Raw genomic sequence first — 57671 nt, 5'->3', positions numbered from 1 at the left:
ATCGAGGTCAGCGGCCCGGGTTCGGGACGCGAGAGCGCGCTGCGCGCGCTGCAGGCTGTCGGGTTCCAGATTTCCGCGATCCGCGACCTGACCCCGATTCCGCATAATGGCTGCCGCCCGCGTAAGCGCCGTCGCGTCTAATTCGCCGGAATCGTATTTTCTGTAAGGCCCCCACGGCGGTGTTCTCTCACCGCTGCCGGGCCGGAGGGGTAGATGTTGAAAGAGTCGAATTTGTCTCTGCAGCGCAACTGGCAGACGCTGATCAAGCCGGAACAGCTCGATGTCGAGTTCGGGTCCGATGCGACGCGCGTGGCGACGATCATCGCTGAGCCGCTGGAACGTGGCTTTGGCATGACGCTGGGCAATTCGCTGCGGCGGATCCTGCTCTCGTCATTGCAGGGCGCGGCTGTCACGGCCGTGCGGATCGATGGTGTGCTGCACGAATTCTCCACGCTTCCGGGCGTGCGCGAAGATGTCACCGACATCGTGCTGAACATCAAGCAGCTTGCCGTGAAGATGCATGGCGAGGGGCCCAAGCGCATGGTGCTCACCGCGACCGGTCCGGGCGAAGTGAAGGCGGGCCAGATCCAGGCCGGCCACGATATCGAGATCATGAATCCCGATCTCGTGCTCTGCACGTTGGATGACGGCGCGCAGCTCGGCATGGAATTCACGGTGAATGCCGGCCGCGGCTATGAGCCGGCCGCGAATAATCGCCCGGAAGATGCGCCGATCGGTCTGATCCCGGTCGATGCGATCTATTCCCCGGTCAAGCGCGTCTCCTACAAGGTTGAGAAGACCCGCGTCGGCCAGGTGACGGACTATGACAAGCTGATTCTCGAGGTTGAGACCAACGGCGCGGTGACGCCTGAGGATGCGGTGGCATTAGCTGCGCGCATCCTGCAGGACCAGCTCAGCATGTTCGTCAATTTCGAGGAGCCGCAGCGCGCCCGTCCGGAAGAGCCGCGGATCGAGCTGCCGTTCAACCCGAATCTGCTGCGCAAGGTTGACGAGCTGGAGCTGTCCGTTCGGTCCGCCAACTGCCTGAAGAACGACAATATCGTGTATATTGGCGATCTGGTGCAGAAGAGCGAGCAGGAAATGCTGCGCACCCCGAATTTCGGGCGCAAGTCCTTGAACGAAATCAAGGAAGTGTTGACCGCGATGGGGCTGTCCCTGGGCATGACCGTGCCCGATTGGCCGCCTGAGAATATTGAAGAGCTGGCCAAGCGCTCCGATCAACCCTTCTAATTATCGTCTAACCAGGAACACCTCATCATGCGTCACGGAATTGCCGGCCGGAAACTCGGCGTCACCTCCTCCCACCGCCAGGCCATGTTTCGCAACATGGCTGTCGCGCTGATCAAGCACGAGCAGATCACCACCACCTTGCCGAAGGCGAAGGAACTGCGTCCGGTGGCGGAGAAGCTCATCACCCTCGGCAAGCGCGGCGGTTTGCATGCGCGCCGTCAGGCCTATGACAAGCTGCGTGACGAGACGATCGTCGCCAAGCTGTTTGACACGCTGGCCACGCGCTACAAGACCCGCTCCGGCGGCTATACCCGGGTGTTGAAGGCTGGCATGCGCTATGGCGACGCGGCTGACATGGCGGTGATCGAGCTGGTTGACCGTGACGTTTCCGCGAAGGGCCAGGATTCGGGTCCGAAGCCGGAAGTTGCGGCCGAGGACGACAGCGAGGCGTAATCTTCGCGCTTCCTGGGATAAAAAAGAAAGGCAGGCCCCACGGCCTGCCTTTCTTTGTTTGACGATCCCGCCTCGGTTCAGATCGGCTTGTGCGCTTTGTCCAGCAAACGGGACAGAAACCCTTTTTTCTTTTCGACAGGGGGAGCAGTACGCTGTGCTGTTTCGGCTGCCAGCCTGGCTTTATGCTTCATCCAATCATCCAGGCTCTTGCCGGCTTTCTTGGCGCGCTCCTGCTCATAAGCGAGCTGGCCCTTGCTGAGTTTTTTATCTGTCGTCGTCATACGCATCTCCAATTCTGAGCCGAACCTAGCTTGGCTTTCGAAAAATTCAATCGAATTTAAACCGACATGGCTTTGTTTGGCAGCTCAAGCATGGATGCTTATGGGCCGTCCCGTCTTGTCAGGATCAGCCGCTCCAAAGCACCCAGAGAAGCGTAAATCGCAACTCCTGTCGCGCCGAGCAGGAACAAGGCGGCAAACATGCGCGGGATTTCAAGCCGATAGCTTGCCTCGATGATCTCCCAGGCCAGCCCGGACGCAAAGCCGCCAGAGCCCGCCACGAATTCCGCGACGACGGCCCCGACCAGCGCCAGCGTGCCGGCGAGCCGCAATCCCGTCAGAAAGAAAGGCAAGGCGTAGGGCAGTGAGAGATGCAGCAGAACCTGCCAGCGCCGTGCGCCATTCAGTTTGAACAGGTCGAGCAGTTCGGCCGGCGTGCCGGCGAGGCCGGCGGCCGTGTTTGAAAGGATCGCGAAAAACGAAACCACCATCGCGCAGGCAACCAGCGCCAGGAATGGTTGGCCAACCCAGATGATGATCAGCGGCGCGATGGCAACCACTGGTGTGACCTGCAGCATGACCGCCCAAGGCTGCACCGCGGCGCGAAAGAGCGGGCTGGCGGCCATCGCAAGTGCCAGCACAACACCGAGGATGGTGGAGGCGAGCAGGGCGGAGACCGTAACGGCCAGGGTCGAGAGCAATCCCGCCCCGAGCGCCCAGCGGGCTTTGAAAAACGCCGTGGCGATGGCGACCGGGCCCGGCATGACATAGCTCGGCACATTGCCGATCCAGACCGCCGCCTGCCAAAGGCCCAGGGCAAGCAACAAGAAGATAAAAGGTGCGAGCTTGGTCATGGTTCTGGTCATGCCGGCACGGAACGCTGGAAGCATTCGGTGATTTGACTCACCGTGGCATGGTAGGCGGGGCTGTTCCGGCGCTGTGCCTCATCCTGCAGGTCTGAGGTGATCGTCGTAAAAATCCGTCCGGGCCGGCTGGTCATGATGATAATCTGGCTGGCAAGATAGGCCGCCTCATATATTGAATGGGTCACGAAGATCACGGTCATGCGGTTTTCGCGCCACAAGGCGAGCAGGTCGTCCTGCAGACGGTGGCGGGTGAATTCGTCCAGCGCGGCGAAAGGCTCATCAAGGAGCAGCAAAGAGGGCTTGGAGACGAGGGCGCGGGCGATGGAGACGCGCATTTTCATGCCGCCCGACAATGATTTGGGCTTGGCCTGCTCAAACCCGGCCAGCCCCATTTGCTTCAAGATGGCCGAGACCCGTGGCATCGCAGCGGCCCGGCTCACGCCACGAAGCCGCAAGGGCAGATAGACATTTTCCGCGGCATCGGCCCAGGGCAGCAAAGTCGGATCCTGAAAGACATAGCCGATCTCGCCGGGGGCTGGCGGCCCGTCATGGCCCCAGTCGATCTCGCCCGAGGAGGGGTGCTCCAGCCCGGAGAGCAGACGCAACAGCGTGGATTTGCCGCAGCCCGAGGGGCCGAGCAGGGCGACGAAATCGCCTGTCTGGATCTCGGCGTCGATATCTTCCAGCGCCTTGGTGCCGGAGCCGAATTGCTTCGCGACGTGGCGCAGTGTGATCATTAATTCTGCGCCGGCCGGCCGTGATCGACGAATTCCAGCGTATAGGCGCTCTTATAATCGAGCGTCTTGTCATACATTCCCGTGGCGCCCATCTGATTGAAAAAGTTTTTCCAGCGGGCATTGGTCATCGCGTAGATGCCTTGCGTTTTGGCGTCGCCGGAATCGACGATCCCCCTCTGCTTGAGTTGTCCGTACCCGAATTGCATCAACCCCTCTGTCATATCGGGGTTGGCGGCCTTAATCGCGGCAAAGGCTGGCTTGGGGTCTTTATAAAGGAAATCGTACCATCCCTGCGCGGAGGCGTCGATGAAGCGTTTCACCAGGTCCGGGTGGGTTTTCACCATCTTGTCGCTGGTCGCGATGAGGCTGGCATAGCCGTCAAACCCAGCGTCGGGCAGCGCCAGCACGACAGGCCATTCGCCCGTGGCCTGATGCACAAGATAAGGCTCGGAGGTAACATAGGCTTCCTGGATATCGGTCTTGTTGGTCAGGAAAGGCGTCAGTGAAAATCCATAAGGCCGCAGCTGGGCGTCCGAGTAGCCGTATTTTGCCTTGAGGAAGAGCCACCAGCTGGCGCGTGTGTCGGTCGAGACCGCGATCGGTTTGCCTTTCAGGTCGGCGAAGTGATCATCGCCCTGGCCCGGATGTGCGATCAGGCAGTCCGGGTCTTTTTGAAAGCCGGCGGCGACCACTTCGTAAGGGATGTGTTCCTGCACGAAGTTCAGAGCCAGAAACGCGTTGGAGGTGATGTCGAAATCCAGCTTGCCCGAAATCAGCAATTGCGCCGTGTTCACCTGCGGTCCGCCCTGGAAGATGGTGACATCCAGCCCGGCTTTCTTATAAAGCCCTTCGGCGATCGCCTCGTAATAGCCGCCATATTCCGGCTCCGCGACCCAATCCAGGCCGAAGCTGATTTTGTCCGCCGCCCTTGCCGTGTTAGCGAAAGGGATGAGAGCCAGGCTTGCGGCAATGGCGATACGCAGCGAGCGGAACATGCGGGCTACTCCAAACTCTTGAGTTTCAAATCAAGACCTGCGGCTTCGGGAGTACGTCCCGAAGCAAGGGCATTTAAACAGGACTTACCATGGGCGATGTCAGGATCAAGGCGGGGATTTGGGTTGCGGCCTCATTGCGGCTGGGAATGTTGGATAATAAGCCGGGCGTCGTGGTCCGGAAGGGGGATCCGGATGCCGGTGGCGTGCTGGTGAAGCTCTATGGACGTAGCGGTTCCATCGTCCTCAGCCAATTTCGTGACGTCGCCGGCGAGCTGGCCTGGATGCGCGCCACGGGCGCGGAGCCGGTCAGTGAACAGGTCGCGGACGATTATATCGCCAAGCAGACCCGTTTCGATCCTGATATCTGGGTGCTGGAATTCGACGCGCCGGATTATCTGCCGCCGTTCGAGGCCAAGATTGTCTAAAGCCTCAAATTTTCGTTGTTGCGGGAAGCCCCATGCCTTCAGCCTGGGCATGTGGATGCCAACGCGGAGACGGCCGGACGGGGCGGCGACACAGCTCTGTGAAGCAGGCGGCCAAGCGCCCGGGCGACCATGATCGAATGCTTGAATTGGCAGGGCTGAGCCAGATGTTCGGGCCCGTTGAAGAAATCAGCCGACGGATACCGGCTCTTGTTTGCGAGGTCGAGAAAATCCACCCCGTAAATCCGGGCCACGGCGGCCAGCATTGCGGGTCGAATATGGATGCTAGCCAGCTCCACCGGCCAACCCCCGATCACGATCACGCCTTTGGCGCGTTGGCGGTTTATGAACCGCTCAATCAACCGGGTGCCGTAGCCGGTCTCGATATCCCGCGCGGTGAACGGATAGGAGGACGGGGCGGCGGCAAGCAGCGCATGATCGGCACCCGCCAGTTGGTTGTCGATCCGGTCTCCTTCGACGTTATATTCCCGGTTGAGGCGATTTCTGTTCATCCCTGCCAGGGGCATCTCCACCAGCGCCTCCAAGGCATCAGCCAGCGTACAGCAAAATAACGCGCCAGCCACACGCCCGGGAGGCAGTTTGAGCAGAGCGGACCGATCATGGCGAAGCAACATCTCGCCATCGGCGAAGGCGCGGTATTGCGCGGCACTCATTGCGTACTGGCTGAACTCCATCGGCATATACACAATATCGCCGGGCCGCAGGGACGCGTCATATCGGTTGAAGATTTCATCCAGCCCGAAGCCCACGGCGATTCCGGCATTTTCGCAGGGCAGTCCGAGCATCTGCCCGATCACCGCGCAACTGTGGGAGTAAGGTCCGTTGGATCCCGCCAAAATCACCAGCTTTGGGGAGGGCAGGCGGGAGAGTCGGCTGGCTTTTTGCTGCAATTCAGCGCGAAGCGGTCCCAGTGATAGCGGCCGGTCCAGCAGAAACCCGAACAGCACCGCATATAGCCCCACCGCCAGCAGCGCGTTTCGCACCAGCCTGCGCATCAGAACTGAAAATAAAGAAACGGTATCGCGGACGGCGCGAAAAAGAGCGCTTGTGCCGTGAAGGCCAGGCTGGAGATCAAGGCGAGGCTGCGCCGCCTCTCGCTCATATGGTCAAGAGGCGGCAGACAGAGCGCGATGAACCAGCCCAGCGCCAGCATCATCACGCTCTGCGGCAGGCTGATGCTGCGTGCATCGCCAAGCCAGGGCAGCACGGGCACGACATGTCCTAGGCCTGGAAGAAGTGGCGCGAGCAGAGCGGGGACCGCCAGCCCATTCAACCCCGCGAGCCCCCGATACATTTGCGCGACGGCGGCAAGGTTTTGCGCGCGGAACGGGACCCAGGCCAGAAGCACGCACAGCAATGTAAGTCCCCATGAAACGCCTTTCGGCCAGCGCAGATGCCAGCGCCTGCTCCAGCCATGAAGCACCAGAAAGAGCCCATGTAGCCCGCCCCACAGCACGAAGCGCCATGCCGCGCCATGCCATAAGCCCCCCAGCAGCATGGTGATCATCAGGTTGCGAACACGCTTGCCCTCGCCGTGCCGGTTGCCGCCCAAAGGAATGTAGAGATAATCTTTCAGGAACGAACTCAGCGTGATGTTCCATCGGGTCCAGAACTCACTGATATTCCCAGCCTGATACGGGGAATGGAAATTGACCGGAAAGCGGATGCCGAATAATTGCGCCAGGCCGATGGCCATGTCTGAATAACCGGAAAAGTCGAAATAGATTTGCAGCCCATAGGCCAGGAGCGCGACCCAGGCCTCGATCAGTGAAATTGGCTCGCCGCGGGCAGCGGCGGCAAAGCCAGGGCCGGCAAAATGCGCCAGCCCATCGGCGAGCACCAGCTTTTTCCCCAGTCCCAGAAGAAACAACTCAAAGCCTGCCGGCAGCCGCGATTGCATGCCCTCGCGAGGGTCCAGCATCTTGAGTTGTGGCAGAATATGGCCGGGCCGCACCAACGGCCCGGAGATCAAATGAGGGAAAAACGCTACGAAACAGGCATAATCGAGCAGGGGAGGGGGATCGATCTCGCCTTTGGACAGATCGACCAGGAACATGATCTGCTGAAAGGTGAAAAAGGAAATGCCCAAAGGCAGAATGATGCCCTCAACCCCGAACATGCCGGCATATTTGAACCAGCCGAGCAGGCAAAGATTGAGGCAGATTCCGAGTGCGAGCCAGAGCCTGGTGTGCGGTGAGCGCAAAACCAGGCCCGCAACTGCGAAGTTTACGCCAATGGACCCGAGCAGCAGGAGCAGCAACTCTGGCCGCCACCAGGCGTAAAAGAACAGGCTGCATGCCAGGAGCCATAAAAGTGCCAACCGGCGGGACCGGCCGAGCAGCAGGAAGCCGCCCAACGCCACGGGAAGAAAGCCCAACACGAACAGCTTGCTGTTGAAGAGCATTTTTGAACCCGTTAAGGTTGAGTAAGCGTTGCTTAACCCAGCCTTGTGCGCGCGTCCATTGGCCCCACTGGTTCATGATGGTATAGCGCCGCGCCAATTATCGGGTTGAAGATGAACGAGACGCCGAATATCCATCCCGCCCTGCTGCCCGCCGGGCTTGCCGACCTGTTGCCGCCGGAAGCGGAGCGGCAGGCGCGGTCTGTGGAAGCGATTATGGATTGCTTCGCGGCGCACGGCTATCAGCGCGTCACCCCGCCCTTGCTGGAATTCGAAGATTCCTTGTTCTCTGGCTCCGGTGCCGCCACGGTGGAGCAGACGTTTCGGCTTATGGACCCCGAAAGTCAGCGCATGATGGGCCTGCGGGCCGATATGACGCCGCAGATTGGCCGCATCGCGGCAAGCCGTCTCGCCACCGCGCCGCGCCCATTGCGCCTGACCTATAGTGGCCCTGTCCTGCATGTTCGTGGCACCCAGCTGCAGCCGGAACGCCAGCTCGCCCAGGCCGGGATCGAGCTGATCGGGAATGATACGGCGAGCGCGGATGCGGAGATCATCGTCACCGCGATCGCCGCGCTCGAAGCGCTGGGGCTGCGGGATCTCTCCATCGATCTGACCATTCCGCGCCTGGTGCCGAGCTTGCTTGAGGCCGTTCCGCCGCATCTGCATCCGGCGCTCGCTCACGCGCTGGACCGCAAGGATGCCGCTGCCGTGGCCGAGTTGGGGGGCGCGCAGGCGGATTTGCTGTTGAAGCTTCTGGAGGCCAGTGGTCCCGCGCAGCGGGCGGTGGCGGCGCTGCGGGCCATGGCGCTGCCGGAGGCCGTGCGCGGCCAGGCCGAGCGCCTGGGTGAGGTGGTCGCGGCGGTTGAGGCCGTGCTGCCGGATTTGCAGCTGACGGTCGATCCGGTTGAGTTCCGTGGCTATCGCTATCATTCCGGGGTATCGATGACGCTGTTCGCAACCGGGCAGCAGATGGAGCTCGGGCGTGGTGGACGTTATGTGTGCGGCGATGGCGAGCCCGCGACCGGCATTACGCTTTATCCGGACAGCATCATGCGCCTGACGCCGCCCGCAGCACTGCGCCCCCGGCTTTATCTTCCGTTTGGCTCCAGCCTGGCCTCGGCGCAAGCCGCGCGCGCTGAGGGGTTTGCGACCGTGCAGGGGCTTGCACCGCACAGCGCGCCTTGCGATGAAGCCCGCCGGCTTAGCTGCTCGCATTTCTTGTCCGAGGGTGTGATTACCGCCCTCTCCTGAGTAGGATTTTACAATGACCAACGTGACAATCATCGGCGCCCAATGGGGGGACGAGGGCAAAGGCAAGGTGGTGGACTGGCTCGCCAGCCGGGCCGACATCGTCGTGCGCTTTCAGGGGGGGCATAATGCCGGCCACACGCTCGTGGTGGGCAACCAGACCTATAAGCTCTCTTTGCTGCCGTCTGGCGTTGTGAACGGAAAGCTGGGCATCATCGGCAACGGCGTCGTCGTCGATCCGAATGCGCTGCTGGCCGAAATTGAGCGTGTCTCGGCTCAGGGCCTCAAGGTCACTCCGGAAACGCTGCGGATCGCCGAAAACGCGCCGTTGATCCTGCCCCTGCATGCGGCACTGGACGCTGCCCGCGAGGCCGCCCGGGGCGAGCGCAAGATCGGCACCACCGGCCGCGGCATCGGTCCTGCGTATGAGGACAAGGTCGCACGGCGCGCCATTCGCATTTGTGATCTGGCCGAACCGGAAACGCTATCGGCCAAGCTGGACGAGTTGCTGTTGCATCACAACACGCTCCTCGCGGGGCTCGGCGCGGCGGTGTTCAAGAAGGAAGATCTGCTGGCGGATCTGCTGGCGCTGGCGCCAAAGCTGCTGCCTTTCGCCGAGCCGGTCTGGGAGCGGCTGGCCGAAGCCAAGGCCAAAGGCGAAAAAATCCTGTTCGAGGGCGCGCAGGCGGTCATGCTGGACGTGGATCACGGCACCTATCCGTTCGTGACCTCCTCCAATACGGTCGCCAGCACGGCGGGCTCTGGTTCCGGCATGGGCCCGGATGCGGCGGGCCGGGTGCTCGGGATTGCCAAGGCCTATACGACCCGTGTCGGCTCCGGGCCGTTCCCGACCGAGCTGCATGACGAAACCGGTCAGCGCCTGGGCGAGAGAGGGCATGAGTTCGGCACCGTGACCGGGCGCAAGCGCCGCTGTGGCTGGTTCGATGCCGCCATGGTCCGGCAGGCGGTGAAGGTCGGCGGCGTCCAGGGGCTGGCGCTGACCAAGCTGGACGTGCTGGACGGCTTCCCCGAGTTGAAAATCTGCACGGGCTATATGATTGACGGCCAGCCTTACAAGCATCTGCCCGCGGCGATGTCCAAGCAGGCGGCGGCGATGCCAGTTTACGAGGTACTCGAAGGCTGGACGCAGAGCACGCAGGGCGCGCGGTCCTGGGCGGAATTGCCGGCCGCAGCCATTAAATATGTCAAACGTATCGAAGAGCTCGTCGAGGCGCCGGTAACGCTGCTCTCCACCAGCCCGGAGCGTGATGATACCATTCTCATGCAAGATCCGTTTGCCGGTTGAGCAAACAGCTTTGACGGCCGCTAGCCCACTATATTTGCTCGATAAGATAGTGGGCTTCGGCTCTCGTTTGGGAGTCAGCGCATCGTTCCTGCGATTTGCGATCGTCGGAACGTTGGGTTTTTTATGTGATACCGCAACGGTTTATCTGTTGCATCCTGTTGTGAATTTATATGTAGCGGGGACGGTGAGCTTCGTTGTCGCGGCAAGCTTCAACTGGTTCCTCAACCGCATTTGGACATTTCGAGGCATTGACCATGCACCGCTGCATCTGCAGTGGGCAAAATTTCTGATTGCGAACTCGATCGGCTTTGTTGCCAATCGCGGCGTTTTCTTTTTCCTGGTTGCGTCGAGCGGCGTCGTTGTGGCTTATCCGATCATTGGTGTGGCTGCGGGTTCGCTCGCTGGACTGGTCTTTAATTATTTTCTTTCCAAAACGTTTGTTTTCCGGTAATACAACCTGAGGTAAAATTTAAAAATTTTACAACCTTTTGGTGTTTGCCATGGTTGAATATCGGGATGGATACGGTACGCGCGTGGCTTTAACTGATCGCTTGACCGCGCTTGTGAGACGCTTCGTTGCAGAACCGAGATCTGCATACCTCCTGCCGATAGCCGATTTTTTTATAATTCTCTTGGTTCCTGGTGCGACACGGGCGCTGGGGGAGGCTAATGGCGACATGCTGCACTATGCCGGGCTGTGGGGCACGTTGGCGTTGTTGTCGGTCAGCCTCGCCGCATCCCATAGATGTTTCGAACTGCGTGCATCATGGCATGGCGGTGTCGTGGTCGCCATTTCGTATGTGGCGACAAGCTCTGCTGCTTTGGCTTTTGCAGCTTTTTTTGACCATTCGGCTGTCCTGACCGGGTATTGGACCGTTCTGGATCTCGCCATCACGCCGCTGCTGCTGCTTGGCTGTCATCTCTTGCTGAAGACTGCGCAACCGTCGAGACAAGTCTCTGAAGGCGTCTTCGTGGTTTGCCACGATCACTGCCCCGCTGACTTAGAACTCGCGTTAGCCCAACAGGAACAGCCAAAACGGATACTCGGCGTCCTGTATCTGGCGGAACTACGCGAACAAAGTCATTGGCCTGAATTTCGCGATCGCGATGATTTCATTGCGCGTTGCGCCAGCCAACGAAGGCGGGATGTTGTGTTCGTGCATCATTCAGATTTTGATGCATTTGAAGACGCTGCATTTTCGACGTTGTTGCGCGAGATCTTGTCGTTCCCGGTAAGGATCTGGCTTGCTTTCGATGTGTCGTTGAACATACCAACCTGCCTGCGCGGCGAAAGCGGCTCATGCCGGATCGTTCCGGTTTTGACGGACGATCTTGTAACGTCAAACGATTGGACCAAGCGCTGCTTTGATATCGTGGTTTCCACGCTGCTGCTCATTCTGTTTGTACCGATTTTGGCGGGGATTGCATGCCTTGTAAGCGTGAGCGGGCCAGGGCCGATTATATTCAGGCAGAGCCGCATCGGCGCGCAGGGACTGCCCTTTACGGTATTCAAGTTTCGTACCATGCGTCATGTGCGGAACGCGTGCTTTTCGCAAGCCGTTGCAGGGGATTTGCGAATTACGAAAATAGGGCGGTTCTTGCGGCGTACGTCGCTGGACGAGCTGTTGCAATTGATCAACGTACTCAAAGGCGACATGTCGCTGGTCGGGCCGCGGCCGCATGCACCGGAAACCATGGTCGAAGGGATAAGTTTCGAGCAGGCGCTGAAACTTTATAAGATCAGGCATCGCGTTAAGCCCGGTATCACTGGTCTCGCGCAGATACGCGGACAGCGTGGAGAGACCGGAAAGCTCAGCGCTTTGGAAGGCCGCTTATCCAGTGATCTTGAATATATTCGGGCCTGGTCGTTGATGCTCGATATCAAGATACTTTTTCAAACACTGCAAGTTCCATTCAGGCCGCATAATGCTGTCTGAGACTGTCCCGAAATTGATTGCCGGCCAGCGTCCGCCTGTCGGTGCCTATGACGCGGATATCACTATTCTTTGTTATAACAGACTTGAAGAGACAAAACAGGCCATCGCCTCAGCGCAAGCGCAGCGCGGGTGCAGCGCCCATATCTCGGTTTTGGACCAGGGCTCTTCTCCCGATACGCTGCGCGCCCTTGTGCGGATGCTCTCAGCTGTTGATAACTGCGCATTATACGCGGTCGCGGAGAATATCGGCGTTGCCGCGGGTCGCAATCTTCTGGCATCGCGCGGGCATGGGCAGATACTCATAGGGCTGGATAACGATGCTTGCTTTGCGAATCGGTTCGTCGTGGCCGGCGCCGTGCGTGCTTTTAGTCGATTGCCAGAACTTGGCGCGCTGGGTTTTGCAATATTGACGTCCGACGGGAAAGGGCCGGACTTATCGAGTTGGGGCTATGCGGACCGGCTGCTCGATCGATACCAATCAAAATTCGAAACCACCAGATTTGTCGGCGCCGGTTACGCGATCAGACGCGCAGCCTGGGCTTCGGTCGGAGGGTTTGACGAGAATTTCTTCTTTACCTGGGAGGAGTATGATTTCTGCCTCTCCGCGATCAGCCGTGGATGGCGGATTATCTATGATGGTAGCCTGAAGGTTCTTCATGCGACGGCATGTGAAGCCAGGGTCGCATGGCGCGGAGACAGGATGCGCCATTTTGTGCGCAACCGGCTTATCATAGGTCGAAAATGGCGGCAGCCCGTGTCGGCTCTGCTGTTGTTCTTTTGTGCTTACGCGATGATTGCGGCTCAGCATGGCTGCCTGTCTGCGGCCTGGCAGGGAATGGTCGAGGCGCGACGTTTCCCCCTGTCATCGCGAAGGCGGATACCGCCGGCGATGCAAGTTTATTTGCGCCAGCACGAAGCATGGCATCGAGACCCGGTCTTTCACTGGCTTCATAAAAAGCTTTTCAGCCGTTTGCCGGCTTAGGCTTTGCCTCGCCAAGCGGATGATGCGCCTGCACCAATTTTTGCAGCCGCTCTGCCAGCACATGCGTATAAATTTCCGTCGTGGCGATATCGGCGTGGCCGAGGAGCTTTTGGACCGCGCGCAGATCGGCCCCTCGTGCCAACAGGTGTGAGGCAAATGAATGCCTGAGAACATGAGGCGACAGGCGCGCCGGGTCGAGGCCGGCTTCCAAGGCGAGCTGCTTCAGAAGCAAGGCAAAGCCTTGCCGTGTCATCGGTTTGCGGGCATCCCGGCCGGGAAATAGATAGCGGGATTTGGCGCCGTTGAAGCTCTGCAGGGCAGAGGCGGCGCGTCGTGCAGGCTCGGAAACGGGCACAATACGTTCCTTGCCGCCTTTCCCTTTGACCAAGAGAATTGCCGTATTCGGGTTGAACGCGCTGCGCTTCAGGTCCAGCATTTCGCTGATTCGAAGGCCCGTGGAATACAGAATTTCCAATCCGGCATGTGCCTTCAAACCGGGGCCACCATCCATCTGTTCGGCTGCGGCCAGCAAGGCATCGACCTCGTTTTCGCTGAGATATTTGGGTAGGCTTTTCGGCCTCTTCGGCGTGGGCATCTCGCTCGCCGGATTGTCATTCCTCACCCCTTCACGCAGCAGGAAGAGATAAAATTGCCGTAGGGTCGAGAGGCGCCGCGCCTGGGTTTTGGCGGCCATGCCGGATTGCGCAAGGCTCTGCAGATAGGCCGAGATGTCCGAGGCTTGTGCGGTCAGCAGCCCTTGCTGCGGAGGTAAAAATCCACAAAAGCCAATGATATCAGACTGATACGCGTTTAACGTGTTTGGGGTGGCGCCGCGCTCCGCAGCGAGCATTTCCAAAAAGGCTTCGACTTGATCTTGCGCCATAATCTGCCTCTAACGCCGTTGAAACCAATGTGATAAGCGTCCACGCCGATGTCACTCAATAGTCAAACTGCGCCTGACGAAAGCGCGTCTCACATGGCACGAAGCATCGTGTTGGTCGGCCTGATGGGAGCCGGCAAAACAGCCATTGGGAAGCGGCTTTCCGCATTGTTGAAGCTGCCGTTTTTTGACGCTGATGAAGAAATCGAACGCGCCGCCGGGATGACGATCAGCGAAATTTTCAAAACCCATGGCGAGGCTTATTTTCGTGCTGGGGAAAAGCGGGTCATCAAGCGTTTATTGAGCCAAGGCCGGATCGTGCTGGCGACAGGCGGCGGCGCATTCATGGATGCCGAGACCAGAGCCACGATCCGTGAATATGCGGTTTCGGTCTGGCTTCGCTGCCCGATTCCTGTGCTCGTCCAGCGCACCTCCGGAAGAACCCACCGGCCGCTTTTGAATGCAGGCAATCCCGCGGATATTTTGAGCAAGCTTTCCGCCGTGCGTAGCCCGGTCTATGCGTTGGCTGATATCATCGTTGATGGATCTGAGGACCCCCCCCAAGTGACCACTGCCAAAGTCGCCCAAGCGCTGGAACAATATCGCGCGGCCCGAAAAGTTGACGTCGCGCTGTCCCAATCGAGCTATGAGGTCGTGATTGGAGACGGTTTGCTCGCGCGTGCCGGTGCACTGATCGCGCCCTTGCTGCCCCAGCCCCGCTGCATCATCGTCACGGATCAAACCGTCGCCGATCTGCATTTGGCGGGTTTGAAGGGGAGCCTGGACGAGGTGGGGATCGCCCATCAAGCCCTCATCGTGCCGCCAGGGGAGGCTTCAAAAAGTTTCGCATGTTGGCACCGGCTCGTTGAAGACATGCTGGCCGCGAGAATAGATCGCAGAACCACAATCATTGCCCTGGGCGGCGGGGTTGTTGGGGATTTGGCGGGGTTTGCCGCGGCCTCCGTCATGCGGGGCGTTCCTTTCGTTCAGATCCCGACAACCTTGCTGTCCCAGGTCGATAGCTCGGTTGGCGGCAAGACCGGCATCAACGCCGCGCACGGGAAAAATCTCGTCGGCGCCTTTTATCAGCCCTTGGTGGTGCTGGCGGATACCGGCATCCTCGACACGCTGCCGGTGCGCGAGCGCCGGGCCGGCTATGCGGAAATCGTAAAAACTGGCCTGATTGCCGACCCGGCATTCTATGAATGGTGCGAGGCCCATGCCGCGTCCTTGTTGGCTGACGACAAGCAGGCTCTGGCGCAGGCAGTCGAGTATGCCGTGCAGTTCAAGGCGCGCATCGTGGGCGACGATGAGCGGGAAACCAAACCCAATGATGGTCGGGCGCTTCTTAATCTGGGTCACACCTTCGCGCATGCGTTTGAGGCCGAGACCGGCTATGGCGGCGAATTGCTGCACGGTGAGGCCGTTTCCATCGGGCTTGTTCTGGCCTCGCATCTCTCGGCTTTGCTGGGCCTGGCCCCTCAGGAGGATGCGCCGCGCATCGCGCAGCATTTGGCTGGGGTGGGGCTGCCCACCCGCATCGCCGGCCTATCTGCGGACAGGTTGTTGGCGCATATGAAGCTCGACAAGAAGAACCGCGACGGAAAACTCCATTTCGTGCTGACACGCGGCATCGGCCGCGCCTTTACGAGCGGAGACGTTCCTGAGGATGCCGTTCGCCTGGCGTTGATCGCCAACGGCGCCATTTAGCTGGGGAAAAGCTCCCGGGGCCGACGTCATGGACGCCGCCCCGGGACAGGGTCAGGATTGCGCGTCCGGCGACAGGATCACGCATCCCGTCGGGCCGGTGGAAAGCCGATTGCAGGCATTGACCGCTTCGTCATGATGCAGCCCCACGAAGCGGGCGCGATATTTCGTGCCATCGCCAGTGTGGATGGTCATGACCATCGGCTGGGCTTTCATCAAAATCTGCGCGCCGGTCAGTTCCGCCATGCCAAGCGCGGCCTTGGCGTTGGAAGAGCTATCATAGGCCCCGACCTGAATGCCCCAGCTATGCTTGCCCGAGTTGAAATCCACGGGCTGAGTCGGCAGCGTCGCCGCCATGGCGGAGGGGACCAAGGAAAATCCATGCCGTGCCGGCGGGGGGGGCGGGGCCGGTAACGCCTGACTTGCGAACGCCACCTCTGTCCTGTGAATGACCGGAGGGGGCGCCGGCGGCGGAACCGGCAAGGCGTTTGGCGCGTAGATCGACGACGTAGACGCAGATGCGACACTCACAGGGATTTGTGCCCGCTGAGGCGCTGGGGCCGGAATGGCCTGTGGAGGGGCTTGCTCAGGCGTAATGGTCTGAGTTTGGATCTGCGCCGTTTGTACAGGCGCCGGCATGATGGACGAGATGGGAATTGAAACAGGCGCAGGCGAATCGTCCTCGGCCCCAGCGCGGGGTGCAAGCGAGGCGACCTCAACCGGCGCGGACAATTGCGATGCTGTGGGCGCTACCGGCGTAAACCCGTCTGGCAGAATGCCGCCACTACGTCCCATCGGCTCAGTGTTCAAGGCGAGCTCATCCGCCGCGGACCTGCGACGAGGGTAATAACCGCCAATATTGGGGGCGATCATAGCCACATAGTTGATCGTCTCGCTTGGAAGAGGGCGATGATAATTGATGAACGAGTCCAGCCGCCCCGGGCCGGCATTATATGCCGCCAAAAATCCGGGCGAGCCGTAGATCTGATACATCTCATGGATATAGGCGGCGCCCGCCATGATGTTATCATAGGGATTAAACGGGTCGTTTCCCAAGCCGTAGCGGTCAGCCATCTCCTGGTATGTTCCAGGCTCCAACTGCATAAGGCCCATTGCCCCGGCAGACGAGACGATCAGATGGCCGCCACTATATTCATGCCCACCTGATTCAACGCGCATGACCTGGCGGATCCACATTGCCGGAACATCGAAATGCGCTGCCGCGTCTTTAATGTAAGGCCCCCATGGATCGCTTGGCGGGCCTGGTGGATTATAATTATGGGCAGCGTGTGAAAGATAATAAGACGTGGATTCAGCGGCAGTGCGGCTGTTATGGCCACCCGCGCATGCCGAAAGCACAGCCAAGCTGCTGCATCCTGCAACCAGCCCAGGTCTGAATTTCGCAGCTTTCCGAGTGAAGCTGACTGCCAGCTTTCCGATAGCCCCCAAGATCTAAGCCTCCACGCGATTTATTGGCCACCACTTGAACTATTTAGCTCAATGATGGCTTAAACAAGGCGCTATAACCTCTTAAACGAGCTGGAAACTCGCGGCAAGAAAAACCTCGTCTTCTGTCGCTATCGGTTGTCGGGGCCGCATGCTAGCAACCAGATATGGATCGTGCCTGGTTTTCATTGATCATATTATCCGGTTGTCTGGCTGGCTGCGCCAGTTCCGCGCCGCCATCCTCCCCCCAGGCTATGTCTGGCTCCGGCGCCGCTTTGCGGGGTAAAATTCTGGTTGTGCGCCAAGTCTCCGGCGGACAGGCTCTGGGGGCAGTGATGCAGGCGCTGGGGCAGGGGGATGTTGCCTCGTCTTCGTCGGCTGACGAGATAATCGTCCAGTTGCCCGATGGCTCGATCAAAACGCTGATCCTCTCGCCATCCTCTCCACCGCAAAGGTTTTTCGTTGGCGAAGAGGTTTTCATTCAGGACTCGCCTGAGCTTCAGCTCGCGGCGCATTAGGGGAAAGCCTTTAGCAGGGGGCTCTGGAGATTATTTTTACGTCCCTGCCGGCAATGTTTATCTGACCGTTTCCAAGGTTTTTCTGGCCTGTAAGGCCTCCGATTTGCGTGCTGCCAGTTTCGGGGCGGATGCGGATCCAGCTTTTCCGGTGTTGAAGCGCGCCAGCTGCGCGGCAATGCCCTGGGCGGCTCTCTCCAGATTTTGGCTTGCCTCCGCCGCTTCCTGGGCCATCGCCGCATTGGCCTGGGTCATCCGGTCCATCTCGCCGATGCTGCTATTGATCTGACCCAGCCCCGTTGATTGCTCTTGGGCGCTGGCGGCGGTTTCACCGATGCTCCTGTTGATGCCATCGACATGCCCCGCGATCCGCTCCAGCGATTTCCGCGCCTCGGCCACGGCGCTAACCCCGGCGCCGACAATCCCTCCCGCCTCGCCAATCAGCGTTTTGATCTCTTTCGCGGCATCGGCGGAGCGCTGCGCCAGGGCGCGTACTTCGGTGGCGACAACGGCAAAGCCGCGCCCCGCCTCGCCGGCGCGGGCGGCCTCCACCCCGGCATTCAGCGCCAGCAGATTCGTCTGAAACGCGATTTCGTCGATGACGCCGATGATATTGGCGATTTTTGTGAAGCTTTCGTCGATTTTGCCCATCGTCTGCACGGCCTCGCCGGCCACCTGGCCGGAATTTGCCGTATCGTCCCTGGCCTTGCCCGCCATATTGCGCATGTCGGCGGAGTTCCCCGCGGATTTGCGGACGGTGACGGTGATCTCCTCCAGCGCGGCGGCGGTTTCCTCGAGGCTGGCGGCCTGCTGCTCGGTGCGCTGGGAGAGTTGGGCGGCGGACTGGCTGACCGTCGTCGCGTTGTCCAGAATGGTTTCCGCCGCGCTGGCAACCCCTTGCATCGTTTTGCGCAGCGTCGCCAGGGCGTTGTTGAAATCCACCCGCAATGTATCGAGGGAGGGCAGCAGCTTGTGGTTAACCTCGACGGTCAGATCGCCTTGCGCCAGGGCGGCGAGCCCAGCCCCCACCTCCCGAACATTCTCCATGCGCGCGGTGAGGTCGGTGGCGAGTTTCACAATTCTGGCAACCTTGCCGGCATTATCAAAAACCGGATTATAGCTTGCCTGCAACCAGACAACCCGGCCGCCCTTGCCAATCCGTTTATACTCGGCGGACAAAAACTCTCCCTTTCCCAGCTTTGCCCAGAAATTTTCATAATCCTGGCTGGCCGCATAGGCGGCGTCCACAAACATGCGGTGGTGCCGGCCTTGGATCTCGTCCAGCCGATAGCCGATCGCGGCAAGAAAATTCTCGTTCGCCTCGATGATGGTGCCGTCCGGCCGGAAACTGATCACCGCCTGGGAGCGGTCGAGCGCTTTGAGCAAGTTTTTATCCGCGTCGGCCTGCTCGTGACTCGCGGTTGTGTCCAGCGCCAGCTTGATCACCCGTGTGACCTTGCCGCCGCGCCCGCGGATGGGCGCGTAGGAGGCTTGCAGCCATAAATCCCGCCCATCCTTGCGGCGGCGGTGAAACTCCCCGGTTTGGAGCTGGCCCGCCGCCAAGCTGGCCCAGAAGCCGCGATAGGCGGCGGAGGCGGCTTCCTCGGGCGTCACCAGAATCCGATGTGCCTGGCCGATCAAGCCGGCGCGGCTATAGCCGGTTGCGCGCAGAAACGCGTCATTCGCGTCGAGGATCGTGCCATCCGGCGCGAATTCGATCATCGCGTAGGATTTTGAGAGGTCCTCCATCGCGGCAGCCGCGCGCAGCATCTGAAGCGGGGTTTTCATGGGCATTCACGCGCCTTTGGGTTGGTTCGACGCTGCGCCTTATCAACCAGCTTCATTAAGAAAGATTTATCTTAAAAAAACAAAAAAACCCGGCAGCTTTCGCCGCCGGGTCGTATCCAACGCCTGTTCGGGCTGGATTAGTCTTCGGTCTGCTGGTTACGGCGACGGATCGCCGCACCCAGAATGTCACCCAGCGAGGCGCCGGAGTCGGAGGAGCCATATTCCGCGATCGCGGTCTTGTCCTCGTCGATCTCCTTGCCCTTGATGGTCAGCTGCAGCTTGCGGGCCGCGCGGTCCACCGCGGTGATCTTGGCATCGACCTTGTCGCCGACGGCGAAGCGCTCGGGGCGCTGCTCGCCCTTGTCGCGGGCCAGCTCGGCGCGGCGGATGAAGCCGGTCAGCACGTCGTCCACCTTCACCTCGATGCCGTTGCTCTGCACGGCGGTCACGGTGCAGGTGACGATCTGGTTCTTGTGGATGCGATCCAGCACGCCAGCGGCCGGGTCGACCTCAAGCTGCTTGATGCCGAGCGAGATGCGCTCCTTCTCGACATCCACGTCCAGCACCTTGGCCTTGACGATTTCGCCCTTGCCGAACTTGGCAATGGCGGCCTCGCCGGTCTCTTCCCAGGAGAGGTCGGACATGTGGATCATGCCGTCGATCTCCGGGCCGACTGCGATGAACAGGCCGAACTCGGTGATGTTGCGGATTTCGCCCTCGACGATGGACCCGATCGGGTGCTCGTCCTGGAACTCTTCCCACGGGTTGCGCTGCACCTGCTTCAGGCCCAGCGAGATGCGGCGCTTGGAGGCGTCCACATCCAGCACGACCACTTCCACTTCCTGCGAGGTGGAGACGATCTTGCCCGGGTGGGCGTTCTTCTTGGTCCAGGACATCTCGGAGACGTGCACGAGACCTTCCACGCCCGGCTCCAGCTCCACGAAAGCGCCGTAATCGGTGATGTTGGTCACGCGGCCGGTCACCTTGATGCCCGGCGGGTACTTCACGTCCACACCTTCCCACGGATCCGCCTCGAGCTGCTTCATGCCCAGCGAGATGCGCTGGGTGTCGGCATTGAAGCGGATCACCTGCACCTTGACCGGCTGACCGATGGTCAGGGCCTCGGCCGGGTGGTTGATGCGCTTCCAGGCGATGTCGGTCACGTGCAGCAGGCCGTCGACGCCACCCAGATCCACGAACGCGCCGTAATCGGTGATGTTCTTGACCACGCCGTCGAGGATCTGGCCTTCCTTGAGGCCGGTGATCAGCTCGGAACGCTGCTCCGCACGGGTCTCTTCGAGGACCGCGCGGCGGGAGACGACGATGTTGCCGCGCTGGCGGTCCATCTTCAGGATCTGGAAGGGCTGGGCCACACCCATCAGCGGGCCGACATCGCGGACCGGACGGATATCCACCTGGGAGCCGGGCAGGAACGCCGTGGCACCGCCGAGATCGACGGTGAAGCCGCCCTTGACGCGGCCATGGATGACGCCGTTGACGCGGGTCTGGACCTCGAAGGCCTTCTCAAGCTGGGTCCAGCTCTCTTCGCGGCGGGCCTTCTCGCGGGACAGCACCATGGCGCCGTCCTTGTCTTCATAACGCTCGATGAAGAGGTCGTAGACATCGCCGGGGTTCACTTCCGGCTTGGCGCCGACGGGGGCGAATTCGCGCAGCGGGACGCGGCCTTCGGACTTCAGGCCGACATCGACAATCACGTAATCGTCATCGATGCGCAGCACGCGGCCGGAGATGACGGAGCCTTCAAAACCGGCATTGCCGCCGAGGGAGGCGTCCAGGAGGGCGGCGAAATCATCGGCGCCGGTATAGGCCGGGGCGTCGGAATGACGCAGGGCAGTGGAGGAAGAAGCCATGTGGCTATATATGTCCTTGAAACAGGCTGAATTTTCAGCCCGAGACGGGTATGCGCGGCCAGAAACTGGCAACGACTAGACGATCCCCCCACTCAGATCGGGGATTGTCCGGTTTGACGATAGCCAGCTGTTTAGACCGGATCGGCGCAAAGTCAAGCAGAACCGCCATTTTTGGCTTCGTGGGCGCCGCGTCCGGCGGACGCCTGTCAGGGCTTGGCGCCAGTCAGGGAGGTTGGGACGTACGATCGCGAGGGAGGTATCTCGGCAGGAGCGTCTACAGGCTTCATGTTCGTGGATTAACTGCTATAAGCCGGTCGCAATGACACATCTTCGTACCGGCTTCGTCCGCCTGTCCCTGCTCGCTCTTGGCCTCGCCTTGGCGGCCTGTTCAAGCTCCAAAAAGGGCGATGCGTCGCTGGGGGACTTCGCCAGCGGTAACGTTCCCCCGCCTGACCAGGCATATGCTGCGGGTGTGAAGCGGATGCAGGCCGGGGACTACGATAAGGCTGTGGGCGATTTCAACGCCTTGCAGGAAACCTATCCGTACTCCACCTGGTCAACCCATGCCGAAATCCTGGCGGCTTACTCACAATATAAGCAGATGGACTATGATGACGCGATCAGCTCCCTGAATCGCTTCATCCAGCTGCACCCCGAGGATGGGGAAGTCGCCTACGCCTATTATCTGAAGGCGCTCTGCTATTACGAGCAGATTGACGATGTGCAGCGCGACCAGACCACGACATACGAAGCGATTCAGGCTCTCCAAGACGTGGTGACCCGCTTTCCGGATAGCGCCTATGCGCGCGATGCGCGGATAAAAATGCGCCTCGCCTATAACAGGTTGGCTGGCCATGAAATGGTGATTGGTCGGTTTTACGAGAAGCAGCATCTCTATGCCGCGGCCATTGGCCGCTACCAGACCGTGGCGAATTCCTATCAAACCACCACATTCGCCCCGGAAGCCTTGGAGCGCATGGTGGAGGTCGATCTCGACCTTGGGCTGCCCGATGCGGCGATTCGTAGCGCGTCGGTCTTGGGGTATAACTATCCTGGCAGCTCCTGGTATAAGGCCGCTTACGATAAGTTGAAGGCTCACGGGCTGGTGAATAAGGCAGACGAAGCGTCCGCGAACACGGATGCCGTGGGCCCAACGCCGAGCAAGCCGAGGCACCATTGGTACTGGCCCTTCTGATAGGCAATGCTGAATAGCCTCTCGATCCGCGATGTGGTGCTGATCGAGCGGCTCGATCTGCATTTTTCTTTCGGGCTGACAGCGCTGACCGGTGAGACCGGCGCCGGAAAATCCATTCTGCTGGATAGTCTCGGCCTGGTTTTGGGCGCCAGGGCCGATTCGGGCCTGATTCGCGCCGGTGCCGCTCAGGCTGTGGTGGCCGCCAGCTTCTCGGCCGCGCCGGGGCATGCCGTTCATAGGCTGCTCGCTGAGCAAGGGCTCGATTCCGGCGAAGATATCCTCGTGCGCCGTATTGTCTCGCGGGATGGCCGTTCCCGGGCTCTGGTCAACGATCAACCGGTCAGCGCCGGGTTTTTGAAAACCCTCACCGCGTCGCTGATCGAGGTGCAAGGGCAGCATGAACAGGTCGGGCTGGCTGACCCCGCCCACCATATGGCGTTGCTGGATGCCTTCGGGGTTCCCGAAGCAGGGCGTGAGCTGGTCGCCGCCGCCTACAAAGCCTGGCGGCACGCGGCGGCGCGCCTTGCCGAGGCCCATCAAAAAATCGAAGACGCCGCGAAGGAAGAAGAGTTTCTGCGTCATGCCGCGGCGGAATTAGGAAAGCTAGCGCCGGTGGATGGCGAGGAGGAAGCTCTTGCCGCCGAACGCTTGCGCCTGCAGGCCGGAGAACGGCGTGCCGAGGCGATCGCGAGCGCGATCGCGGAGCTGCGCCCGAAGGACCGTCGTCAGGCCGGGCCGGCGGCGGCTTTGCGTGCGGCGGCCCGGGCCATTGCCCGGGTGACTGTGCCGGCGGGCCACGTTAATCCTGCCGGTCCTGCCATCGCGGCCATAGAGCGGGCTGAGGTCGCGCTGGCTGAAGCGGAAGATTTTCTGGAGCGTTTGGCTTCCGCCGAGGAAGACGATCCGCGGGCCCTGGAAGCGACGGAGGAGCGGTTGTTTGCCTTGCGGGCTGCGGCGCGCAAGCATGGGGTACAGGTGGCGGATTTGCCGGCATTCTTTCAATCGCTGCGGGAACGCCTCAGCGCTTTGGAAAGTGGTGTTGCCGGACTTGCGCAATTATCGGCGGAAACGCAAAAACTGCGCGACGCTTATATCCATTTAGCCGCTGACTTATCGCAACAAAGAGAGGTGAGCGCGCGCAAGCTGGAGGCGGCGATTGCGGTTGAACTGCCACCCCTGAAACTGGAGCGGGCCAGGTTTGTGGTTGAAACGAGTGCCTTGCCAGAGGCGCAGTGGGGGCCGCGGGGAACTGATGCGATACGTTTTCTGATCTCCACTAACCCTGGAGAATTGCCAGGCGCGCTTGATAAAATCGCCTCTGGCGGCGAGTTGTCCCGCCTGATGCTGGCCATGAAAGTGGTCCTTTCCGCAGGATCGGATAATGAAACCCTGATCTTCGACGAGGTGGATTCAGGCATTGGCGGCGCCACGGCGGCTGCCGTGGGTGAGCGGCTGGCGCGCGTTGCCGACGAGGTGCAGGTGCTGGTGGTGACACATTCGCCGCAGGTGGCCGCGCGGGCCCACGCGCAGATGCGCGTGCAGAAACTGGAAATAGACGGCCGGGCCGTGACGGACGTGAAGATGTTGAATGATGAGGAAAGGCGCGAGGAGATTGCACGCATGCTGTCCGGCGAAAGCGTGACGCAGGCCGCACGCCAAGCGGCCGAGAGCCTTTTAACGAAATGACAGACCGAGACAATTTTCTGCGTTTATTGGCACAAATTGAGGCCGCCAATATAGCCTATCATACGCAAGACGCGCCAACCATGCCGGATGCGGCGTATGACGCCCTGCGTAAAGAGGCCGAGGCGATACTTGCGATTCATCCCGAATGGCACGGCGACGCGAAGGCGCTGCAGCAAGTCGGCTCAAAGCCGGCCTCCGGTTTCAAGAAAATTCTTCACCGGACGCCAATGTTGTCATTAGACAATGTTTTCAACGCCCGAGAATTCGAGGAGTTTGTTTTAAGGATCAGGCGTTTTCTGGGGTTGAAGGAAGATGCGCTTGAGTTCGTCGCCGAACCAAAGATGGATGGTTTGTCGATCTCCCTTGTGTATGAGCACCACAAATTCGTGCGCGCGGCGACGCGCGGAGATGGCAGTGAGGGGGAGGACGTAACAGCGAACATCTTGACGCTGGGCGGCTTGCCGCGCAAATTGCCGTCTGATGCGCCTGAGTTCATCGAAATCCGCGGCGAGGTCTATATGATGAAGGCGGATTTTCTGGCGCTGAACGCCTCGCAGGAACGCCAGTTTGCCAACCCGCGCAATGCGGCTGCGGGAAGCCTTCGCCAGCTGGACCCGTCCATTACAGCGAAACGAAAATTGTCGCTTTATGTCTACGCGCAGGGCGAAACCTCGGTGCCCGTGGCGCAAACGCATATGGAGTATCTGGCAACGCTCGGGCGTTGGGGCTTTCAGGTCAATCCGCTTTCCCGCCTGGTGAATGAGAGCGGTACTGAAGATTTCCAGACCGAAATAGGGGAGAAGCGCGCTGAGCTGCCTTACGATATCGATGGTGTCGTCTATAAGGTGAATGATCTCGGCTTGCAAAATCGCCTAGGCTTTGTCGGTCGTGCACCGCGATGGGCGGTGGCGTGGAAATTCCCGGCTGAAAAAGCAAGCACGGTTCTGGAAGATATAGAAATTCAGGTGGGAAGGACCGGTGCCCTCACGCCTCGCGCCCGGCTCAAGCCGGTGAATGTCGGCGGCGTGCTAGTAACATACGCGACCCTGCACAATGAAGACGAGATCGAACGCAAGGATCTCCGTATTGGTGATATCGTGGAGTTGCACCGCGCGGGAGACGTGATTCCTCAAATCTTGCGGGTGCTCCAGCGCGGCGAGAAAGCTGAACCCTTCCTTTTTCCAGACCATTGCCCCGCCTGTGGTGCATTGGCTGTCCGGGACGATGACGACGTCGTCAGACGCTGTACGGGAGGTTTGACCTGCCCGGCGCAAATCGTCGAACGGCTCATCCATTTTTGTTCCCGCGGGGCGTTTGATATTGAAGGGATGGGTGAAAAGACAATCAGCGAATTTCATGAGGCGGGTTTACTTGATGGCCCCCCGGATGTTTTCAAATTACCCGCGCTGGAAAGCATTGTCGCGAAACGTGAGGGCTGGGGTGCGGTTTCGGCGGCCAAGCTGTCTGCGGCCATCGAAGCGCGCCGAGACATGGATTTGGCTCGCTTCATCTTCGCGCTCGGCATACGCCGCATCGGCGAGAATAACGCCAAGCTTCTGGCAAAGCATTATGGCTCTTACAAGATATGGAAAGAGTCCATGCTTGCGGCACAGGTAATCGGCTCGGACGCAAGGTTGGAATTAGGCTCAATCTCCGGAATTGGCCCCGCAATTGTTCATGAATTATTGGCATTTTTCAGCGAGAGTCATAACCTGGATACGCTCGCTGCGCTGGAGCAAAATGTCCGCGTCCTTGATGCCGAGATTGTAGGCGGTGAGGATTCGATTTTCGCCGGCAAAACAGTTGTTTTTACCGGGACGCTTTCAATCGCGCGCCCTGAAGCCAAAGCACGTGCGGAAATGCTAGGAGCCAAGGTTACGGATTCGGTTTCGAAAAAAACAGACTATGTCGTTGTCGGTGAGGACGCAGGATCGAAAGCGAAGAAGGCGATCGAATTAGGTATCAGGATCTTGTCGGAACAGGAATTTAAGGAACTATCTGGCCTCTGAGGAAAGGGAGCGGGTATGCATCAGGCGGTATCGGCGTTTCTTCTGGCATTTCCGGCGCTCTTTTCCATCATAAATCCGCTTGGTGGCGCGATTATTTTTTATGAGGTTGCGGGAAACGTAGATGTCTCGCAAAGGCACCGGTTGGCCAAGCGTGTCGCGCTTTATTCCTTTTTTGTTATGGTTTCGGCCCTCTTGGCCGGCACCTACATACTTAATTTCTTTGGCATTTCGATGAACGCCCTACGTATCGCCGGAGGATTGGTGGTGTCGGTTCGGGCGTATGAAATGCTGAATGCCCCAGAGAGCGGGACCAAGCGGAAACAAAAAGACGCTGAAGCAGTGGCCGCGGCCGCGGACCAGGATTTGGCGAGCTATGCTTTTTTCCCTCTCACGCTACCCTTCACCACCGGACCCGGGACGATCGCCGTTACAATTTCCCTGGCAACGGGTCGACCAGATGGCTGGGCGCAAGCATGGATATTTTATGCAGCAGACGCGTTGGCAGTGCTCGCAAATGCGCTGGTAATTTGGATTTGCTACAGCGCGTCGGACCGCATGGTCCGCATTCTGGGCCAGTCAGGGCAATTCATCGTCTCGCGAATGGTCGCCTTTTTGCTGTTGGGGATCGGCGTTCAAATCGCCATTACCGGGCTCAATCCCATTTTGCACGACGCGTTTGTTCGATAGTCGTATGAAAATACTTACTCTATTCATCCGAAGCTGAAATTCGTTTCGTTATCTCGTGTTAGAATCGTTTGACCGAAGCCAAGATCTAGTCTTCGGCTTTTACCCACCGATACGGTTTTGGATTTTCGTTGTGTGTGTCGATGAACATGTCAATACGGCCGCCGGGCCAGTCAAGTCTTGATCGTAGGGGGCGTGGCGTAGTTGTTCATCATCTGATGGACATCCAGAGCGGCGGGAATCGCGGCATTGATACGCATCAGAAATTCAAGAAACCCGTTGGTGCGCTGGCATTTGTGTAAGCATCCGGCATCGCCGCCGCAGCCTGATCAACGTGCCGCCCAACCTGCTGCCGCTGACGCCGGATGCTTACGCGGAGCGGACATCACGGCAGGCGTTTCACGCCGGAATGATAGACATGTCCTGGCCAAACGTCGCGCGCATCTGCTGTTTGTCGCGCCCTGCCGCAATGAGGGCCGCCAGTAAAATCCGAGCTTGGCCGGGCCGCAAGATACTGGCCTGAATGGCTCCCGCCGCCGCCAGATCATGCCCGCCGCCGCCGCCGCCATAGGAGCTGGTCAATAGCCCATTCGGCACCCTGCTGGAAACCACCACCGGCACAGCGCGTGCCGTGCACTGCCGGACCGCCTCCACCAACTGCGGATTGGCATTGCCCGAGCCCAACGCGGCCAGAACGATGCCATCGGCCCCAGCCGCCAGGCTTGCTTGCAGATGTGTCTGGTCGCACCCTGGATAAACCGCGACGATATCGACACGGACCGTCCCAACGTCCCCATCAAGGGCCAGGCTTTCCGGCGATGCCATCGGCCGGGCCTGGCGGAAGGCATCGGCCATTTCGGTGGAGTATTTATAAACACCCCAGACCGGCAGCAGCTTTTCATCGAAATAAAGCAAAATACCTTGCGCCGCATGCGCGGGGCGAAGTGCCGCCGCGATCGCGCCCGCAAGATTGGCCGGGCCGTCCGGCTTGGCATGGTCCGAGGTAAATTGCGCCCCGGTGAAGATCACCGGCTTGGTCAGTTGCCGCTGCACATGCACCAGCAGCGCGGTTTCCTCCATCGCGTCCGTGCCGTGCAAAACCCCCCCCCCCGCCACATCGGAGTCGTGCAGCTGTGCCTGCACCGCGTCGCTGATCCGTTGTAGATCATCGAGCGTGAGGCTCGCGGAATCCTTGGCCATCAAATCCAGGATGCGGAGCCGGCACCCGTCATGGGGCACCAGCGCCAGCAGGCTCTCTCCCGTCAGCGTGGGCGCGCTCGCGCCGCTGGCCCCACGCTGGCTGGCAATTGTGCCACCAGTGGCGATAACCGCCACCAGTGGTTTGGCATCGTCAAGGCTCACGCCGGCTCCTGCTCAGTTTTAAACTTCGCCACCGCCGCCTGCGCGCGGCGGTGGCGCATCAAATGCCAGCCCACAGCCAGCAGCGGCACGATGACAATAAGAGACGCCATCGTCCAGGTGCCGGTCGGGTAATCGAACGCCATGAGCACGAGCACCCCGGCTAGAAACACCAGCGTGAGAATGCCCGTGTAAGGCGCGCCCATCATGCGGAAGGCCGGCCGGGTCATCTCGCCGCGCCGGGCTTTATGCCAAAGCTTGAGCTGGCACAGGATAATGACGCCCCATGCGGAAATAATGCCCAACGCCGCGACATTGAGCGCGATCTCGAACGCGGAGGAGGGCACGATGGCATTGAGCCCGACGCCGATCATGGTCACCACGGCGGTAACGGCCACCCCGATATAAGGCACACCGGCCTTGTTCATCTTCATCAACACGGCCGGCGCCGAGCCCGAGGCGGCCAGCGCGTGCAAAATCCGGCCGGTGGAATAAAGACCCGCGTTGAGAGAGGACAGCACCGCCGTCAACACCACCAAATTCATGATGATTGCCACGTCGTTATACCCAAGCTTGCCAAAGAAGGTCACAAACGGGCTCTCGCCGGCGCTATAGGCCGTATAAGGCAGCAGCACCGCCAGCAGCAGCACCGAGCCCACGTAAAACACGACCAAGCGCAGAACCACCGACCGAATGGCGCCGGGAATCACCGCCTGAACATTTTCGCTCTCCCCAGCCGTCGTGCCGATGACCTCGATCGCGGCATAGGCGAACACCACGCCCTGCACGATGATCAACGCCGGCAGGACGCCGTGCGGAAAAAAGCCGCCATTGCCGGTAATCAGGCTCAGCCCCGGGGTATGGCCATCAATGGGCGTACCGCTGACGACGAAATAAATACCGACGGCCAGAAACACCACCAGCGACGACACTTTGAGCAGGCTGAACCAGAATTCCAGCTCGCCAAACACCTTCACCGACAGCAAATTCATGCCCAGCACCAGCAGCAGCGCCGAGAGGGCGAACACCCATTGCGGAATGCCCTGCAGCCAGGGCACATAATGCTGGAAGAAATTCATATAGAGCGCCGCGGCGGTGACATCTGCCACCGATGTCATGGCCCAGTTCAGCCAATACATCCACCCCACCGTGAAAGCCATTTTCTCGCCATAGAACTCTCGTGCATAAGAGACGAATGAACCCGAGCTGGGGCGGTGCATGATCAATTCACCCAAAGCGCGCATCACCAGAAAGGCGAAAAAGCCGCAGAGCGCGTAAACAAACACCAGCGCCGGCCCGGCCAGCGCAAACCGCCCGCCGGCTCCCAGAAACAGCCCCGTGCCAATCGCCCCGCCAACCGCGATCATCTGAATCTGTCGGCGTTTCAGCGCCTTTCGGTAGCCCGCATCCTCGGCAATTTCTATTTTTTGCACAGCTTTTTCGTAAGCCTTTGTTTCCTCTGACATTATCCCTCTCCATGGGGTTGTACTTCGTGGGCGTCATCAACCGGCGCCGGCGCTTCCCGGCACAGCACGGCCCATATGAAGCCGGCGCAACGCAGGGGCTCCATATCTGTATTACAGCTTAACAGCAAGGCTTATTTTTGAAGTCCTGCCATCCTTGCAAAAACCCATCCCATCAATTGACGCCCCGAAACGACGAGGGTACCTGAAAATTGGTCTTACAGCTTTACAGATCAAAAATGCATAAACAAAAGGAAACGACCATGGTTGCACCGCGTATCGAACATGATCTCCTGGGGCCCAAGGAGATTCCGGCCAACGTCTATTGGGGCGTTCACACTGCCCGGGCGGTGGAGAATTTCCAGATCACCGGCATCCAGATCGGCCATTACCCCCACCTGATCCGGGGCTTGATGTTCGTGAAAGAGGCGGCCGCCTGCGCCAATCACGAACTCGGTTTGCTCGACGCCGAGCGATTTGCGGCCATCGCCCAGGCCTGCCAGGAAATCCGGGCCGGCGCGCTGCGTGATCAGTTCGTGGTCGATGTCATCCAGGGCGGCGCCGGCACCTCCACCAACATGAATGCCAACGAGGTGGTCGCCAACCGCGCCCTCGAGGTGCTGGGCAGTCAGCGGGGCGATTATGCCCGGCTTCATCCCAACGACCATGTCAATCTCAGCCAATCAACCAACGATGCCTATCCCACGGCGCTCAACATCGCCCTGATCGAGGCGGTGGACGACCTCGCCGCCTCAATGGATGTTCTGCAACAAGCCTTTGAAAGCAAAGCCCAGGCTTTTCAGGGGCTGCTAAAAATCGGCCGGACCCAGTTGCAAGATGCCGTGCCCATGACGCTCGGCCAGGAATTCCGCACCTTCGCGGTGATGCTTGGCGAAGACCGGGCGCGGCTCATCGAATCAGCTTCCTTGCTTCACGAAATCAATCTCGGTGCGACCGCGATCGGCACCGGCCTCAACGCGCCGGCCGGCTATGCGGCGCGGGCCTGTGCTCATCTCGTCCGGCTCACCGGCCGCCCGCTGGTGACCGCCAGCGATCTCATCGAAGCAACCCAGGACCCCGGCGCCTTCGTGCATCTGTCCGGCGTTCTCAAGCGTGTCGCGGTCAAGCTGTCTAAAACCTGCAACGATTTGCGCCTGCTGTCCTCAGGCCCGCGCGCCGGACTGGGCGAAATCTCCCTTCCTCCGATGCAAGCAGGTTCGAGCATCATGCCGGGCAAGGTCAACCCGGTCATTCCCGAAGTGGTGAACCAAGTGGCTTTCACGGTCATCGGCAATGATATGACCATCACCATGGCGGCCGAAGGCGGGCAGCTTCAGCTCAACGCTTTCGAACCCGTCATCGCGCGCTCCCTGCTCGATAGCCTGCTCGCCCTCTCCGCCGCCTGCCGCACCCTGGCCACGCGCTGCGTTGACGGCATCACCGCCCATGAACCGGTGATGGCCCAGCGGGTGCGGGACTCCATCGGGCTCGCGACGGCTCTCAACCCTTTCATCGGTTATCAGGCTGCCACCAAGATCGCCAAGCAGGCCCTGGAGACCAACCGTACGATCGTGGATGTCACGCTCGAGGGCGGCTATCTCTCCGCCGCCGAGCTCAACGAGCTCTTAACGCCCGAGCGGCTGCTCAACCAGCTAGCCCCCGTCACTCAACCGCCTGGGTCCGGTCGATAATGTCGTTCAGGACATTCTTGACCTGGGTGAGATGGGCGCTCATGGCGTCCTGAGCCTCACGCTCAAGCCCCGCCGCGATCGCCTCGGCGATCCGGCGGTGTTCGACATTCGAGGATTCCCGCCGATGCGCCATCAGATTGAGCAATGCCGATTGCCGCAGCAGCGCATTTTGAATATCGCCCAGAATTTTGCCGAACACGGCATTTCCCGAGGCCTCGATGATCTGGCTGTGAAACGCGCCGTCCAAACCGCCCCACGCGCCAAGATCCTCCTCGCACTCCATCTGATCGCACAAATCCAGAAGCCTGGCGGCCTGCGCCGTATTGCGGCGCCGCGCGGCCAAGGCCGCGGCTGGCGCTTCTATGTGCGGGCGCGCCTCGATCAGGTCACGGGCTGAATATGTCCCATAGCTGAGCTTAGGGTCGGGCGCCGCCGTGACCACAAACGTGCCGCTGCCGGTGCGGGTCTGGGTCAGGCCCAAAGTCTGCAATGACCGCAATGCTTCGCGGATCACGGGGCGGCTTACCTGGTAGCCACGTGCCAGCTGCACCTCGGAAGGCAGACGCGCCCCCACCGGCAAACGCCCCGCGGTGATGGCGGAACGTATGTCATCAAAAACCGTCTCAGCGGCGTTTTTCTTGTCAACCGGATGTGCGTTGGACAGCCAAGCCGTCACGTCGTTCATTATGAGGCTCTTTACTAAAACATGCCGCGTCGCGCCCGGCATGAACTATGCCGGTCTGGTCGAGCGTTCCCAAGATTTTCCAGATTAAGCGGACGGCCAGGCAATGGCAACGCCGCCACGTCCCGGCGAAATGCGCACATCGCCAAAGGCGCCGTCCGTGCGGCACGAAAACCTTCGAGGATGCGGTTCCTCGCGAAACCAAAACTGCGCCATACCCTGAGGCGGAAAAGCAACCATGCGCCCGGCGCTTCGTTGGTCATGCAGCCGAGTGCTGCGCGCATATCGAGCCAATTCAGAGTCGGATCACCCCCTTGGTGATGATGACGTTCGCATAAAGCCGCCTGTCGCCGGTCTGCACGATGCAGTAGCTGGCGCGGGCCTGGTCGTAAAACGCCTCACGGCTGATCGTGCCCAGCCGATCAGCGCTGACGCCGTTGTCCTGCGCGATCTGGCGGATCTGCGCCACGGCCTCCGGCACCTCCTGCGGCGCGCCGACAACCTGCATGGTCAGCAGCGGCAGCGGGATGAAATCATCCACCGGCAGCACGCTGAGCACCGCCTCGAACACGCGGTCAATGTCCAACGCCGGCAGGGTGATCAGCCGGCGCGCGCAGCTGGTGGCGGGGAAATTCGCGTCGACAAGGCTGATGCTGTCGCCATGGCCCATGGCGCGCAAAGCGTGCAGCAGGTCGGCGGTGAGCAAGGGGTCAATACCGTGCAGCATGGCGGAACTCCGTCAGGGGGATAAAGCGAGGCGGGCGAGAATCGCGTCGCGCCGGGGTAAAGAGGGCTGGGCGCCGCGGGTGAGCGCCGCCAGGGCGCCGGCGGCGTTGCCAAAGCGCACCGCTTGCGCCAGCGCCGCGCCCTCCTCCAGCGCCGCGGCGAAGGCGCCGGCGAAGGCATCGCCGCAGGCGGTGGTGTCGAGCGGGGTGATGTCATGGGCCGGCATTTCGCCATGCCCCTCGCTCCCGGCCCAGACCACGCCCCTGGCCCCCTGGGTGATCACCGCCGCCCGCCGGCCCTGGGCCAGGCGCCGCGCCGCCAGGGCCGGGTCGGTCAGGGTGGGCATGCCGAGCAGCGCCGCCGCCTCGCTCTCATTCGCCAGCACCACATCGGCGGCTTCCAGCAGCCGGGCGCGCGCCGTCTCCGCCAGCCCCGCGACAGGGGAGGGGTTGAGCACCACGCAGCCGCCGGCGGCGCGGATTTTCGCCGCCCCGGCCAGGACGGTCTCTATCGGCACTTCCAGCTGGGCAAGCAGCAGCGTCCCGGGCGGGATGGTCGCGGGCAGCATCTCCGGGGTGAGGCGATGATTGGCGCCGGGCACGACGATGATGCGGTTCTCCCCGCTCGCCTCCACCGTGATCAGCGCCACACCGCTTGGGGTTTCACAATGGCGCAGGCCGGACAGCTCCACCCCGTCCGCCGCCAGCGCGGCTTGCAGCGCCGTGCCATGCGCATCCTCGCCGAGACAGGCGCAAAATTTCACCTGCGCGCCGGCGCGGCGGGCGGCGATGGCCTGGTTGGCGCCCTTGCCGCCGGGATAGAGGGCGTAATCCAGCCCCAGCACCGTCTCCCCCGCCGCCGGGGCGCGGTCCGCCCGCACCACGACATCCATGTTGGCGCTACCGATGACGAGCACGTGCTGTCCCTCCCGACATGATGGTCGATGCCCGTTCGATCAGGCTGATCGGTAGAATATGGTGCACGGCCGGGCTGTCCGGGGCGGCGATGCGCGCCTCTAACGTTGCCACCGCGCACTCGCCGAGTGCCGCCACCGGCTGGCGGATGGTGGTGAGCTGCGGCTCCACCAGCGCCGCCCAGGGTATGTCGTCATAGCCGATCAGCATCACATCCTCCGGAATCCGACGCCCGAGTTCGTGCAGCGTGCGCAGCGCGCCGATCGCCATCACATCGCTCGCGGCAAACACCGCATCCAGCGCCGGGTCGGCCAGGGCTTTCACCGCCTGGCGCGGCAGATCCAGCGTGAACGGCGCCTCGCGGATCCATAAGGGCGTCTGCGGCGCCCAGCTTTCCAGAAACCCCTCTTGCCGGCTGGTGGCGCTGGGGGAGTGCGCCGGCCCGGCCAGCAGACCCACCCGCCGCCGCCCGAGCCGGCGCAGCAGCGCCGCCGCCGCCGCGCCCCCGGCCCGGTGATCGGCGCTGATGCTGTCATAGGCGGCGAGGCTGGCATCTGGCCGGTCAAGCACCACCATCGGCAGGTTGGGCCGGGTGGCGATGCGGGTGGAGCCTGGAATCCATATGATGCCATCCGCCCGCTCCGCCAGCGCCGCCAGCGCCTCGCTCTCCGCCTCATGGTCGATGCCGGCACTGGCCAAAATCAGGGCATGGCCGCGCTGCCAGGCGGCCTGCGTCACCGCCTGCGCCAGCGCCGGGAAGAACGGGTTGATCAGATCCGGCAGCAGCAGCCCCACCGCATGGTGCCGCCCGGTGCGCAGTGCCCGCGCCGAGAGGCTGCGCCGGTAATTCAGCGCGCTGATCGCCTCCTCCACGCGCTGGCGGGTCTCCGCCGCCACCGGCTTGCTGTCATTCAGCACGAAGGACACGGTCGCGGTGGAAACCCCCGCGCGGCGGGCGACATCGTGCAGGGACGGGCCGGGGCGGCGGGCCATCGTGCTTAAGCGGCGCCGCCGGCGATGGCGGCGACCACCTGCGTGCGGTCGACCTCCTTGGTGCGCCACTGCGCGATGGTGCGGCCGCCGCGCATCACCCAGATGCTGTCGGAAATCCGCATCACCTGCTCCAGATCATGGCTGATGATCAGCTGCGCGATGCCCTCATGGCGCAGATTGCCGATCAGCGTTTCCACCGCCCCGCGCTCACGCAGGCCCAGCGCCGCCGTCGGCTCATCCATGATCACCAGCGCCGAGCCCCAGGAGGCGGCGCGGCCGATGGCGATGGATTGGCGCTGCCCGCCGGAGAGCCGGCGCACCTTGGCGCGCACCGGCGGCATGTTCACCAGCAGCCGCCCCAGCCGCGCCTGGGTTTCCTCGATCATCCGGCGCCGCTGCAGCCAGCGCAGCGGGCCGAAGCCGCCGGTCAGTTCCCGGTTCAGGAACATATTCTGCCAGACGGCGAGATCCTCGATCAAAGCGAGATCCTGATAGACCGTCTCGATGCCCCTGGCCCGGGCCTCGGTGGGGGCGCTAAAGCGCACCGGCTCGCCACGAAAGCTGATGCTGCCGCCATCGGGCGGATGCACGCCGGTGATGCAGCGGATCAGCGTGGATTTGCCCGCGCCATTATCGCCGACCAGCGCCGTCACTTCCCCGGCCGGGCAGCACAGCGCGGCGCCGCGCAGTGCCTCCACCGCGCCGAATTGCTTGCGCAGATCCTTCACCTCCAGAACCGGGCTCATCGTTGCAACCTGCTGAGAATGGCGGCGGCGATGACGACGATGCCGACCGCGATGGGTTGATAGAATTCCGAAATCTGCAACAGCGTGAAGCCGTTGAGCAAGGTGGTGAGCACCAGCGCCCCGGCCACGGTGCCCAAAATCGCCGCCCGCCCGCCAAACAGCGAGCTGCCACCCAGCACCACCGCGGCAATCGAGGTGAGCAGCTGCGAGGTTTGCAGCGAGGGGTCCGAGCCGCCGGTGCGCGCCACCAGCAGGATGGCGGCCAGCCCGACCAGCGCGCCGTCGATCACATACACGGCGATGCGCATGCGGTTGACCGGAATGCCCATATTGCGCGCCGCCTCCCGGTTGCCGCCGGTGGCCAGCACATGCGTGCCGAAGGCGGTATGGGTGAAGAGCAGATGCGCGCCGGCGGCGATGAGCAGGGCGATCAGATAGAAATACCGCACCGGCCCGATCGAGCCCAGCGCCAGCGCCTGCAGGAACGGGCTGGTGACGCTGAAGGACTGGCCGGAACTGACGATCAGCGCCAGCCCGTTCATCACCCCCAGCATGCCCAGCGTGGCGATGAAATCATTCACTTTCAGCTTGGCGATGACCAGGCCATTCACCAGCCCGACCAGCGTGCCCGCGACAATCGCGGCCAGCGCCGAGAGCGCGATGCCGAACCCGCCATTATAGGCCAGCCCGAAGATCACCGCCGCCCAGGGCAGATTGCCGGCGATGGAGAGGTCAATGCCGCCGGTGACGATGGCGAATTGCTGCGCCGTGGCCAGCACCAGCAGGATCGAGGCGGAGACCAGCAGATCGCTGATATTCGCCCAGGTGAGGAAATAAGGGGTGAGCACCGAAAAGGCCGCGCCGATCACGATCAGCCCGATCAGCGCGGCATTATCGCCCCAAAAACCGGGATCGCGCAGCTTCAGCGCGATCCCGCCCGGCCTGGCCACGGCTTCGCTCACGGCGCGCCGAAGGGGTCGGTGAAGCTGAAGAACGGCCGCGGGAAGGATTTCAGCGCGGCGTCGGCATTCTTCGGCGTGATCAGTTTAATCGGCGCGGTGATCTGGGCGGGCACGGCTTTGCCCTGGGAGAGCGCATCGCAAGCCTGCACCGCCATCTCGCCCTCGGCATAAGGATATTGCGAGACGGAGCCTGAAAGTTTCCCGGACTGCACGGCCTGCAGCGCCTCCTTCACCCCATCGATGGAGACGACCTTGATCTGCCCGGACTTGCCGGCATTGGCGATGGCCTGGGCGGCGCCCAGCCCCATCTCGTCATTGGCGGCGAAAATGCCGGCCAGCGTGGGGTGCACGCGCAGCATCGCCTCGGTCTCGGTCATTGCCCGGTCGCGCTCATAATCCGCCGCTTCGGCCTGAACGATGTTCAGCTTGCCGGCGGTGGTTTTGCGAAACGCGCCCTCGCGCAGAATGCCGTTATGCTCGCCAGGGATGCCTTCCAGAATCGCGACATCGCCATGATCGCCGAGCAGCCCCAGCATATAATTGGCGGCGAGCTCGCCAGCATTGGTGTTGTCCGAGCCGATGAAGCTGGTGATCTTGAGCCCCGCCGCCTTCACCGCGTCAGGATCCAGCCCGGTATCGAGATTGATGATCGGGATGTTCTTCTGTGAAATCGGGATCAGCGGTGTGATGACATTGGTGCCATTCACTGGCACCACCCCGAAACAGCTGAAATTCTCATTCGCCATGGTCGAGATCTTGGCGTTCTCGCCGACCGCGTCGGTCTCGCTGGCGCCGGCCTGCACGCTCACCGGCACGCCCAGCTTCTTGCCCTCGGCTACGGCGCCATCGCGCAGCGCCCGCCAATAGGGATTGTTGAAATCGCGCACCACGATGGCGATCCGCGGCTTCGCGGTCTGGGCGTGGCTGAGTGCTGTGGTGGCGAAGGTGAGCGCGCAAATGGACGCGGCCCCCGCCAGAATATGGCGTATCGAACGGTTCATCATTTCCCCCTGCGGCATTTCGCGCCGCTTGTTTTGACGTATTGCTTCAACGTGGCTTGGCCGCCTGATCTTCGCAGGTTAAACGTTTAATATTGACAAGCCTGGCAGGTGTAAAGAGATTTTTTCAGCCTGTTTTTGCTGCGTCGCGGAATTTTATCGGTGACCCGGTCATGTATAATGGCATCGAAGCTGAAGATGAGGGCGATGATGAGCAAACCGACACTCTATGGCATCAAAGCCTGCGACACGATGAAAAAGGCCAGGTCCTGGCTGGATTCGCATGGCATCGATTATGTGTTTCACGATTACAAGCAGGCGGGCATTGAGCCGACCCAACTGGCCATCTGGGCGGATAAAATTGGCTGGGAGCTGCTGCTCAACCGCACCGGCACCACCTTTCGCAAACTCCCTGATGAAGCGCGCGCGGCTCTGACTCAAGCCAAGGCGCTGGCGCTGATGCAGGCGCAACCTTCGATGATCAAGCGTCCCGTGCTTGTGTGCGAGAGCGAGATTATCGTCGGATTCAAGCCGGAGCGTTATGCGGCGTTGTTTTCTGCATGAGATTTTGCGGGGGTGCGTAAGAGCCTGGACATCGCGCCGCCGATTGGCCAAACCGGGGCATGGTGAATCTCGATCCTCCCGCTCTGCCGCTCGTTGCCGCCCTGCCTTATCGCCTTGGCCGGCACGGGCTGGAGATCCTGCTGATCAACAGCCGGGCGACGCGCGGCTGGAGCATTCCCAAGGGGGCGCCCAGCGATGCGCGCCACCCGCACCGCACCGCTGAAATCGAGGCGTTTCAGCAGGCCGGGGTGCGGGGGGCGATGTCGCGCAAAGCGCTCGGCCCCTATGCCTCGGCCTGGCGCCTGCCGGAGGGAGGCGAGCAGAGTGCGGAGGTGGAGATCTTTCCGCTTTTGGTCTCCAACGAGGCCGCCACCTGGCCGGAAAAACCCCATTGCCGGCGGGTCTGGTTTCCCGCCCAGGAGGCCGCCGGTAAGGTGGAGGAGGACGCGCTGGCGCAGATCATCCGCGACTGGCTGGCCGAGCGCGTCGATAACGGGCGCGGCCTGACCAAACAGGCCCGTGGCCGTGGCGGCAGCCGCCACGGCTGAGCCGGGGCATCCACGCCACCGGGGTTTCTGCCGCCATGTTCATGACCCCCGCATTGCCGCGTTGTAGCGCGTGGCAGACGCTTTCCTCTTGCGGGGCGGCAGCGGGCTGCCCAAGTGGTGGCGCGGAGCTATCTTTGAAAGGGCGGCGACGTTGCAACAAGCCACACCCCCGAGGCGCGAACTGGGCGACCAGATCGCAATCAATGCGGCGCACGCCAGGCATGAATTGGTATCTTGTCTATCCCGTCAAATTGCCACTCTGCCGCCGAAATATTTCTACGACACCCAGGGCTCGAAACTCTTCGAGGCGATTTGCGAACTCGATGAATATTACCTCACCCGCACCGAAGCGCGGATTTTAAGCCAGAACCTCGCCGCCATTGCCCAGCGCGCCGGGGCGGATGTGGCGCTGATCGATCTTGGCGCCGGCAATTGCGCAAAGGCGTTCAAGTTGCTGGCTCGGCTGCGGGCGCGGCATTACGTGCCGGTGGATATTTCCACGGCCTTCCTGCGCGAGGCGGTGAAGCCACTGGCGCAGGCCTATCCGGATCTGGCGATCCATCCGGTCGAGCTGGATTTTTCGGAGCGTTTTGTTCTGCCTGCCGCGGTGCAGGCGCTGCCCAACAAGCTGTTCTTCTATCCAGGCTCCTCGCTTGGCAATTTCTCGCCGGTGCAGGCGCGGCTGTTTCTGGAAACGCTGCGCGCCGCCGGCGGTGATCTGCTGATCGGGCTCGATCTGGTGAAGCCCGCCGCAATGCTGGAAGCGGCTTATGACGATGCGCTGGGGGTCACCGCCGCCTTCAATCGCAACGCGCTGCGCCAGACCAACCATCTGCTCGGCAGCGATTTCGATCTGGCTTCATGGCGCCACAAGGCTCTCTTCAATGCTGACCATAGCCGCGTGGAAATGCATTTGCAGGCCGCCACCGCCTGCCATGTCAGCTGGCCCGGCGGTGGCCGGGATTTCGCCGCCGGCGAGACCATCCATACCGAAAATTGCTACAAATTCACTTGCACCGGGATCGAGGAGATGCTGCACAGCGCCGGCTTCAGCGACATCGCCTGCTGGAGCGATCCCGATGATGCCTATCTGGTCTGCCATGCGCGCGTGGGCTGAAGCGCCAAGCGCCAGCGCCCTGGCGGCGCGCTTCGCGGCGGTGCGCGCGCATAGCCGCGCTCTGGCCGCGCCCTTGTCGGAAGAGGATTGCGCGGCGCAATCCATGCCCGATGCCAGCCCGGTGAAATGGCATCTCGCCCATACCAGCTGGTTCTTCGAAACCTTCATCCTGGAGGCGTATGAGCCGGGCTTCACCGCGTTCGATCCGGCCTTCAGGGTGCTGTTCAATTCTTACTATAACGGCGTCGGCGAGAAATTCGCGCGGCCGCAGCGCGGCCTGCTCACCCGGCCGGGCCTGGCACGGGTTCTGGCCTATCGGGCGAATGTGGATGAGCGCATGGCCCGGCTGTTCGCGGCCGGGTTGGGGGCGGAAGCTGCCTCTCTGGTGGAGCTTGGCCTGCAGCATGAGCAGCAGCATCAGGAGCTGATCCTGACCGATTGCCTGCATCTGCTGGCGCAGAACCCGCTCTACCCGGTCTATGACGACGAGGCGCCGCAGCCCGCGATGGCGCCCGGCGCGATGGAATGGGTAGCGTTCCCGGAAAGTCTGGTGCGGATCGGCCATCAGGCCGATGGCTTCTGCTTCGATAACGAGCTGCCGCGCCATCGCGTCTTTCTGGAACCCTTCGCCTTGGCCGACCGGCTGGTGACCAATGGCGAGTATCTGCGCTTCATCGAGGATGGCGGCTACACCCAGCCATCACTCTGGCTCTCCGCCGGTTGGGATTTCGTGCGAGCCAACGGGCTGAGCCATCCTTTCTACTGGCGCCCCGGCGCGGAAGGCTGGCGCGTTTTTGGCCTGCGCGGGCTGGAGGCTTTGCAACCTGATGCACCCGTGCTGCATCTTTCCTATTTCGAGGCGGCTGCCTATGCGCAATGGGCCGGCGCCCGCTTGCCCACCGAAGCCGAATGGGAGGCGGCGGCGCTTCATCGGCCAGACCTGCCGCAGCTTTTCGGCGCCGCCTGGCAATGGACCAGCAGCGCCTATGCGCCCTATCCGGGCTTCCAGGCGGCGGCCGGGGCGGTGGGCGAGTATAATGGCAAGTTCATGGTCAACCAATATGTGCTGCGCGGCAGCTCGCTCGCCACGCCGCCGGGCCATGCCCGTGTCAGCTACCGGAATTTCTTCCCCACCGAGGCGCGCTGGCAATTCACCGGGCTGCGTCTGGCCAGATCGCTATAGGGCGGGCGATGCGCGCTCAAACCAGCTGCCGCCGGGCGCCGAGCGCATAGATCGCGGCGCTGGCAAGCGCGATGAGCGCTGCCAGCAGAAAGGCCGGGGTAAATGAGCCGGTGGCCTGCACCACCAATCCGGTCACCAGCGGTGCCAGCGCCCCACCCATTGAGGCGCCGACATTCTGCACCGCCTCCAACGTCGCCACCGCCTTGTTCGGCGCGATGATCGCCGCCAGGGCCCAGCCGCAGCTGGAGGCCAGATTGGCGCCGAACAGCCCCGCCGCGATCAGCGCGATCGCCGCCCCCAGCCCGGAGACCAACGCGGCGGCCAGCGTGCAGGCCCCGGCCAGCGCCATGCCGGCGATCACCGGCGCCAGGCAGGCCCAGGCCGGACTGCAGCCAAGCCGGCCCAGCCCGCGCGCCAGAAACCCCGCCAGCACCGCCCCGGCAAACCCCGCCAGCAGCGGCAGGCTGGAGAGAAATCCGGCCTTGCCGAGAGAGAGATGCCGCGCCGTCTCCAGACAACCCGGCAGCCAGGTGGCATAGAGCCAGGAGACATAGATGATTCCGAAAAACCCGAAAAACAGCGCCCAGGTGGTGGGCTGGCGCAGCACCCAGCCAAGCCCCGCCGCCTCGGCCCCATCCTCCGGTGCGATCTCCGCGAGATCCTCCGGCGGTAGCCCCGCCTGCGCCGGATCGCGATAATACAGCAGCCAGCCCAGAGCCACCCCCAGCCCCGCGAGCCCGGCCACCACGAACATGCCCCGCCAGCCGCAGGCCAGCATCAGCAGCGTGAGCAGCGGCGGTGCCAGCGCCGGGGCAAAGGCGGAAGAGGCGTTGAACAGCGAAATTGGCAAGGCACGCTCGCTCACCTTGTACCAATCCGCGCAGACCCGGGTGCCGCCAATATACATCGGCGATTCCCCCAGCCCCAGCGCGACGCGCGCGGCCAGAAACGACCCCAGCCCGGTAACGAACCCCGCGCTGATTTGTGCCGCCGACCATAGGACGAGCCCGGCGCTGAGCACTTTGCGCGCCCCGAACCGGCCGATCGCCGCCCCGGCCGGCAGTTGCGCCAGCCCGTAGGCCCAGGCGAACACCGCCAGCAACAGCCCCATCTGGGCGTAGGAGAGATGCAGCTCCTGGCGGATCTGCGGATTGCCGATGGAAAGGGCTGAACGGTCCAAATAATTCACGGACCCGGCGAGGATCAGGATGGCGAGGGACAGCCCCCGCCTGTGTCGCGTGCGCGCCTGCATCCACTCCCCCTCATGCTGCAGGTTTGAATGTGGCGCGGCGGGCGGCGAATGAAAGGGCGCTAGGTTTTGTTTGAGCGAGCAATCTCATGTGTTTATCTTGACGCTGGCGCGTCAAGATAAACACATATTGCTCTAGTCGCCCGGCGCGATCTCCAGCTCGTCATAGCGTTTGAACTTGTAGATCGCGACCGATGCCAGCCATGCCACCAAAAACACCGCCACGATGCCGTAGCCGAGCAGCCCGAAGACAGCATCACCATTCAGCCAGGACACCTGGTCCCAGAACCGCCCGGTGAGCACGAAGGCGCCCTGGACCATCCCCAGCAGCTCGATCCCGCCGATCCCCACCGCCACCAGCACCGAGACCGCCGTGATGGTCATGTTGTAGAACAGCTTGCGCATCGGCTTCATGAAGGCCCAGCCATAGGCGCCCAGCATCAGGATGGAATCCGCCGTGTCGATCAGCGCCATGCCGGCGGTGAACAGCGCCGGGAAGATCATGATCGTCCAGATCGGCAGCCCCTTGCTTGCCGCCGCGGCGGAGATGCCAAGCAGCCCCACCTCGGTCGCGGTATCGAAGCCCAGCCCGAACAGAACGCCGATCGGATACATCTGCCAGCTCTGCGTGACCATGCCGAACAGGCCCCGGAACAGCCGGGAGAAAACCCCGCGCCGGGCCAGCAGCAGTTCCAGCTCCTCCTCCCGGTAGGCGCCGCCCTTGCGCACCCGCCGGAAGCTTTTGAACAGCCCGCGGAGAATGCTGAGATTGAGTGCCGCCATGCCGAGCAGGAACAGGCCGGAGACCAGCGTGCCGAACAGACCGCCCCAGCCGGATAGCGCGTGAAACCGCCCCTGGAGCGCCGCCGCGCTCAGCGCCACGGCGGCGGAAAGCGCGACGACGACGGTGGAATGGCCGAGCGAAAAGGCCAGCCCCACCCCAACCGGGCGCTGCCCCTGCTGCATCAACTTGCGGGTGACATTGTCGATGGCGGCGATATGGTCGGCATCCACCGCATGGCGCAGCCCGAAGCCGTAGGCCAGCAGCGCAGTGCCCAGCAGCAACGGATAATGCCGCAACAGGCTGAGCGCCCCGCCCCAGAGCAGCGCATTGGCAAGCCCAAGGCCCAGCAACATCAGCACCCCGCGCCTGCCGGCGCCGCCCGCCATTGCTTGCCTCAACGCGCCCAGCATAAGCTCCGCCTCCATCGCCTGTCTCCTCAAGCGTATGAGGAAAATAAAATTCTGTCATACGCTTTTTGACGCAGATTGCCCCGCTCCCGCATTCGCCGCACACTCCGCACATGGAACGGGTCACCATCACCATCGATGACGAGCTTCTCGCCCAGCTGGACGCGCTGGCGACGCTGCGCGGCTATGCCAGCCGCTCGGAGGCGGTGCGGGAGATGCTGCGCGAGGCGGCGCGCCAGGACCATCTGCGCGATGGCGCCACACCCTGCATCGCCACCCTGACCTATGTTTACGACCACACCCAGCGCGACCTGCCGCTGCGCCTGGTGGAGGCGCAGCACCATCAGCATGATCTCAGCGTCGCCACCACCCATGTGCATTTCGGCCATGATGAGTGCCTGGAGGTGGCGATTTTGCGTGGCCCGGCGCGGGCGCTGCAGCGCCATGCCGATGCGCTGACCGCCCAGCGCGGGGTGCGCCACGCGCATCTACACCTCATCCCCGCCCGGCGCATGAGCATGGCGCGCACAGCCACAGCCATACGCCGGGGCGCACTTCAAACTCTTAATCTTCCCGTCATTGGCCGCCGCCTCCCGCCGCCTACATGCAAGCTAGACCAAGGAGGTTTATGTGATGGACGAAAACGAAATCAAAGGTGCGGCGCGCGAGTTTGGTGGCCGGGTGCAGGATGCGCTGGGCGGCCTGACCGGCGATGCCAAGACCCAGGCCGAGGGCAAGTGGAACCAGGCCGCCGGGCAAGCCCAGCGCAGCTTCGGCGCCACGGTCGATGATGTGATCGAGAATGTGAAGGACAAGCCTCTGGCCGCGCTGGCGGCTGTCGCCGGCGTCTCCTTCCTCGCCGGCTGGTTGATGCGCAAATAACCAAAACGGGGCCGCGAGGCCCCGTTTTTTTGCCACCAAGCGGCGACCTGAGGAAACAGAGCATCAAGCTTGATGCACTGTTTTCTACAAACAATTTCAATTCATGATTTAATGCTGTCGCGTCCACCGCAACAGATCATGCTTTAGCGCCGTCGATCCGCAGAAGCGAGATCGAGTGGGCCGCGCGATGTCAAACCCGCCGCAGCAGCGCCACCGGCAACTTGGCCAGCAGTTCGCGCAACAGCAGCGTACCGGGGCTTTCATACGCGGTGCCGGTCAGCTCATCGCGCCAGCGCCCGGACGGCACCGCGAGGCTGGTGGTGCCCCAGACATAAGGCGGCAGCAGCGGAATCTGCACCATGAAGCCCCCCGCCAGCCGGGTGGCGAGGGTGAGCATCTCATGCTGCAAATCCGCCCGGCGGAAGGCGATGAGATGCCCCGCCATATCGCCGTCCGCCTCCAGCGCCTCGTAGCTGCCATGGGCGAACAGACCCTGCATCTCGCGGCGGGCGGCGAGGGCGCGGGCGATCAGGCCCTGCTTCACCCGCCCATCCCGCCAGGCGGTGAGATCCTCTGGCCCTTGCCGCAGTCCGGACATGCGCGCGGTGAAATCAACCGGCCGGCGATTATCCGGATCGACAAAACTCTGGTCCCAGAATTCCGTGCCCTGATAGAGATCCGGCACACCCGGCACGGTCAGGCGCAGCAGCGTCTGCGTCAGCCCGTTGATCGCCCCGGCAGCGGCGATGCGGCTGGCGAAGGCGATCAGCTCGTAGAGCATCGGCCGCCTGGCATCCAGGCAGGCCATCAGGAAGCGCTCGCAAGCCGCTTCATACTCCTCATTCGGCGCCGCCCATTCCGAATGCAGCTTGGCCTCACGCAGGGATTTCTGCTGCCAGGCGGCGACGCGCGTGCCATAGGCCTCGATCCCGGCCTGGTGCTGCGCCTCCAGCCCCAGCGGCCAGCCCGCCACCAGCATCTGGTAGAGCATCAGCTCATCTGCCGCATCCGGCCCCACCGGCTCGCGGATCGCCGCGTTCAGCCGCATCCAGCGCGTCGCCGCCAGCTCCCATTCGCCAGGGATTTCGGAGAGCACGGCCAGGCGCGCGCGGGTATCCTCGCCGCGCTTATGGTCATGGGTGGCGGTGGCCAGCATGGCGCCGGGGGTGAAGGCGCCGCGCCAGGCCGCCTGGGCGTGGAAGCTGGCCGGGGTAAGGCTGAACTGGCCCGGGTTGGAGCCGACCTCATTGCGCGAGAGCAGCCGCCCAAACCGGTAAAACGCCGTATCCTCCACCGCCTTCGCTGCAGTGGGGGAGGAAAGCTGCTGAAAGGCGATGCGCGTGCGCAGCAGCAATGCGCGCGCCGGGCCGGCGGGCAGGGCGCAGGGCCGGGCCTCCAGCAGCCAGTGGCGCAGCAGGTCCAGCACCGGCCGGTCGGCACGGCGGATGCGCTGCGCGGCCAGCCCCATCGCCGTATCGAAGGCGCGGCCATCCTCCGCATCCGCGCCAGCAGGTCCCGCATAGATGCGATAGACCGGGAAGGCGGCCAGCAGCTCCTGCAGCCCTTGCTTGATCACGTAATAGGAAAAATCCGTGGTGGCGCGGTCCTGCCTTGCCAGCCGGGTGAGCAGCCCCGCCAGCCGCGTCAGCTCTCCGGCCAGGCTGTCGCGCAGAACCTGCCGGCGCGTCTGGTCCTCGATTTGCAGAAAATCCGTGCCGCGCCCGGTCAGGCTCCAGAGCGCGCTCAGCTCCGCCTCGCCCGCCGGGTCGTGCAGCACGGCACTGACCTGATCCATGAAATCATAGCCGGTGGTGCCATCCGCCTGCCAGCGCGCGGGCATCGTCTCGCCCGCCGCCAGGATTTTTTCCACCACGATATAGGGCGCGCCCTGCGCGGCGCTTGCAGGGCGCTGCGCCCCCGCAGCCGCCATCACCCGGCGCAGCTTGCGCAGATAGGTGCCCGGTGCTGCCAGCCCGTCCACATGGTCCACCCGCACCCCGTCGATCAGCCCGCGCACATAAAGCTGCAGAATCAGCCCATGGGTGGCGTCAAACACCTCCGGGCGTTCCACCCGCAGCCCGGCCAGGCTGTTAATGTCGAAGAAACGGCGCCAGTTGATCTCGGCGGCGGCGGTGCGCCACCAGGCCAGCCGGTAATGCTGCCGGCGCAAGAGCTGGTGCAGCCGGCCGGGGCTGGAAAACCCCGCCAGATGCGGCGCCAGCGCTTCCTTCTGTGCCGTGGCGAAGTTCCGCAGCGCCTGTTTGGCCGCCGCACCGGCCTGGGCCGGATTTGCGGCCTGCGCCGCCTCGGCGAAATGCTGCGCCAGCGGGGCGGAAAGCCCGCGCAGCAATGGCGCGATGCTGGCCAGAGAGAGCGGCAATTCATGCTCATGATAGCGCAGCACCAGCCCGCCCGATTGGGCCAGAGCCAGCTTGATCTCTCCGGATTGCAGCGCCTCGCCATATTGCAAGCCAAGATACGGCGCCAGCACCCGCCTGTTCAGCAGCGGGTCCGGATTATCCCAGTCGATATCGAAGAAATTCGCGTAGGCGCTGCGTTGCCCATGCTCCAGCACATCCTGCCACCAGGGATTATCCGCCCCGCCCACTGCCATATGGTTGGGCACGATATCCAGCAGCAGCCCCATCTCATGTGCCCGCAGCGCCGCCACCAGCCGCTCCAACGCCTCCATGCCGCCCAACTCCGGGTTGATCCGGGTCGGGTCGATCACGTCATAGCCATGCATCGAGCCGGCGCGGGCGGTCAGCAGCGGCGAGGCGTAGAGATGCGAGACGCCAAGGGCCGCATAGTACGGCACCAGCGCCACCGCGTCATCGAGGGTGAAATCCTTGTGGAATTGCAGCCGGGCGGTGGCGCGCGGCGTGGTGCGCAGGGTCATTTTGCCTCCTTGCGGGCCTGATCGAGGGCGGAAAGCCGGGCCTTCACATCCTCCCGGGCGAATAAGCTTGGCGCATCCGCGGGCAGGCGGCGGCGCCAGTTGGGGTGCTCATCGGTGGTGCCTGGCAAATTGGGTGCATCCGGGCTGCTCAGCGCATCCTCGATCGGCAGCAGCGCCAGCGCGCAGGCGGATTTGCCGAGATGCCGTGCCGCCGCCAACGTCACCGGCCCGGCCTCCTGCGGGCTAGGCTGCGCCGCGCGGGTGGCGCCGGAGCGACGAAACGCCGCCCACAAGGCGGCGCGATCTTCCCCCCGCGCCGCCTCATCCTCGCTGGCCCGCCCCAGGCGCTGCCGCCAGGCGATATCCTCGCTCTGCCACCAGCCGGTCACCGTTGGCAAATCATGGGTGGTGGTCATCGCCACCGCGTCCGGCGACCAGCGGGACGGGGAAATGAAGCTCGTGCCACGCCGTTCGAACCAGAGCACCCGCATCCCGGCAATCCCGGCGCGCGCCAGATCCGCCCGCAGCCCCTGCGGCAGCGTGCCGAGATCCTCGCCCAGCACGATGGCGCGATGGCGGGTCGATTCCAGCACGGTCAGGCGCAGCAGATCCTGAAAGGGCATCGACAGATACGCGCCCTCGCGCGGCGAGCGCCCCAGCGGCACCACCCAGAGCCGCTTCAGCCCCATCACATGGTCGATGCGCACGCCGCCGGCATGGCGCAACGCGTGGCGCAGCATGGCGAGATAGCCGGAAAACCCGCTGCGCCGCAGCCCCAGCGGCGAGAAACCGGTAATGCCCCAGCCCTGGCCCTCCTGGTTGAACAGGTCCGGCGGCGCGCCGATTTCCAACCCGTTCAGCATCTCGCTCTGCCGTCCCCAGGCCTGGGCGCCATCCGCACTGGTGCCCACCGCCAGATCGCTGATCAGCCCGATCCGCGCCCCGGCACCACGGCAGGCCTGCTGGGCCGCCTCCAGCCCCGCCTCCGCCTGCCATTGCAGCCAGGCATGGAAGGCGATCTCCTTGGCATGGGTGGTAGAGAAATCCGCCAGCGCCGGATTGTCCGGATGCCGATACGCCACCGGCCAACGCCGCCAGTCACAGCTGCCCAGATGCAGGCTGAGCGCCTCATACCGCGCATGCTGCTCCAGATCCGCCCCGGCCTGTGCCCGATAGGCGGCCAGTCCGGCCTCGTCGACGCCATGGTCGAAATCCTGCCGCAGCAAGGCGAGCTTGCGCGCGGCGGCGCGCGGCCAGTCGATCAGCTCATCCGGCGGGGCGATGGCATGGCGGGCGATATGCAGCACATTCAGCGCGATGCGGCTGGACGGGGCATAGGGCGCATAACGCGTGACATCGCCCGCGAACAACGCATGCACCGGGCTGAGCGCGATGGCATCCGCCCCTTGCGCCGCCGCCTCGCGCCCATGTGCCGCCAGGGCCGCGAAATCGCCGATGCCGCCATCATCCGTCCGGCGCAGCGCATATAGCTGCAAGGCCAGCCCCCAGAGCCGCCCCTGCGTTGGGGCCAAGCCGTACGCGCGGCCCGGTGCGATCGCGATGTCATGCGTCCGCGCGCCGATCTCGATGCGATGATAGCCCGCCCGCTCCAGCCCCGGCAGCACGATACCGCCTGGCGCCTTCAGCGCTGTCAGCGCCTGGGTGCTGCCGTCCTCGTAAATCACCCGCGCTGCGCCTGGCCGCCCTGGCAGGCGGAGCGCCTGGCCAACCCAGGCGGTGTGAAGCGCCTGCGGCTGATCGGCCCGGCTTTCCCCCAGCGCCTCCAGCACCAGGCGCAGCGTCTCGTCGCTGACAATTTGCGTCTCACCCCCAGCATCCTGCCAGCGCCGGGCAATGCCGGCCTGGGCGGCGGCGCGGTGCAGGTCTGTCACGCGCCCCGCCACAGGCAGGTGGTGCAGGCGGGCAGGCTGTTGGTGACTGGCGGGCCGTAAAGCTGGCGGCCGGGTGCAGCCTGCAAGGCCACCGCCTCATGCCCGAAATTCGCCGCCAGGGTGAGCAGGCTGCCATCGCCCATCCGCCAGCTTGCACGCACCGCATGCCGGCCCAGCGCCTGCGCCCCCAGGCTGCGGCAGCCTTGCAGACCCGGGGCGATTTCCCGCGCCCGCAGCGCCAGGCAGTTTTGATAGATGGCGGTCCAGCTGGTCTCGGGAAAATGCGGGCGGCTGGCTTCGAAGCTGGCGGGATCGTTCGGGTCAGGGATGGTCTCGCGCACCTCGGGATCGGAAAAGGCAGGGAATTTCGCGAATTCCTTACGCCTGCCTTCGGTGACCGCCTGGCGCAGTTCATCGTGATGGTCGGTGAAGAACAGAAAGGGCGTGGTCTCGCCGCTCTCCTCGCCAAAGAACAGCATCGGGATCTGCGGGGTGAAGAGCAGCAACGCCACCGCGGCGCGCAGCGCATCCGGATGCGCCAGCGCGCGCAGCCGCTCGCCAAACGCCCGGTTGCCGACCTGGTCATGATTCTGCAGGCAGATCACGAAGGCGCTGGTAGGCAGGCCTGTGCTGTCACTGCCGCGCGGCGCCCCGCCAGCATGCGGCGAGGGCTCGCCCTGGTAGGCGAAGCCCTCCGCCAGGCAGCGCGCCAGCAGCCGCGCGGCACCCTGGAAATCCTCGTAATAGGCATCCTTCTCGCCGATCAGCAGCACATGCAGGCAATGGTGAAAATCATCATCCCATTGCGCATCGAAGTTCTTCGGCCCGCCGCCGATCAGGCTGGCATCATTCTCCTCATTTTCCAGGATCAGATGCACATGCCGCCCTGGCGTGGCGCTGCGGATGGCGCCCGCCAGCTCATGCAGAAAGTCTTTATCGGCGATGGCATGCACCGCATCGAAGCGCAGCCCGTCGAAACGGTAATCGCACACCCATTGCAGCGCATTGCCGATGAAGAAATCCCGCACCGCGCGGCGGCGGAAATCGATCGCATCGCCCCAGGGGGTGGCGCGGTCGGCGCGAAAGAAATCGCTGGCGTAGCCGTGCAGATAATTTCCGTCCGGGCCGAAATGATTATAGACGACATCGAGAAACATCTGCAGCCCGTGCCCATGCGCCGCATCCACCAGCGCTTGCAGCTCAGCCGGGGTGCCGTAGGCCGCATCCGGCGCGTAGGGCAGCACGCCGTCATAGCCCCAGTTCCAGCGCCCGGGAAAATCCGCCACCGGCATCAGTTGAATGGCGGTGACACCCAGAGCGGCCAGACGCGGCAGATGTGCCATGACACCGGCAAAGCCGCCCATCGCGCCGACATGCAGCTCATAGATCACCGTCTCGCTGAGTGGCCGCCCGCGCCAGTCCGGGTGCCGCCAGGCGTAGGTCAGATCCACCACCAGGCTCGGCCCATGCACATCCTGCTGCTGGGCGCGGGAGGCCGGGTCGGGCACCAGAGTCTCGCCATCGATCCGATATTGGTAGGCACTGCCGGCGGGGGCGTCGGCGTCGATGGTCCATAATCCGGTCTCCCCACGCTGCATGGTCTGCGCTGCGCCATCGCGCATCAGCTCGACCATGCGCGCCTGCGGTGCCCAGAGGGTGAAGCGGGTTTGCGCTGTGCTGAGCGGGCGCGCGCCGAATTGGATCAGGCTCATGACGCCGCGTCAGCAACCAGCAGCAGCACCGCGCGCGGCGCCACATGCACCTTGTCGCCCTCCACGCGCACCGGCTCCAGATCCGGCCGGGCGCTATCCAGGACCAATGTCCAGCCCATAGCCGGGCCGGGCAGGGTGTAGTCGCGTGCCTCGGCGGCGGCATTGAACATCGCCAGCGTGATATCGAGCTGCTCATCGCTTCTCACCGCGCGGCGCAGCGAGAACATCTGCGCCGACGCGTCCGCCCAGGCCGCCTCATCCAGCATGTTGCCGGATTCATCGAACCAGCTCGCATCCTGAATACCGGGCAAAATCTCCTTGCGCCCATGCATGAAATGTCCTGGCCGTAGGCTCGGATGCGCCGTCCGCAGGGCGATCACCTTGCTCGCAAACGCGATCAGGCCCTCATCCTTTTTTGACCAGTCGAGCCAGGAGATTTCATTATCCTGGCAATAGGCGTTGTTATTGCCCTGCTGGGTGCGGCCCATCTCATCGCCGGCCTGCAGCATCGGCGTGCCGTGGGAGAGAAACAGCGAGCCCAGCAAGGCGCGCTTGAGCGCAGCGCGGGTACCATTGACCGCCTGGTCCTCGGTCTCGCCCTCATGGCCGTAATTGGCGGAATAATTTTCGCCGTGCCCGTCCTTGTTATCCTCGCCATTCGCCTCGTTATGGCGCTCCGCGTAGGTGACGAGGTCATGCACGGTAAACCCGTCATGCGAGGCGATATAATTGATACTGGCCCAGCTTTTGCGGCGATGATGCTCGAAAATCTCACTCGATCCCATCAGCTTGCCGGCAAGCGCCCCGCGCTGCCCGGCATCGCCGCGCCAATAGCGGCGATGCGTATCGCGATACTGGTCGTTCCACTCCGCAAAGCCCGGCGGATGGTTGCCAAGCTGATACCCGCCAGGGCCGATATCCCAGGGTTCGGAAATCAGCTTCACCCTGGAGAGCACAGGGTCCTGCCGGATGGCGTCAAAGAAGCCGCCATGCGGATCAAAGCCATAGCTCTCGCGCCCCAGCGTCGAGCCGAGATCAAAGCGGAACCCGTCGACATGGTATTCCTCCACCCAATGGCGCAGCGAATCCAGCACCATTTGCAGCACCCGCGGATGCGCCACATTCAGCGTGTTGCCGCAGCCCGTGTCATTCACCAGATAGCGCGGCTTATCCTTCACCGGCTGATAGTAGGAAAGATTATCCAGCCCCCGCCAGGACAGCGTCGGCCCCATCTCGCTGCCTTCGCAGGTATGGTTATAGACGACATCGAGAATGATCTCGATCCCGGCCTCATGCAGCTTGCGCACGGTCTCGCGAATTTCCCGGCTGCCGGACTCTGGGTTGGCCACGTAGGCGGGCTCCGGCGCGAAGAAGGCGAGGGTGGAATAGCCCCAATAATTGCGCAGGCCCTTCTGCTGCAGGAAGTGATCCTGCAGATAGGCATGCACCGGCAGCAGCTCGATGGCGGTGATGCCAAGCTTGACCAGATGTTCGATGACGCGCGGATTGCCCAACCCGGCGAAACTGCCACGCTCGCTTTCGGCCACGTCAGGATGGGTTTTGGTGAATCCGCGCAGATGCGCTTCATAGATCACGCTCTCTTCCCAAGCCCGGTGAGGCGGCGCGTCACGACCCCAGGGAAAGGTCTCGTTGACCACCACGGCCTTGGGCATGAAATTCGCGGAATCGCGCCGGTCGAAGGAGAGGTCGCCGCGCGTCGAGCCGACATTATAGCCAAACAGCGATTCTGAAAAAGTTAAAGTGCCAGAAAGGCGTTTTGCGTAGGGATCGAGCAGAAGCTTGTTCGGGTTGAAGCGATGCCCCGCCTCCGGTTGGTAGGGGCCATGGGCGCGATAGCCATAAAGCAAACCTGGCCCCGCCTGCGGCAGGTAGCCATGAAAAATCTCATCCGTGCAGTCCGGCAGCTCGATCCGCCGAACCTCCCTGCGCCCGGCCGGGTTGAACAAGCATAATTCGATCCGCTGCGCATGCGCGGAAAATACCGCGAAATTTACCCCAAGCCCGTCCCAATGCGCGCCCAGAGGGTATGGTTTTCCAGGCAGCATTTTTTGCGTCGTCCAAGGCATGGTCTAGAGCTCCCGCAGATAGAGAACGCCAAGTGGCGGCAGAGACAGGGACAAGGAGGCCGGTTGGCCATGAGAAGGATGCGGCTCGCTCTCGCGCACACCGCAATGGCCGACACCGGAGCCGCCAAATTCCATCGCATCGGAATTCAAAATCTCTTCCCACCGTCCTTCCGGTATACCGACGCGATAATTATGGCGCGGCAAGGGGGTGAAGTTGCTGAGCACCAGAACCCGTTTCCCGTCCGGCGCGCCCTGGCGCAGAAATGCATAGACGCTCTGCCCGGCATCATCCTCGATCACCCAGCGAAACCCGTCCGACGTGAAATCACGCTGATACAACGCCGGATTTTCCGCCAGCGTTGTATTGAGCCGCCGAACCAGCCCCTGCACTCCGGCATGCGGTGCATATTGCAGCAAGTGCCAGGGCAATTCGGCATTATGGTTCCATTCGGTAGGTTGGCCAAACTCGCAACCCATGAACAAAAGCGTCTTGCCTGGATGCGCCCACATGAAGGCAAGGTAGGCGCGCAGATTGGCGAAGCGCTGCCATTCATCGCCCGGCATTTTGCCAAGCAGCGAACCTTTGCCATGCACTACCTCATCATGCGAAATTGGCAGAACAAACCGCTCTGAGAACGCATACACCAAGCCGAAGGTCAGCTGCCCATGATGGTAGGCCCGATGGATCGGATTTTCCTGCACGTAATGCAGGCTGTCATGCATCCACCCCATATTCCATTTATGCGTAAAGCCCAGCCCACCTTCGGCCACCGGACGGCTGACTCCAGGCCAAGCGGTGGACTCCTCTGCAATCAGCAACGCACCGGGCACCCGCGCCGCGATCGTCTCTGATAGCTCCTTTAAAAATGACACAGCTTCGAGGTTTTCCCGGCCGCCATGGATGTTAGGCACCCATTGCCCTTCAGCGCGCGAATAATCACGATACAGCATGGAGGCGACAGCATCCACCCGCAGCCCGTCCACCCCATATTGTTCCAACCAAAATAACGCGCTGGCAATCAAGAATTGCTTCACCTCGGTGCGGCCAAGATTGTAAATCAGCGTGTTCCAATCCTGATGGAAACCCTCCCGTGGGTCCTGATGCTCATAGAGGTGGGTGCCATCAAACATCGCCAGCCCGTGCTCGTCGGATGGAAAATGCGCCGGAACCCAGTCCAAGATCACACCCAAACCTGCCTCGTGACAGGCGCCGACAAAGCGTGCGAATGCGTCCGGTGTACCCATGTTAGGCATCGGCGCGAATTGACTGAGAGGCTGATACCCCCAGGACCCACCAAACGGGTGGGCTATAACGGGCAAAAGTTCGATATGCGTAAAACCAAGATCTTTCGCGTAGGGTACAAGCCGCTCCGCCAACTCGTCCCAATCGTAACTCGCACCATTGTGATGACGCATCCAAGAGGGCGCGTGTACCTCATAGATGGAGAGTGGCGCATCATCGGGAAGAGGCGCGCGCCGCAGCACGGCCGGCAGTTGTGCCGCCACAACCGACGCCGTCGCCGGTGGCAATTCCGCTTGTCGAGCCACCGGATCGGCTTTTAAGGGCAGCAAGCCATGCGGCCCGAGAATTTCATATTTATACAAACTACCCGCCGGTAGGCACGGTATGAAAATTTCCCACACACCACCATCGCGCCGGCGCATGGCGTGGCGTCGCCCGTCCCAGCCATTGAAGCCGCCAACCACGGAAACGCGTCGCGCATTCGGCGCCCAAACCGAGAATCGCACGCCCGGGACTCCGTCAATTTCCAGTATCCGCGCGCCGAGGCAATCTGCCAGCAGATGCTTCCTCCCTTCGCTAAGCAAGAAAAGATCGAAGTCGGACAACAAAGTTCCAAAGCTGTAGGGATCCTCGAACTCCTCGCTAACCCCCCCCCAATCGACCCGTAGACGGTAGGCGGTTGGCGCATCAACCCGTGCCTCCCACACGCCCTGCTCAAGATGCTGTGCTTCGGCGAACGACACGCCGGTAGGTCCTATCAATTCCACGCGCCTGGCATACGGCAACAACATACGAACAATCGTTCCGTGAGGCCCAAGCAACGCAAACGGATCGCCATGCCGCCCTTCTGCCAAAGCTTGAAGCGCCGGATCAAGCATCATGTTCTTCCCGCACTAAAATCCGTGATGCAATAGCGGCGAGACCACGTATCGGAATTCCGGTCCAACTTGGTCGATTAGCAGCCTCGTAGCAGATCTCATAAGCTGCCTTCTCGACCAAGAAAAGTTGAAGAAGTTCGTCCTGCCTTTGTTGCCTTATTTCTGTGTATGCCCCGCTGAACTCAGCGCGCATCGTCTCACAGAAGCGATGTAGCGGAGCTTCGGCCTGTGCCTTTTCCGGGGTCATCTGTCCTTGTTGAGCGACAGCAATGGCGTAATCGAAACTGCGTAGCAACCCGGCCACATCGCGAGCCGGTGCGCTCTTCGCGCGCCGCTCTGCTAGAGGTTTTGACGGTTCGCCTTCAAAATCAATGATCCAGGCGTCACCCCTATCGACGAGCACTTGCCCTAAATGAAAATCGCCATGGATGCGCGTTGCCAACGTCCCTTCGCCCGTCAATGCAAGGCGTGGCAGCAATTTTTGTAGATCGCCCGAGCAATCCCGTAGAAACCTTGCTGACCTCGCCGTCTGCTCATCAGGATATTCTTTCAGCTTCTCGATCGCTGCCAAAGCAGCCTCAAACTGTTTGAACGCAGCCTCGCCCCATTTCTTAGCCTCGTCACGCGACACGGTCACTGGCTTGAAGGATTTGTCTGCGCACGGTCGGGCTAAGACCTCGTGTAGCTCTGCTAATCTAGTACCGAGGGCGCGGGCGAAGCTCGCGTAGGCATTCATGAGATCTGCTTCATCCTCGGAATTACGGCCGTCAATGCCTATCTGATCGATAAACCGATCAAGATAATTCAATGTATATTGCCACGCGTCACCTTGATTTTCTTGAAAAGACTGTGCCACGACAATTGAATGAACCTCACCATCAGGTGCGGTCATCATAATTTCCCCTAACAGCGAAGGCGTATTGGCAAAGCCTTGCTTGGTCAAATGTCGCATCATTTCAACTTCAGGATTGATGCCAGAGTTCACTAGTTGTATCAATTTAACAACGATTTTCTGCGCGAGGGTCAATGAGCTGTTGGACTGTTCTGCGGAAAGGCGGCGGATTTCCGGCTCTGCGGGTAGCTCGATTGCGGCAAGCGGCGCCTCTAGGCGGCAAACGATAGTAGCTCCATCAGCGACTTGGACAGTCTGTCCAGCGCGGAGTGCGCGCACCATTAAGGCCGGAAAAGAATCTAACGCGAACGCATCCGTAAGATAGCCGAGTCGGCGCCCCTGGCGCACGCGCGCCAATGCCAATTGTGAAGGCAATGGTGCATTTGTTTCCCCGTCCCAAGAAATTCCTAACGGCAGATTGAACCGTTGCATATGGCCCTGCACTTCCACTTGGACTTCAGTGAGCAAAACGTCTTGCAAATGCTCGGAAATGAGCTCCATTCGTGTTAAGAGTACTTCGGAAATGTCCTGGTCCTTGGCCGGGAACCAACGCCTACGGACTAAGTAGGAGGGAAGAATGTCGGTTTCCAAAATTCGCCTTGCAGGCGCTGTGGCGATTTCATTCACGTTTTTGCGGATGACAAGTGTCGTCAATTCTGGCAGCGGCGTGGATGGCTTAATATGCCACGGCGGTAAGGCCTCTTCCGTGGCGAGCGCAAACCAGTAAAATCCAAACGGTGGTAGCGTCAGAAGATAAGTTAGTTGGCCAATAGCTGGAAACCCAGAACCTCCAATCAGGTCCACGGGCACAAGTCCCTCGAATGCAGACAGATCCAGCTCGACCGCTTGCGCCGTGCGTGATAAGTTATAAACGCAGAGGATTTTTTCCTCATCTCCAGACTCGTTGTTGAAACAGCGTAGAAATGCCAGAATTCTACGGTTGGCGGGATAGAGAAATTGCTGTGTCCCGCGACCGAAAGATTTGTGTCTCTTGCGTACGGCCAGCATCCTCCGCATCCAATTCAACAGCGAATATTGATCTGCCGATTGGCGTTCGACATTAACAGCATCGAAGCCGCTGATTGCATCCATGACTGCCGGAAGCACGAGATCTGCAGGATTTGCACGCGAAAAGCCTCCATTTCTATCGGGTGACCATTGCATAGGAGTGCGTACCCCATCTCTGTCGCCAAGATGAATATTGTCGCCCATGCCGATTTCATCACCGTAATAGATGACGGGCGTGCCGGGCATCGAGAGCAAGAGCCCGTTCATCAATTCAATGCGTCGACGATCATGATCCATTAATGGCGCCAGGCGCCGACGTATGCCGAGATTGATGCGGGCGCGCTTGTCGGCAGCGTAAGTGTTCCAGAGATAATCACGCTCCGAGTCCGTTACCATTTCTAGCGTCAGTTCGTCGTGATTGCGAAGGAAAATCGCCCACTGGCAAGATGCCGGAATTTCTGGTGTTTGCCTCATAATATCCGTTATTGGAAAACGATCTTCTTGTGCGATCGCCATGTACATTCGAGGCATCAAGGGAAAATGGAAAGACATGTGGCATTCGTCGCCATCTCCAAAATATTGCTGGGCATCTTCCGGCCATTGATTGGCTTCTGCGAGCAACATGCGGCCCGGTGCGTGAGCGTCCAACGCTGCGCGGATCTGACGTAAAACTGCATGGGTTTCGGGCAAATTTTCATTGTTCGTGCCGTCGCGTTCAATCAGATAAGGTACTGCATCCAGGCGCAAGCCATCTACTCCAAGGTCAAGCCAGAAGCGCATGACCTTTAGGTCGTGTCTGCATTCATCGTAGCCAAATCATGGCGCAAGCGAGATGTACGAAGCCCATGAAGGCTTTGATGGTTTTTTCGCATCTGAGGGCGATTCTGCGGAAGCGTTTGAGTTTATTGAAGAAGCACTCGACCTGATGGCGCTCCTTGTAGAGCCTCCAGTCGATTGGGGGGCTTATGGCGCGGCTGGGATTAGCCTTGATCTGAGCGGTTGCACCGAGATCATTGGCAATGAAAGCGCGTAGGGGATCTGCGTCGTAGGCAGCGTCAGCGATGACATGACCAACACCCTGCAACCCATCCAGCAGGGCTTCCGCCTGTGG

General features: G+C 61.9%; 48 protein-coding genes and 2 pseudogenes (1 of these 50 running past the window's edge). 22 read left to right on the top strand and 28 right to left on the bottom strand.

Features of this window, described 5'->3' with window-relative positions; genetic code table 11:
* The 3 genes from rpsK to rplQ form a co-directional block, all read left to right on the top strand.
* On the top strand, positions 1-141 hold the 3' portion of the coding sequence (gene rpsK / locus T331_RS0107870; RefSeq protein WP_008494566.1) for a 30S ribosomal protein S11. Its footprint begins 252 nt before the window's first position; 141 of the gene's 393 nt are visible here — the last part of the coding sequence; its start codon lies beyond the left edge, outside the window; its stop codon occupies positions 139-141.
* Between the two features lie 90 nt (positions 142-231).
* On the top strand, positions 232-1251 hold the full coding sequence (locus T331_RS0107865) for a DNA-directed RNA polymerase subunit alpha (protein WP_008494567.1): 1020 nt from the start codon (positions 232-234) through the stop codon (positions 1249-1251).
* A 27-nt stretch (positions 1252-1278) separates the two neighbouring features.
* Entirely contained in the window at positions 1279-1704 is a 426-nt protein-coding gene (gene rplQ / locus T331_RS0107860; protein WP_008494568.1) for a 50S ribosomal protein L17, read from the top strand.
* Positions 1705-1781: 77 nt separating this feature from the next.
* Here rplQ and T331_RS0107855 read toward each other — a convergent pair whose 3' ends face one another.
* From T331_RS0107855 to T331_RS0107840, 4 genes are all read right to left on the bottom strand, one after another.
* Positions 1782-1985: a hypothetical protein gene (locus T331_RS0107855; protein WP_008494569.1), complete on the bottom strand. Its 204-nt coding sequence runs from the start codon at positions 1983-1985 to the stop codon at positions 1782-1784.
* Between the two features lie 98 nt (positions 1986-2083).
* Complete coding sequence (locus T331_RS0107850) at positions 2084-2809, bottom strand: ABC transporter permease (protein ID WP_240376622.1); 726 nt, start codon at positions 2807-2809, stop codon at positions 2084-2086.
* A 35-nt stretch (positions 2810-2844) separates the two neighbouring features.
* The gene (locus T331_RS0107845; protein ID WP_035179622.1) at positions 2845-3585 is read right to left on the bottom strand and encodes an ABC transporter ATP-binding protein; all 741 of its coding nucleotides are present in this window, start codon (positions 3583-3585) and stop codon (positions 2845-2847) included.
* The gene (locus T331_RS0107840) at positions 3585-4580 is read right to left on the bottom strand and encodes an ABC transporter substrate-binding protein (protein ID WP_026439620.1); all 996 of its coding nucleotides are present in this window, start codon (positions 4578-4580) and stop codon (positions 3585-3587) included. Before T331_RS0107840 ends, T331_RS0107845 begins: the two co-directional genes overlap by 1 nt.
* A gap of 89 nt (positions 4581-4669) precedes the next feature.
* Between T331_RS0107840 and T331_RS0107835 the strand changes: the two genes are divergently transcribed.
* Positions 4670-5005, top strand: a complete 336-nt coding sequence (locus T331_RS0107835) for a DUF1491 family protein (RefSeq protein ID WP_026439619.1) — start codon at positions 4670-4672, stop codon at positions 5003-5005.
* Between the two features lie 38 nt (positions 5006-5043).
* Here the strand turns inward: T331_RS0107835 and T331_RS0107830 are convergent, their stop codons facing one another.
* Both T331_RS0107830 and T331_RS0107825 read right to left on the bottom strand, forming a co-directional pair.
* Positions 5044-6018, bottom strand: a complete 975-nt coding sequence (locus tag T331_RS0107830; RefSeq protein ID WP_026439618.1) for a hypothetical protein — start codon at positions 6016-6018, stop codon at positions 5044-5046.
* Positions 6018-7427: an MBOAT family O-acyltransferase gene (locus tag T331_RS0107825; RefSeq protein WP_026439617.1), complete on the bottom strand. Its 1410-nt coding sequence runs from the start codon at positions 7425-7427 to the stop codon at positions 6018-6020. The genes T331_RS0107830 and T331_RS0107825 overlap by 1 nt, the downstream gene beginning before the upstream one ends.
* Positions 7428-7538: 111 nt before the next feature.
* Here T331_RS0107825 and T331_RS0107820 point away from each other — a divergent pair, with 111 nt between their 5' ends.
* The 5 genes from T331_RS0107820 to T331_RS17785 are packed head-to-tail and all read left to right on the top strand — an operon-like array spanning position 7539 to position 12900.
* On the top strand, positions 7539-8678 hold the full coding sequence (locus T331_RS0107820; protein WP_026439616.1) for an ATP phosphoribosyltransferase regulatory subunit: 1140 nt from the start codon (positions 7539-7541) through the stop codon (positions 8676-8678).
* 13 nt (positions 8679-8691) lie between these two features.
* The gene (locus T331_RS0107815) at positions 8692-9981 is read left to right on the top strand and encodes an adenylosuccinate synthase (RefSeq protein WP_008494579.1); all 1290 of its coding nucleotides are present in this window, start codon (positions 8692-8694) and stop codon (positions 9979-9981) included.
* 34 nt (positions 9982-10015) lie between these two features.
* A complete protein-coding gene (locus T331_RS0107810; protein ID WP_051622255.1) occupies positions 10016-10432 on the top strand; it encodes a GtrA family protein in 417 nt (138 codons plus the stop codon).
* A 49-nt stretch (positions 10433-10481) separates the two neighbouring features.
* The gene (locus T331_RS19155; protein WP_051622254.1) at positions 10482-11918 is read left to right on the top strand and encodes an exopolysaccharide biosynthesis polyprenyl glycosylphosphotransferase; all 1437 of its coding nucleotides are present in this window, start codon (positions 10482-10484) and stop codon (positions 11916-11918) included.
* Entirely contained in the window at positions 11908-12900 is a 993-nt protein-coding gene (locus T331_RS17785) for a glycosyltransferase family 2 protein (RefSeq protein WP_051622253.1), read from the top strand. Before T331_RS19155 ends, T331_RS17785 begins: the two co-directional genes overlap by 11 nt.
* Here T331_RS17785 and T331_RS0107795 read toward each other — a convergent pair.
* On the bottom strand, positions 12881-13783 hold the full coding sequence (locus T331_RS0107795) for a site-specific tyrosine recombinase XerD (protein WP_026439614.1): 903 nt from the start codon (positions 13781-13783) through the stop codon (positions 12881-12883). The genes T331_RS17785 and T331_RS0107795 overlap by 20 nt on opposite strands.
* Positions 13784-13831: 48 nt before the next feature.
* Here T331_RS0107795 and aroB point away from each other — a divergent pair, with 48 nt between their 5' ends.
* Positions 13832-15490 (top strand): 3-dehydroquinate synthase, encoded by a 1659-nt coding sequence (gene aroB / locus T331_RS17780; protein WP_081822168.1) that lies wholly within the window; start codon positions 13832-13834, stop codon positions 15488-15490.
* A 51-nt stretch (positions 15491-15541) separates the two neighbouring features.
* On the opposite strand, the gene T331_RS19455 is transcribed toward aroB, so the two are convergent.
* A complete protein-coding gene (locus T331_RS19455; protein ID WP_244876926.1) occupies positions 15542-16846 on the bottom strand; it encodes a lytic transglycosylase domain-containing protein in 1305 nt (434 codons plus the stop codon).
* Positions 16847-17187: 341 nt separating this feature from the next.
* Here T331_RS19455 and T331_RS0107775 point away from each other — a divergent pair, with 341 nt between their 5' ends.
* A complete protein-coding gene (locus T331_RS0107775) occupies positions 17188-17451 on the top strand; it encodes a hypothetical protein (RefSeq protein ID WP_026439612.1) in 264 nt (87 codons plus the stop codon).
* A gap of 57 nt (positions 17452-17508) precedes the next feature.
* Here the strand turns inward: T331_RS0107775 and T331_RS17770 are convergent, their stop codons facing one another.
* Both T331_RS17770 and rpsA read right to left on the bottom strand, forming a co-directional pair.
* Complete coding sequence (locus T331_RS17770; protein WP_244876921.1) at positions 17509-19236, bottom strand: methyl-accepting chemotaxis protein; 1728 nt, start codon at positions 19234-19236, stop codon at positions 17509-17511.
* Between the two features lie 137 nt (positions 19237-19373).
* On the bottom strand, positions 19374-21107 hold the full coding sequence (rpsA, locus tag T331_RS0107765) for a 30S ribosomal protein S1 (RefSeq protein ID WP_008494589.1): 1734 nt from the start codon (positions 21105-21107) through the stop codon (positions 19374-19376).
* 319 nt (positions 21108-21426) lie between these two features.
* On the opposite strand from rpsA, the gene T331_RS17765 reads away from it, so the two are divergent.
* From T331_RS17765 to T331_RS0107745, 4 genes are read left to right on the top strand one after another with little or no spacing between them, the layout of a single operon-like run.
* The gene (locus tag T331_RS17765) at positions 21427-22302 is read left to right on the top strand and encodes an outer membrane protein assembly factor BamD (RefSeq protein ID WP_244876920.1); all 876 of its coding nucleotides are present in this window, start codon (positions 21427-21429) and stop codon (positions 22300-22302) included.
* Positions 22303-22308: 6 nt separating this feature from the next.
* Complete coding sequence (gene recN / locus T331_RS0107755; protein ID WP_026439611.1) at positions 22309-23988, top strand: DNA repair protein RecN; 1680 nt, start codon at positions 22309-22311, stop codon at positions 23986-23988.
* Complete coding sequence (ligA, locus tag T331_RS0107750; RefSeq protein WP_026439610.1) at positions 23985-25997, top strand: NAD-dependent DNA ligase LigA; 2013 nt, start codon at positions 23985-23987, stop codon at positions 25995-25997. The genes recN and ligA overlap by 4 nt, the downstream gene beginning before the upstream one ends.
* A gap of 15 nt (positions 25998-26012) precedes the next feature.
* A complete protein-coding gene (locus T331_RS0107745) occupies positions 26013-26684 on the top strand; it encodes a MarC family NAAT transporter (protein WP_026439609.1) in 672 nt (223 codons plus the stop codon).
* A 396-nt stretch (positions 26685-27080) separates the two neighbouring features.
* Here T331_RS0107745 and T331_RS0107735 read toward each other — a convergent pair whose 3' ends face one another.
* Together T331_RS0107735 and T331_RS0107730 are read right to left on the bottom strand one after the other, a co-directional pair.
* A complete protein-coding gene (locus T331_RS0107735; protein WP_026439608.1) occupies positions 27081-28043 on the bottom strand; it encodes an asparaginase domain-containing protein in 963 nt (320 codons plus the stop codon).
* Positions 28040-29473: an amino acid permease gene (locus T331_RS0107730; RefSeq protein WP_244876919.1), complete on the bottom strand. Its 1434-nt coding sequence runs from the start codon at positions 29471-29473 to the stop codon at positions 28040-28042. The genes T331_RS0107735 and T331_RS0107730 overlap by 4 nt, the downstream gene beginning before the upstream one ends.
* Positions 29474-29766: 293 nt before the next feature.
* Between T331_RS0107730 and T331_RS0107725 the strand changes: the two genes are divergently transcribed.
* On the top strand, positions 29767-31194 hold the full coding sequence (locus T331_RS0107725; RefSeq protein WP_026439606.1) for an aspartate ammonia-lyase: 1428 nt from the start codon (positions 29767-29769) through the stop codon (positions 31192-31194).
* On the opposite strand, the gene T331_RS0107720 is transcribed toward T331_RS0107725, so the two are convergent.
* The 7 genes from T331_RS0107720 to T331_RS0107690 all read right to left on the bottom strand — a co-directional run bounded on the left by T331_RS0107720 (position 31166) and on the right by T331_RS0107690 (position 37218).
* Positions 31166-31879, bottom strand: coding sequence for a FadR/GntR family transcriptional regulator (locus tag T331_RS0107720; protein ID WP_026439605.1), 714 nt, complete (start codon positions 31877-31879; stop codon positions 31166-31168). The genes T331_RS0107725 and T331_RS0107720 overlap by 29 nt on opposite strands.
* Positions 31880-32171: 292 nt before the next feature.
* On the bottom strand, positions 32172-32603 hold the full coding sequence (locus T331_RS0107715; protein ID WP_026439604.1) for an RbsD/FucU family protein: 432 nt from the start codon (positions 32601-32603) through the stop codon (positions 32172-32174).
* Between the two features lie 12 nt (positions 32604-32615).
* Positions 32616-33518, bottom strand: a complete 903-nt coding sequence (locus tag T331_RS0107710; protein ID WP_026439603.1) for a ribokinase — start codon at positions 33516-33518, stop codon at positions 32616-32618.
* Positions 33502-34509: a LacI family DNA-binding transcriptional regulator gene (locus tag T331_RS17760; protein ID WP_051622251.1), complete on the bottom strand. Its 1008-nt coding sequence runs from the start codon at positions 34507-34509 to the stop codon at positions 33502-33504. The genes T331_RS0107710 and T331_RS17760 overlap by 17 nt, the downstream gene beginning before the upstream one ends.
* A gap of 5 nt (positions 34510-34514) precedes the next feature.
* The gene (locus tag T331_RS0107700) at positions 34515-35255 is read right to left on the bottom strand and encodes an ATP-binding cassette domain-containing protein (RefSeq protein WP_026439602.1); all 741 of its coding nucleotides are present in this window, start codon (positions 35253-35255) and stop codon (positions 34515-34517) included.
* On the bottom strand, positions 35252-36217 hold the full coding sequence (locus T331_RS0107695; RefSeq protein ID WP_008494605.1) for an ABC transporter permease: 966 nt from the start codon (positions 36215-36217) through the stop codon (positions 35252-35254). Before T331_RS0107695 ends, T331_RS0107700 begins: the two co-directional genes overlap by 4 nt.
* Positions 36214-37218 (bottom strand): sugar ABC transporter substrate-binding protein, encoded by a 1005-nt coding sequence (locus tag T331_RS0107690; protein WP_144052756.1) that lies wholly within the window; start codon positions 37216-37218, stop codon positions 36214-36216. The genes T331_RS0107695 and T331_RS0107690 overlap by 4 nt, the downstream gene beginning before the upstream one ends.
* Positions 37219-37422: 204 nt before the next feature.
* Between T331_RS0107690 and T331_RS0107685 the strand changes: the two genes are divergently transcribed.
* From T331_RS0107685 to egtB, 4 genes are all read left to right on the top strand, one after another.
* Complete coding sequence (locus T331_RS0107685; RefSeq protein WP_026439601.1) at positions 37423-37779, top strand: ArsC family reductase; 357 nt, start codon at positions 37423-37425, stop codon at positions 37777-37779.
* Positions 37780-37838: 59 nt separating this feature from the next.
* Entirely contained in the window at positions 37839-38327 is a 489-nt protein-coding gene (locus T331_RS17755; protein ID WP_008494609.1) for an NUDIX hydrolase, read from the top strand.
* 226 nt (positions 38328-38553) lie between these two features.
* Positions 38554-39444 carry an L-histidine N(alpha)-methyltransferase gene (gene egtD / locus T331_RS0107675; protein WP_244876918.1) on the top strand — a complete coding sequence of 297 codons (891 nt, stop codon included), beginning with the start codon at positions 38554-38556 and terminating at the stop codon, positions 39442-39444.
* Positions 39410-40627, top strand: a complete 1218-nt coding sequence (gene egtB, locus T331_RS0107670) for an ergothioneine biosynthesis protein EgtB (RefSeq protein WP_244876917.1) — start codon at positions 39410-39412, stop codon at positions 40625-40627. Before egtD ends, egtB begins: the two co-directional genes overlap by 35 nt.
* Before the next feature lie 16 nt (positions 40628-40643).
* Here egtB and T331_RS0107665 read toward each other — a convergent pair whose 3' ends face one another.
* Positions 40644-41879 carry an MFS transporter gene (locus T331_RS0107665; RefSeq protein WP_026439598.1) on the bottom strand — a complete coding sequence of 412 codons (1236 nt, stop codon included), beginning with the start codon at positions 41877-41879 and terminating at the stop codon, positions 40644-40646.
* A gap of 132 nt (positions 41880-42011) precedes the next feature.
* Positions 42012-43085 (bottom strand): HoxN/HupN/NixA family nickel/cobalt transporter, encoded by a 1074-nt coding sequence (locus T331_RS0107660; RefSeq protein ID WP_026439597.1) that lies wholly within the window; start codon positions 43083-43085, stop codon positions 42012-42014.
* 95 nt (positions 43086-43180) lie between these two features.
* On the opposite strand from T331_RS0107660, the pseudogene nikR reads away from it, so the two are divergent.
* Both nikR and T331_RS0107650 read left to right on the top strand, forming a co-directional pair.
* Positions 43181-43519 (top strand): annotated as a pseudogene (gene nikR, locus T331_RS20605) (nickel-responsive transcriptional regulator NikR); the annotation flags it as partial.
* Between the two features lie 181 nt (positions 43520-43700).
* Positions 43701-43949 carry a CsbD family protein gene (locus tag T331_RS0107650; protein ID WP_008494615.1) on the top strand — a complete coding sequence of 83 codons (249 nt, stop codon included), beginning with the start codon at positions 43701-43703 and terminating at the stop codon, positions 43947-43949.
* A gap of 190 nt (positions 43950-44139) precedes the next feature.
* On the opposite strand, the gene treY is transcribed toward T331_RS0107650, so the two are convergent.
* The 7 genes and pseudogenes from treY to T331_RS0107615 all read right to left on the bottom strand — a co-directional run.
* Positions 44140-46848 (bottom strand): malto-oligosyltrehalose synthase, encoded by a 2709-nt coding sequence (treY, locus tag T331_RS0107645; RefSeq protein WP_026439595.1) that lies wholly within the window; start codon positions 46846-46848, stop codon positions 44140-44142.
* Complete coding sequence (gene malQ / locus T331_RS0107640) at positions 46845-48740, bottom strand: 4-alpha-glucanotransferase (RefSeq protein WP_244876916.1); 1896 nt, start codon at positions 48738-48740, stop codon at positions 46845-46847. The genes treY and malQ overlap by 4 nt, the downstream gene beginning before the upstream one ends.
* Positions 48737-50452 carry a malto-oligosyltrehalose trehalohydrolase gene (gene treZ / locus T331_RS0107635; RefSeq protein ID WP_026439593.1) on the bottom strand — a complete coding sequence of 572 codons (1716 nt, stop codon included), beginning with the start codon at positions 50450-50452 and terminating at the stop codon, positions 48737-48739. Before treZ ends, malQ begins: the two co-directional genes overlap by 4 nt.
* Entirely contained in the window at positions 50449-52539 is a 2091-nt protein-coding gene (gene glgX / locus T331_RS0107630) for a glycogen debranching protein GlgX (RefSeq protein WP_026439592.1), read from the bottom strand. The genes treZ and glgX overlap by 4 nt, the downstream gene beginning before the upstream one ends.
* Positions 52540-52542: 3 nt before the next feature.
* Complete coding sequence (gene glgB / locus T331_RS0107625; protein WP_026439591.1) at positions 52543-54660, bottom strand: 1,4-alpha-glucan branching protein GlgB; 2118 nt, start codon at positions 54658-54660, stop codon at positions 52543-52545.
* A pseudogene (locus tag T331_RS19445) lies at positions 54653-57349 on the bottom strand (putative maltokinase); the annotation flags it as partial. The gene glgB and the pseudogene T331_RS19445, both read right to left, overlap by 8 nt.
* Positions 57350-57362: 13 nt before the next feature.
* On the bottom strand, positions 57363-57671 hold a 309-nt coding region (locus tag T331_RS0107615), incomplete at its 5' end, for an IS5/IS1182 family transposase (RefSeq protein ID WP_026439590.1).

Origin of the sequence: Acidocella facilis ATCC 35904, assembly GCF_000687875.1 — a bacterium.
Taxonomy (GTDB): Bacteria; Pseudomonadota; Alphaproteobacteria; order Acetobacterales; family Acetobacteraceae; genus Acidocella; species Acidocella facilis.
This window is presented reverse-complemented; position numbering and strand designations above follow the sequence as displayed.

What these genes read in the sequence shown, in the direction of transcription:
- aroB (WP_081822168.1), top strand. Translation starts at nt 13,832, where the DNA reads ATGTCACTCAATAGTCAAACTGCGCCTGACGAAAGCGCGTCTCACATG.
- T331_RS0107825 (WP_026439617.1), bottom strand. Translation starts at nt 7,427, where the DNA reads ATGCTCTTCAACAGCAAGCTGTTCGTGTTGGGCTTTCTTCCCGTGGCG.
- T331_RS0107715 (WP_026439604.1), bottom strand. Translation starts at nt 32,603, where the DNA reads ATGCTGCACGGTATTGACCCCTTGCTCACCGCCGACCTGCTGCACGCT.
- T331_RS0107725 (WP_026439606.1), top strand. Translation starts at nt 29,767, where the DNA reads ATGGTTGCACCGCGTATCGAACATGATCTCCTGGGGCCCAAGGAGATT.
- T331_RS0107795 (WP_026439614.1), bottom strand. Translation starts at nt 13,783, where the DNA reads ATGGCGCAAGATCAAGTCGAAGCCTTTTTGGAAATGCTCGCTGCGGAG.
- T331_RS0107650 (WP_008494615.1), top strand. Translation starts at nt 43,701, where the DNA reads ATGGACGAAAACGAAATCAAAGGTGCGGCGCGCGAGTTTGGTGGCCGG.
- T331_RS17760 (WP_051622251.1), bottom strand. Translation starts at nt 34,509, where the DNA reads ATGGCCCGCCGCCCCGGCCCGTCCCTGCACGATGTCGCCCGCCGCGCG.
- T331_RS0107665 (WP_026439598.1), bottom strand. Translation starts at nt 41,879, where the DNA reads ATGCAGGCGCGCACGCGACACAGGCGGGGGCTGTCCCTCGCCATCCTG.
- T331_RS0107830 (WP_026439618.1), bottom strand. Translation starts at nt 6,018, where the DNA reads ATGCGCAGGCTGGTGCGAAACGCGCTGCTGGCGGTGGGGCTATATGCG.
- T331_RS0107855 (WP_008494569.1), bottom strand. Translation starts at nt 1,985, where the DNA reads ATGACGACGACAGATAAAAAACTCAGCAAGGGCCAGCTCGCTTATGAG.
- recN (WP_026439611.1), top strand. Translation starts at nt 22,309, where the DNA reads ATGCTGAATAGCCTCTCGATCCGCGATGTGGTGCTGATCGAGCGGCTC.
- T331_RS0107840 (WP_026439620.1), bottom strand. Translation starts at nt 4,580, where the DNA reads ATGTTCCGCTCGCTGCGTATCGCCATTGCCGCAAGCCTGGCTCTCATC.
- egtB (WP_244876917.1), top strand. Translation starts at nt 39,410, where the DNA reads ATGCCTATCTGGTCTGCCATGCGCGCGTGGGCTGAAGCGCCAAGCGCC.
- T331_RS17770 (WP_244876921.1), bottom strand. Translation starts at nt 19,236, where the DNA reads ATGAAAACCCCGCTTCAGATGCTGCGCGCGGCTGCCGCGATGGAGGAC.
- T331_RS0107815 (WP_008494579.1), top strand. Translation starts at nt 8,692, where the DNA reads ATGACCAACGTGACAATCATCGGCGCCCAATGGGGGGACGAGGGCAAA.
- T331_RS0107845 (WP_035179622.1), bottom strand. Translation starts at nt 3,585, where the DNA reads ATGATCACACTGCGCCACGTCGCGAAGCAATTCGGCTCCGGCACCAAG.
- T331_RS17765 (WP_244876920.1), top strand. Translation starts at nt 21,427, where the DNA reads ATGACACATCTTCGTACCGGCTTCGTCCGCCTGTCCCTGCTCGCTCTT.
- T331_RS19155 (WP_051622254.1), top strand. Translation starts at nt 10,482, where the DNA reads ATGGTTGAATATCGGGATGGATACGGTACGCGCGTGGCTTTAACTGAT.
- T331_RS0107775 (WP_026439612.1), top strand. Translation starts at nt 17,188, where the DNA reads ATGTCTGGCTCCGGCGCCGCTTTGCGGGGTAAAATTCTGGTTGTGCGC.
- T331_RS0107720 (WP_026439605.1), bottom strand. Translation starts at nt 31,879, where the DNA reads ATGAACGACGTGACGGCTTGGCTGTCCAACGCACATCCGGTTGACAAG.
- T331_RS0107700 (WP_026439602.1), bottom strand. Translation starts at nt 35,255, where the DNA reads ATGAGCCCGGTTCTGGAGGTGAAGGATCTGCGCAAGCAATTCGGCGCG.
- glgB (WP_026439591.1), bottom strand. Translation starts at nt 54,660, where the DNA reads ATGCTTGATCCGGCGCTTCAAGCTTTGGCAGAAGGGCGGCATGGCGAT.
- glgX (WP_026439592.1), bottom strand. Translation starts at nt 52,539, where the DNA reads ATGCCTTGGACGACGCAAAAAATGCTGCCTGGAAAACCATACCCTCTG.
- T331_RS0107690 (WP_144052756.1), bottom strand. Translation starts at nt 37,218, where the DNA reads ATGAACCGTTCGATACGCCATATTCTGGCGGGGGCCGCGTCCATTTGC.
- T331_RS0107835 (WP_026439619.1), top strand. Translation starts at nt 4,670, where the DNA reads ATGGGCGATGTCAGGATCAAGGCGGGGATTTGGGTTGCGGCCTCATTG.
- treZ (WP_026439593.1), bottom strand. Translation starts at nt 50,452, where the DNA reads ATGAGCCTGATCCAATTCGGCGCGCGCCCGCTCAGCACAGCGCAAACC.
- T331_RS0107820 (WP_026439616.1), top strand. Translation starts at nt 7,539, where the DNA reads ATGAACGAGACGCCGAATATCCATCCCGCCCTGCTGCCCGCCGGGCTT.
- T331_RS17785 (WP_051622253.1), top strand. Translation starts at nt 11,908, where the DNA reads ATGCTGTCTGAGACTGTCCCGAAATTGATTGCCGGCCAGCGTCCGCCT.
- rplQ (WP_008494568.1), top strand. Translation starts at nt 1,279, where the DNA reads ATGCGTCACGGAATTGCCGGCCGGAAACTCGGCGTCACCTCCTCCCAC.
- ligA (WP_026439610.1), top strand. Translation starts at nt 23,985, where the DNA reads ATGACAGACCGAGACAATTTTCTGCGTTTATTGGCACAAATTGAGGCC.
- rpsA (WP_008494589.1), bottom strand. Translation starts at nt 21,107, where the DNA reads ATGGCTTCTTCCTCCACTGCCCTGCGTCATTCCGACGCCCCGGCCTAT.
- treY (WP_026439595.1), bottom strand. Translation starts at nt 46,848, where the DNA reads ATGACCCTGCGCACCACGCCGCGCGCCACCGCCCGGCTGCAATTCCAC.
- T331_RS0107660 (WP_026439597.1), bottom strand. Translation starts at nt 43,085, where the DNA reads ATGGAGGCGGAGCTTATGCTGGGCGCGTTGAGGCAAGCAATGGCGGGC.
- T331_RS17755 (WP_008494609.1), top strand. Translation starts at nt 37,839, where the DNA reads ATGGTGAATCTCGATCCTCCCGCTCTGCCGCTCGTTGCCGCCCTGCCT.
- T331_RS0107745 (WP_026439609.1), top strand. Translation starts at nt 26,013, where the DNA reads ATGCATCAGGCGGTATCGGCGTTTCTTCTGGCATTTCCGGCGCTCTTT.
- T331_RS0107685 (WP_026439601.1), top strand. Translation starts at nt 37,423, where the DNA reads ATGATGAGCAAACCGACACTCTATGGCATCAAAGCCTGCGACACGATG.